General features: G+C 61.1%; 36 protein-coding genes, 2 rRNA genes and 1 pseudogene. 10 read left to right on the top strand and 29 right to left on the bottom strand.

Annotated features, from left to right (window positions below):
• From KGB27_RS18130 to KGB27_RS18140, 3 genes are all read right to left on the bottom strand, one after another.
• Positions 1-1,178 (bottom strand): DUF4347 domain-containing protein (locus KGB27_RS18130; protein ID WP_223555575.1); only part of this gene is annotated, 1,178 nt, incomplete at its 3' end.
• Positions 1,179-1,229: 51 nt separating this feature from the next.
• Positions 1,230-2,084 carry a sulfotransferase family protein gene (locus tag KGB27_RS18135; protein WP_223436906.1) on the bottom strand — a complete coding sequence of 285 codons (855 nt, stop codon included), beginning with the start codon at positions 2,082-2,084 and terminating at the stop codon, positions 1,230-1,232.
• A gap of 143 nt (positions 2,085-2,227) precedes the next feature.
• On the bottom strand, positions 2,228-3,799 hold the full coding sequence (locus KGB27_RS18140; RefSeq protein ID WP_223436908.1) for a glycosyltransferase family 39 protein: 1,572 nt from the start codon (positions 3,797-3,799) through the stop codon (positions 2,228-2,230).
• Positions 3,800-4,039: 240 nt separating this feature from the next.
• On the opposite strand from KGB27_RS18140, the gene KGB27_RS18145 reads away from it, so the two are divergent.
• Positions 4,040-4,627 (top strand): phage tail protein, encoded by a 588-nt coding sequence (locus KGB27_RS18145; RefSeq protein ID WP_008039652.1) that lies wholly within the window; start codon positions 4,040-4,042, stop codon positions 4,625-4,627.
• A gap of 54 nt (positions 4,628-4,681) precedes the next feature.
• The gene (locus tag KGB27_RS18150; RefSeq protein ID WP_223555577.1) at positions 4,682-4,993 is read left to right on the top strand and encodes a DUF6916 family protein; all 312 of its coding nucleotides are present in this window, start codon (positions 4,682-4,684) and stop codon (positions 4,991-4,993) included.
• A gap of 126 nt (positions 4,994-5,119) precedes the next feature.
• Here KGB27_RS18150 and KGB27_RS18155 read toward each other — a convergent pair whose 3' ends face one another.
• The 21 genes from KGB27_RS18155 to bcsQ form a co-directional block, all read right to left on the bottom strand.
• The gene (locus KGB27_RS18155; RefSeq protein WP_223555580.1) at positions 5,120-5,617 is read right to left on the bottom strand and encodes a GNAT family N-acetyltransferase; all 498 of its coding nucleotides are present in this window, start codon (positions 5,615-5,617) and stop codon (positions 5,120-5,122) included.
• 11 nt (positions 5,618-5,628) lie between these two features.
• Positions 5,629-7,725, bottom strand: a complete 2,097-nt coding sequence (locus tag KGB27_RS18160; protein ID WP_223555582.1) for an efflux RND transporter periplasmic adaptor subunit — start codon at positions 7,723-7,725, stop codon at positions 5,629-5,631.
• Positions 7,726-9,045, bottom strand: a complete 1,320-nt coding sequence (locus KGB27_RS18165) for an efflux RND transporter periplasmic adaptor subunit (protein ID WP_223555583.1) — start codon at positions 9,043-9,045, stop codon at positions 7,726-7,728. It abuts the gene before it with no gap.
• A complete protein-coding gene (locus tag KGB27_RS18170; protein WP_008039635.1) occupies positions 9,042-9,827 on the bottom strand; it encodes an efflux RND transporter periplasmic adaptor subunit in 786 nt (261 codons plus the stop codon). Before KGB27_RS18170 ends, KGB27_RS18165 begins: the two co-directional genes overlap by 4 nt.
• Positions 9,828-10,113: 286 nt before the next feature.
• Positions 10,114-11,691, bottom strand: a complete 1,578-nt coding sequence (locus KGB27_RS18175) for an efflux transporter outer membrane subunit (protein ID WP_223555586.1) — start codon at positions 11,689-11,691, stop codon at positions 10,114-10,116.
• Positions 11,688-12,752 (bottom strand): HlyD family secretion protein, encoded by a 1,065-nt coding sequence (locus KGB27_RS18180; RefSeq protein WP_207285549.1) that lies wholly within the window; start codon positions 12,750-12,752, stop codon positions 11,688-11,690. The genes KGB27_RS18175 and KGB27_RS18180 overlap by 4 nt, the downstream gene beginning before the upstream one ends.
• Positions 12,753-12,778: 26 nt before the next feature.
• Positions 12,779-14,317 (bottom strand): MFS transporter, encoded by a 1,539-nt coding sequence (locus tag KGB27_RS18185; RefSeq protein ID WP_223555588.1) that lies wholly within the window; start codon positions 14,315-14,317, stop codon positions 12,779-12,781.
• 212 nt (positions 14,318-14,529) lie between these two features.
• Entirely contained in the window at positions 14,530-15,456 is a 927-nt protein-coding gene (locus KGB27_RS18190) for a LysR family transcriptional regulator (protein WP_223555590.1), read from the bottom strand.
• A 202-nt stretch (positions 15,457-15,658) separates the two neighbouring features.
• Positions 15,659-16,525 carry an ABC transporter permease gene (locus tag KGB27_RS18195; protein WP_084323356.1) on the bottom strand — a complete coding sequence of 289 codons (867 nt, stop codon included), beginning with the start codon at positions 16,523-16,525 and terminating at the stop codon, positions 15,659-15,661.
• 20 nt (positions 16,526-16,545) lie between these two features.
• Entirely contained in the window at positions 16,546-17,406 is an 861-nt protein-coding gene (locus KGB27_RS18200) for an ABC transporter ATP-binding protein (protein WP_223555592.1), read from the bottom strand.
• Positions 17,407-17,411: 5 nt separating this feature from the next.
• Positions 17,412-18,437 carry an ABC transporter substrate-binding protein gene (locus tag KGB27_RS18205; RefSeq protein WP_008039621.1) on the bottom strand — a complete coding sequence of 342 codons (1,026 nt, stop codon included), beginning with the start codon at positions 18,435-18,437 and terminating at the stop codon, positions 17,412-17,414.
• 18 nt (positions 18,438-18,455) lie between these two features.
• Complete coding sequence (locus KGB27_RS18210; protein WP_223555593.1) at positions 18,456-19,343, bottom strand: TauD/TfdA dioxygenase family protein; 888 nt, start codon at positions 19,341-19,343, stop codon at positions 18,456-18,458.
• Between the two features lie 301 nt (positions 19,344-19,644).
• The gene (locus tag KGB27_RS18215) at positions 19,645-20,787 is read right to left on the bottom strand and encodes an alginate O-acetyltransferase AlgX-related protein (protein WP_223555594.1); all 1,143 of its coding nucleotides are present in this window, start codon (positions 20,785-20,787) and stop codon (positions 19,645-19,647) included.
• Between the two features lie 11 nt (positions 20,788-20,798).
• Positions 20,799-22,214, bottom strand: coding sequence for an MBOAT family O-acyltransferase (locus KGB27_RS18220; RefSeq protein WP_223555595.1), 1,416 nt, complete (start codon positions 22,212-22,214; stop codon positions 20,799-20,801).
• An 18-nt stretch (positions 22,215-22,232) separates the two neighbouring features.
• Positions 22,233-22,901 (bottom strand): alginate O-acetyltransferase AlgF, encoded by a 669-nt coding sequence (locus tag KGB27_RS18225; RefSeq protein WP_223555598.1) that lies wholly within the window; start codon positions 22,899-22,901, stop codon positions 22,233-22,235.
• Entirely contained in the window at positions 22,898-23,521 is a 624-nt protein-coding gene (locus KGB27_RS18230; protein WP_207285608.1) for an SGNH/GDSL hydrolase family protein, read from the bottom strand. Before KGB27_RS18230 ends, KGB27_RS18225 begins: the two co-directional genes overlap by 4 nt.
• A 54-nt stretch (positions 23,522-23,575) precedes the next feature.
• A complete protein-coding gene (locus KGB27_RS18235) occupies positions 23,576-27,553 on the bottom strand; it encodes a cellulose biosynthesis protein BcsC (protein ID WP_223555600.1) in 3,978 nt (1,325 codons plus the stop codon).
• Positions 27,529-28,764: a cellulose synthase complex periplasmic endoglucanase BcsZ gene (gene bcsZ, locus KGB27_RS18240; RefSeq protein ID WP_223555603.1), complete on the bottom strand. Its 1,236-nt coding sequence runs from the start codon at positions 28,762-28,764 to the stop codon at positions 27,529-27,531. Before bcsZ ends, KGB27_RS18235 begins: the two co-directional genes overlap by 25 nt.
• Positions 28,764-31,037, bottom strand: a complete 2,274-nt coding sequence (gene bcsB, locus KGB27_RS18245) for a cellulose biosynthesis cyclic di-GMP-binding regulatory protein BcsB (RefSeq protein ID WP_223555606.1) — start codon at positions 31,035-31,037, stop codon at positions 28,764-28,766. The genes bcsZ and bcsB overlap by 1 nt, the downstream gene beginning before the upstream one ends.
• On the bottom strand, positions 31,037-33,259 hold the full coding sequence (bcsA, locus tag KGB27_RS18250; RefSeq protein WP_008039607.1) for a UDP-forming cellulose synthase catalytic subunit: 2,223 nt from the start codon (positions 33,257-33,259) through the stop codon (positions 31,037-31,039). The genes bcsB and bcsA overlap by 1 nt, the downstream gene beginning before the upstream one ends.
• Positions 33,256-34,395, bottom strand: coding sequence for a cellulose biosynthesis protein BcsQ (bcsQ, locus tag KGB27_RS18255; protein WP_223555610.1), 1,140 nt, complete (start codon positions 34,393-34,395; stop codon positions 33,256-33,258). The genes bcsA and bcsQ overlap by 4 nt, the downstream gene beginning before the upstream one ends.
• Before the next feature lie 499 nt (positions 34,396-34,894).
• Here bcsQ and KGB27_RS18260 point away from each other — a divergent pair, with 499 nt between their 5' ends.
• Entirely contained in the window at positions 34,895-35,260 is a 366-nt protein-coding gene (locus KGB27_RS18260; protein WP_192226609.1) for a tryptophan synthase subunit beta, read from the top strand.
• Positions 35,261-35,356: 96 nt separating this feature from the next.
• On the opposite strand, the gene lapD is transcribed toward KGB27_RS18260, so the two are convergent.
• Together lapD and lapG are read right to left on the bottom strand one after the other, a co-directional pair.
• On the bottom strand, positions 35,357-37,303 hold the full coding sequence (gene lapD / locus KGB27_RS18265; RefSeq protein ID WP_223555613.1) for a cyclic di-GMP receptor LapD: 1,947 nt from the start codon (positions 37,301-37,303) through the stop codon (positions 35,357-35,359).
• A 14-nt stretch (positions 37,304-37,317) separates the two neighbouring features.
• Entirely contained in the window at positions 37,318-38,010 is a 693-nt protein-coding gene (lapG, locus tag KGB27_RS18270) for a cysteine protease LapG (protein ID WP_192226605.1), read from the bottom strand.
• Between the two features lie 193 nt (positions 38,011-38,203).
• Between lapG and KGB27_RS18275 the strand changes: the two genes are divergently transcribed.
• The 5 genes from KGB27_RS18275 to KGB27_RS18295 all read left to right on the top strand — a co-directional run bounded on the left by KGB27_RS18275 (position 38,204) and on the right by KGB27_RS18295 (position 45,175).
• Positions 38,204-38,914 (top strand): GntR family transcriptional regulator, encoded by a 711-nt coding sequence (locus KGB27_RS18275; RefSeq protein ID WP_008039600.1) that lies wholly within the window; start codon positions 38,204-38,206, stop codon positions 38,912-38,914.
• Positions 38,915-39,552: 638 nt separating this feature from the next.
• Positions 39,553-40,329, top strand: a complete 777-nt coding sequence (locus KGB27_RS18280; RefSeq protein ID WP_008039599.1) for a DUF3050 domain-containing protein — start codon at positions 39,553-39,555, stop codon at positions 40,327-40,329.
• Positions 40,326-41,255, top strand: coding sequence for a diiron oxygenase (locus KGB27_RS18285; RefSeq protein WP_223436938.1), 930 nt, complete (start codon positions 40,326-40,328; stop codon positions 41,253-41,255). Before KGB27_RS18280 ends, KGB27_RS18285 begins: the two co-directional genes overlap by 4 nt.
• A gap of 13 nt (positions 41,256-41,268) precedes the next feature.
• A complete protein-coding gene (locus KGB27_RS18290) occupies positions 41,269-44,685 on the top strand; it encodes a non-ribosomal peptide synthetase (protein WP_223555617.1) in 3,417 nt (1,138 codons plus the stop codon).
• 22 nt (positions 44,686-44,707) lie between these two features.
• Positions 44,708-45,175 (top strand): SRPBCC family protein, encoded by a 468-nt coding sequence (locus tag KGB27_RS18295; protein WP_008039596.1) that lies wholly within the window; start codon positions 44,708-44,710, stop codon positions 45,173-45,175.
• A 125-nt stretch (positions 45,176-45,300) separates the two neighbouring features.
• On the opposite strand, the gene KGB27_RS18300 is transcribed toward KGB27_RS18295, so the two are convergent.
• Positions 45,301-47,181, bottom strand: coding sequence for a methyl-accepting chemotaxis protein (locus tag KGB27_RS18300; protein ID WP_008024479.1), 1,881 nt, complete (start codon positions 47,179-47,181; stop codon positions 45,301-45,303).
• 309 nt (positions 47,182-47,490) lie between these two features.
• Between KGB27_RS18300 and KGB27_RS31605 the strand changes: the two are divergent.
• Positions 47,491-47,574 (top strand): annotated as a pseudogene (locus KGB27_RS31605) (RNA polymerase subunit sigma); the annotation flags it as partial.
• Complete coding sequence (locus tag KGB27_RS18305; RefSeq protein WP_223555620.1) at positions 47,574-48,620, top strand: FecR domain-containing protein; 1,047 nt, start codon at positions 47,574-47,576, stop codon at positions 48,618-48,620. The pseudogene KGB27_RS31605 and the gene KGB27_RS18305, both read left to right, overlap by 1 nt.
• 215 nt (positions 48,621-48,835) lie before the next feature.
• On the opposite strand, the gene rrf (KGB27_RS18310) is transcribed toward KGB27_RS18305, so the two are convergent.
• Together rrf (KGB27_RS18310) and rrf (KGB27_RS18315) are read right to left on the bottom strand one after the other, a co-directional pair.
• Positions 48,836-48,951, bottom strand: a 5S ribosomal RNA gene (gene rrf / locus KGB27_RS18310).
• 104 nt (positions 48,952-49,055) lie between these two features.
• A 5S ribosomal RNA gene (rrf, locus tag KGB27_RS18315) occupies positions 49,056-49,166 on the bottom strand; the annotation flags it as partial.

Here is a 49,166-nt window from a genome sequence, read left to right on the forward strand (position 1 = left end):
TAAAACGCCCCTGTGACACCGCCGCCGCCACCGCCGCCAGATGCGGCGTTTGAGGTCACGGTCACGTTGTTCAGCGTCAGGACCCCTGCGTTGAAAATCCCCCCGGCCATCGCGCCCGTGGCGCCGTAGCCACCGTTGCCGCCCGTGCCCGACACCAGCCCACGGGTGATCACCAGACCATCGAGCGTCACGGTTTTGCCCGCCGCAATTTCAATCACCCGGGTCCTGTACTGACCGTCGAGAGTCACATCCGCCACACCGTCGTTGTTCAAGTCGCCATCAACGATGATGTTCTTGTTGATCAGCAGTTCGGAGGTCAACTGCACCGTCATGCCGGTGCTGAAAGTGACGGTATCGCCGTTCTGCGCCGAAGCGATGGCGGCACGCAACGAGCCCACGCCGGTGTTGGCGTTGTTGGTGGCCGTCCAGCTCGCCAGGCCCCACTGATAGTCGCTCATGGCCATTTTCGACAGCACGTTGGCGCTTTCGATATTGCCGGTGGCGATCTCCAGATCCCAGTCGCCACCCACGCCGGTACGGTTGCTGGACGCCGCTACATCACGGCCGGTCAATTGCGCCAGGGAATCGACGAAGTTCAAACCCCGTTCACCCTCGGCGGTGTAGCAGCCGTAGATCAGGATGTCGCCGCCGACGTTCATGTCTTTGCCGATTTCCGCCAGCACCGCGCTGCGGGCCGCGACGTTGTCGGCAGACAGGTAACTGTTCCCCAGCCACAGATCGCCCGCATTGCCGTGGGCGATGATCTGCACCGAGCTGATGCCCTGATGGGTGTCCAGGTAATCGGCAATCTGCTGCAAGCCGTCCTTGGTGGCATCGAGTTGAACCACCTGAGTACCGGGCGCCACTCCTTTGAGCAGGCTGTCGGCATCCTTGACCCGGGAATCGACGAACACCACGCTCTGTCCCGGCACAGCAACGGGCGCCACGGCGGGCGTGGCATCGGCCTGGCCGTGGGTGTCCTGGCTGGCGACCGGTTTTTCCGCAACGGGCGGCTTGGCCGCGTCGGCCGTGGTGTGGCTGTCAGCCTGGGCGCTATCGGCCACCGTGGCCGCGACCGCGCCGTCGAACAGCATTCGCGGTTCCAGGGACATGATCATTGGAGAGGCCAGCGCTCGTGCGCCTTTGGTAATCCGTGACTTGCCGTTGCTCCACCACATGTTACTCACCCGGACTCGAACGTTTTTTCTGCGTAAACGAAAACGCCGCGATCAACTGATCGCGGCATCGGCTTTCATACGAATGACATTGGCGGCGCTGGCAGAGCCATCGAGCCAGAAGGACAATTCTGCGTACTGCTTGAACAAATCCGGCGGCAAAATCGTGCGCCGCGATTGCAACTCGACTTTGGGTTTGACCTTGTGCAGGCCGGACACACCGAGGGATTGATCGAACTCCGGCGCGTCGTAGGCCAGGTGGTCGAAATCGTGCTCGAACCAGGGCTCGCCAATGAAGTCGTAGACCAGCCGCATCACCCGGTCAGGCGCTTGAGTCAGCAGGTCGTAATCGACGATCAGCAGCGAGTCGGCGTGTTCACCGTAATAGGCTTCCTTGAGCGCCGCCCAGGCAAAACCGACCAGGCGATTGCGTTGGGCGAGGGTTTCGCAGCGGCTGTAGACCGTGTTGCGTTCGACCGCATCGCCAAACAGCTTGGTGTTTTCAAAAGGGTTGGCGCGATAAAGACGCTCGATGCTGTCCATGACCCAGGCAACGTTGCGCACACAGGCAATGACCTTGGCTTGCGGGAACAGATCGCTGATGGCCGGCAGGCGCGAACTCCACAAGCGGTTGGTGTCGAACACCACCGGTTTGTCGGCCTTGTCGGCGTAGAAGGAGTCAAACAGGCCGCGAAGCAAACGGCGGCGCAGGTCGGTATCGATCACCGCGCCGAACTCGCTGCCGGCGCTGCATTGTTCGAGGACACCGGAAAAGAGTGAGCCGACAGGGCTGGTCATGCCGGCATGGAAACGCGGGTTCTGCAAAAGGATTGCAGAAAGCAGGGTCGAGCCCGAGCGCGGCAAGCCGGAAATAAAATGGAACTGCTGCAATCCCTTCACCCTAGTCATAAGTCCTTTATGTATGACGGAGCGTAGACCATGAATGGCCTTAGAAGTAGTGGTGTTTTGATATCAAATCGAAGTTACGGCGCTGACTAAAACGCGTTTTTTATTACTGCTTGTGAGGTGAATCGTTTAAGCATTCCACCGGCTCAATGCAGTACGAACAATCGCGCAGTGGCGCCTCCCGCCTGTGTTTCGCCCGAGCGCTGCCAGCCTGAGGGCAACGGCGCGAATTCGTCCGGAACATCGACGGTGCCAATCAGCCAAACCCGGCCACTGCCCTTGGGCAAGCGGTCGAGACTGTCGAGGTACGTGTCCTGAGTCACCAATGTGCCGAAGCCATAGGCGTTCGGCCGGCTCGAAGCGCCATTGGCCAGCGGCGGAGTGAACAGCAGCGGCTTGGCCTCGGTGCGGTTGTAATAGACGTAACTGAGGTACCAGAGCATGTCGCTGGTGACGATCCGGTCACCGGTCACGAAGTGCTGGTTCACGTAGTCGACCATGACGTTGATTTGATCATTGGTGTCCACCGTGGCGTTGTTCTTCAGGCCCACCAGTTCAACACCGACAAACAGCACCAGCACCGTCACGGCCAGCACCCGAAAGCCTGAATACAGACGATCAACCGCCAACGCGACAATCATCGGCAGCCCCAGGGCATACGCCGTCAGGTAGCGCTCGATAAATACCGGCGTGATAAACGAAACCCCGAACACCAGCAGCAACGGCAACGCCGTGTAGATCACCAGCAGAGCGCTGCCACGAAAGACACTGCGGTCCCGCGCCAGCGCCACCCCCACAATGGCCAGTAACGCCAGCGGCATCGCGATGAACATTAGCGTCGGCAGGTTCTCGCCATCGTCCTGGATCAGGAACGACCAGAACATCGAAGGCAACGAGCCGAACGTGACAGGCGTTTCCCAGCCCACGTCGCCGTTGGCCTTGAGCTGATCCAGGTGCTGGAGCAGATCGATCAGGCTCGGCGCCCACGGCAGGTACAACAACACGATCGCGACATTCGCCAGCCACCAGCCGGGGCGTTGAACATGGCGCAAGCGATGCCCCGGCTGGACGCGGATCAGCCCCAGATACAGCCAGTGGCAGAGCACGCACAGGGCCGTGAAGTAGTGGGTGTAGAACGCAGCAGTCATCAACAGCACATACGCCACCAGATATCGCCTGCGATGCGGGCGCCTGATCCAGTAGGCCAGGGCAATCGTCGCGCCGATCAGCCACAGCCCAAGCAGCGAATACATACGCACTTCCTGGCTGTAGCGCACCGCCGTGGGCAACAGTGCCAGCAGGAAACCGGCCAGCAGCGCTGCACGGCGAGTGGCGAGCAAATCCATCAGCCAGACGCCGAGCCACACCGTGACGATGCCGGGCAAGGCGCTGAGGCAGCGGATCGAAAAAATGCCGTCGCCGAACAACCCGACCCAGCCATGCAGCAGCAGGAAATACAGCGGAGGGTGCACGTCATGGGCCGCATGGACCCAGATGTCGGCCACTGAATACTGACTCAGCAGCAGGCTGGACCCTTCATCGCCCCAAATAGCGGCCGCCGTCAGGTCGTAGAAACGCACCAGCGCCGCCAACGCCAGGATCGGCAACAGCCAGTGCTCCTGCGCCCAGCGCAACCAGCGCTGAACGATCGCCCAGATGCCGGGTGCTGCGTGCGGCTCATGGGTGCCGCCAAACGGTGTTTCTCTGCGCGCCTCCATTACCCCCCCTGAAACAGCCCTCGACCACCCTGCCTGTTGATCACTTTAGGACGGCGCCGGTTCGTCGTCGATGCCGGTTTTGCGACCAGCGACATTCGGCCGTGAGGCGCATCAACTACGCTCTGGTTTGGCGTGACTCAGCCAGGGAAATGAATGGAGTCGGCTGATCGCAACGATGGTTCCGGACGTCCGGGCCACGCTTGTGGCGCGCCAGACAACTAACCTGAGGGATGAGGAACTATGGAAGTATTCATCGGCACTATCCAGCCTTTCGCCTTTAACTACGCACCCAGCGGCTGGGCCTTGTGTAATGGCCAGACGCTCTCTGTCCAGCAATACAACGCACTGTTCGCGCTGCTGGGCGTCAACTTCGGAGGCAATGGCGTCTCCAACTTCATGCTGCCCAACCTGCAAGGCCGAATGCCGGTGTGCATGGGTAACGGGCTGAACCTGACCCCACGCGTCATCGGCGAGTTCTCCGGGACCGAGAACGTCACCGCGACCATCACCAACCTGCCCAATCACACCCACGCCCTGTCCGGGCTGACGGCCACTACCACCCTGCAACTGGCCAGCCCGGCGAGCAACCCGGTCACCACCCCCACCGCGACCAACTCGTACATCGGCGCTTCCGGCGGCGGACCGGGCTCGGCGAGCATCTACTCCGATCAGCAAGGTGCGGCGGCCGTGCCGCTCAAGGGTGTGGCCACGACGGTCACCGGGGAAATCTCGTCCGCCGGCAACGGCCTGCCCATGGCAACGATGAACCCGTTCCTGGTGCTGAACTTCAGCATTGCCCTGGAAGGGCTGTTCCCTTCGCGCGGTTGAAATCCGGCCGGGGGATTCAACGCCCCCGGTCACTTTCATTTTGGGAGTGACGCCATGCTGCAACAGGTTCAACACCAACACTTTCAGACGCTTCTGGGAAAGACGGGGACGCTGCGGTTGCCGGATGGCAGTGAGCTGCCGATCCATATCGACAGCCTTGAAGAATCACCCCGATCGCGGATGCCGAAAAGCGAGCGCATGCCGTTCCGGGTCGAGTTCAACAGCCTGCAACCCACAGAGTTCGTAGATGGGTTGTGTGCGCTGGAGTTACCGGAACTTGGCTACGTGGAGGATATTTTTGTCTCGCGGGTGCCCGCCATGGGGCGTGATCCGGGCGTGGGATATTTCTACATCGCATTCAACTGATTCACAGGGATCAAAATGTAGGAGCGAGACCGGCTTGCCGGCGAAGGGGCCTTCACACTCAACATCACTGCTGAATGATCCACCGCTATCGCGAGCAGGCTCGCTCCCACAGGGTCATGGTTGTATTCAGCCATTGGGATACCACACCAACCGCTCCGCCGCCGGATTACGCTCTTCAACCTGAAACCCCAGCGCCAGGTAATGCTGGCGCGCGTGGGCATTGTTGGCCCAGACCACCGTGGCCACCGGGCAGCGAATCTGCTGCGCAGCTTTCTGCACCCCTTGCAGCACCGCCCGACCATAACCCTGGCCACGAGCCTGGGGGACGAACGCCAGGTACAGCACGCGGATTTCATTGGGACCAAAATCAGTGGTCAACGCACCGATGGCCGTGTCGAGCTTTTCGATCACGTAGTGCATCGCGTTGGGGAATTGCTCTCCCAGCCCTTGTTCCTGTACCTGGAATTGCTGGGCGACGACCTGCTCAACCACCTCTCGCTCGCCGTCGATCCATTGCAGATCCGGTCGTGCCGATTGATAAAGCCTGTGCAGAAAAGGTCCATCGCTAACGCGCGACGGCCGCACCACCAAACCGTCGGCCACCACAGAATCCGTGCTCGCCATCGCTGCTCTCCCTAGAAACCGCTTTCCCTGACACCCAACGCGGCCATCCGCCGCCAGGCAACGCCCAGCAAAGACTCGCCGCTCCCCTGCAACACCACCACGCCACGCAAAGGTTGAAGCGGCGTCGGGGTGGCCTCGAGGGTGTTCAGCCGCGCGCCGTATTGTCCCTGTACCGGCTCGGCCCGTTGCGAGGCATCCCGGCGCACGGCAATCGGCCCGTGGTGATCGGAGGTCAATGCCTCCTGATCGACATAGGTCGCACCGTTGGTGTCGATTTCGGTCAATTGCACCGCGATCGCCGGGTGCATCGGATCATCGGCGATAAACCGCCCACTGGCGCCCGGTGCAACACGCCACAACTCAGCCTCGGCCAGATAACCACGCAGCCGTGCGCCGTCCTCCACTACCCGCGCCAACGGATCTTTCGGCGACAACCAGCGGCCGGCGGTCAACTGCGGCAACAGATCTCGCACCTTGCCCGCCTGCGGCGCCCGAATCAGAAGCCGCTCCCGTTGCGCAGCCAACCCACGGTACTCGGCCACGGCCTCCGCCAGGCGCTGCTCGACAATGCCCGCATCGGCGGCGGTTTCGCTGCGACTTGCCTGGCGGCGCATCTGCAATTGCTGGATCTGGATTTCGCGACGGACGATGGCCTGGCGCGAATCCAGATCCGGCGACACCAATTCGATCAGCACATCGCCCTGAGCCACCACCTGACCGTCACTGACGTTTACCTGCTGGACCCGCGCCGCCACCGGCGCATGCAAGGTACTGACGCGCCCGGCCTCGAGCATCGACGGCAGTTCCACGGCACTGCGCCAGGGCAGCGCCAGAAACAGCACAAAAGCGGCCAGCCCCAACGCACTCAACAACACCCTCGACACATGGGCGTGCTCACGCTGGCTCCACCATTCGCGCCACTCGCGCACGATGGGCAGAAAGATGAACCACACCAGCTCCACCAGCATCAGGAAAATCCCCAGGAGCTTGAAGAACAAGTGGTACACCGCCAGCGCAATCCCGAAAAACAGCACCGCGCGCCACAACCACGTTCCATAACCCCAGACCAGCAAACGCCGCCGCATCGTCGGCGACCAGGGCTCCGGAGCTGGTGCGCCGTAGCCGAACAAGGTCTCGCGCAGATGCCAGCGGCACAGGGCAAAGGCTCGCCCTTGCAGGTTCTCCACGTCCCAGAAATCACTGAGCAAAAAGTAGCCGTCGAACCGCATGAACGGATTGAGGTTGATCACCAGCGTGGTAATCCAGGTGGCACTGGCGAGCATGAACGCCGCCGTGCGCGCCGGCCCGTCGGGCAACAGCGACCAGGCGAGCAGCGCGATGCTCGCCAGCAGCAGTTCGGCCAACACGCCACCGGCCCCGATCAGCAAGCGGGCACGTCGATCATTGACCCGCCAGGCATCGCTGACGTCGGTGTAGAACATCGGCAGCAGCACCATGAACGCCACACCCATGCTTTGCACCCGACAGCCCGCGCGCTTGGCCATGAACGCGTGGCCGAATTCGTGGCACAGCTTGGCAAAGAACAACGCCACACCGAAGGCCAGCGCGCCACCCAGGCTGAACAAATGGGGGAAAGTCGCGATGAATCGCTGCCAATCCCGGGACACCAGAAATACCCCCAGGATCAGTGTTGCCGGCAATCCGAAGCGCAGCGTTTGCGGACCGAATCGTGACAGCCAGGGCCAGGCGCGATTGAGAAAAGCATCCGGTCGCCAAAGAGGAATCCGGAAAAACAGGTACTGATGCAACAAGACCTGCCACCACGACTGATGCTGGGCGGCGGCTTTCAAGTTGTAACTTTCACGCTGCTGCGGGTCGAGGGCACTGATCAGATCGTGGCTGCGCAGAAAGCTCAGCAGTTGCTCCAGATCGCTGCCGGCCAACGGCAAACCCGGTTCGCGATTGGCGGCGTGCAGTATTTTTTCGGGATCGCCCAGGGACCAATGTCGCAGCAAGCGCATCGCCGCCACCCCGAGCTTGAAATAGCGCCCGCGCACCGGGTCGGCCAACGTCCAGCGCGGCGAGCCATCCAGCGCCGGTGAAGCGGGCGTCAATTGCAAATCCGCGCGCAGGCTCGGCAGGCTCATCTACAGCCCCACGCTCTGGCGCAAACCGGCCAGTGGTTTACGTAACAGGTACAGCGCCAGGGGCGCGCGATCGCCGAAGATTTTCGCCGTCCCTCGCAAGCCGATGCGCGGCGGCGCCTGATCGAAACTGGCATCGAGCCGATAGGCCAACTGCCCGCCGGCGGTGGGTTGTGCTTCATATGCTGCGCGCTCGAGCCGGGCCGAATGCCGTTGCAACGGATCACTGTCGAGGAACAGTGCGACTTGCGCACCCGGCTCCAGGGAAATCGCATCGCTCACCGCCAGCTCGATACGCAGTTCGGCCTGGCTCGGGTCGGCGATTTCCATCAGCCGTTCGCCGGTCTGCACCGGTTTGCCGGTCCAGCGCTCGGCGTCGGCGAACACCGCGATACCGTCGCGCTCGGCCCGCACTTCGCTGCGCTTGAGCAGTTCACGGGCGTAGTCCCGTTCGGCACGTTTTTGTTCGACGCGCGCCGCCAGCAAGTCAATCTTCGAACTGGACTCGGCATCGGCAAACGAGCGCTGGGAATTGGCTTTCAATTCAGCTTCGGCAACGCCCAACGCGCGTTCGGCCACATCAGCCTGAGCCTTGAGGGTGGTGCCTTCGAAGCGCAGCAACGGGTCGCCGGTTTTCACCGTCTGGTTGGGTTTGACCAGGAATTCGGCGATCACGCCGTCCAGCGGCGCAGCCACGACGCGCCCGCCCAACGGCACCACTTCGGCCGGCGCCAGCACCGATTGGCGCACCGGAATCAACATCCCGAGCACCAGCAGCACGATCAACGCGACCTGACGTTTTCGGGTCCAGCGCAGTCGCCACGGCTTGTGCGGTTGTAGCGCCAGCCAGGCGTGACTGTAAGTGTCGCCGAGTTGCGACAGCAGCACTTGTTCCGCCGGGTTCCACGGTAAATCCCGGGCCAGCCACAGTCCGCCGAACACTTCGCGTTGGTGATCGATCAGCGGCAGCCAGAACACCTGGGCGGCGGACAGACTTTGCCAGTCCGCCTGAATCGATTCGCTGAGCAGATCGGGCGCAATCACCCGCGCCTGCTTCAGCACATCACGCTTGAACAACTGCGCCACGGCCTGCTCGACGAACGCCACGAACGGCGCGTTCGGGTCGACGGTACTCACGCCCGTCACCGCGTGCACCTTGCCGGCAATCAACAACGCGGCATGACGAAAACCGAACAACCCCTGAGCGTCATTGACCAGGCTGTAGGCCAGTTGCGACGGAGTGCGTGCGGCGCGGGTCTGGCGCTCAAGATCGAGAAAGCGGGCGAAGACCTGTTCCGCGCCGCCGCTGACCGGAGCGTTCACTTGAGCTCCGCGAAACGCGCCGTGCCGCTCATGCCGGCCAACAAACCAGAGGCGTTGGGTAACGTCGCGACCAACAGCAAGGTCTGGCTGCCCTCGTCAATTCGCGCCCCCAGTCGTTTGACCGTGGCATCCAGTGGCCGGCCGGTTTCATCGGGGACAAAACTGAACGTCTGGCCGGGCTTGAGTTTGCCCATCCAGCGCGACGGAACCAGCAAATGGATTTCCAGGGTGCGGTTGTCGACCACATCGAGCAACGGCGCGCCGGCAGCAACGCTTTCAAAACGCTGAACCTTGCGCTCCACCACCTGGCCATCAAACGGCGCAACCACGCTGCAGCGTTTGACCTGAACCTGATACACCTGAGATTGCGCCTGCGTCTCGCTGAGCCTGGCCTCGGCCCGCGCCACTTCGAAGCGCCCGACCGAATTCAACGCCGCCAGTTGTTTGTTGTGAGCCAACTCCTCACCGGCCCCACGGCTCGCAGCCTGCGCCGCATTGAGCTGCGCCTGATAGGCCGAACAATCGAAACGCGCCAGCGTATCGCCCTTCTTGAACGACTCGCCCTCACTGAACGGCAACTCGACAATCCGCCCGGACAACTCACTGGCAAGCATCGCCTGATCCCTGGCCCGCAACACGCCACGGGCCTCGGTGCTGGCTGCCGAACCGCTGCTGCCGACGGTGCTGCTGTCCAACAGCGGATCGTCTGGCACGGGCGTTTGCGCCTGAGCGGTACACGTTAAAATGGTCAATCCGATAACCCACACACGAACTCGTCGCATAACCGTAACTCCCTGACGGATGAGCGGAGTCTATGACAGCGTGGGTGAGCGTCAAGTGGGTGGGAGTTTTTACCTGATAGAGCGTGTGTTATTGCTAGCAACCATTTCCTTACGGGCAATCGAGACGTGTCCTACGTCATCCGCTGCCAATCAACTATTGCAACCCTCAACACTCAGCTTTTAATCTCTCCCTACCACTGAACCCTGTACGCAGCGATTAAATTCGCTGGCAGTCAGGGGTGAAAAAACCGGCTCCGGCCGGTTTTTTCGTTTTTCCAAATGCACATTAGCGTTGCGCCATCTCCCCCACCGGATACACCGACTCCCATCCCCCACCCAACGCCTTGTACAACCCGACCACCGCCAGCGACACCCCGGTCGAACTTTCGACCCATTGCTGCTGAGTCGCCAGCAATTCACCTTGCACGGTGAGGACGTTGACGAAATCCACCACGCCTTCCACGTACTGCTGTTGCGCGGTGCGCAGGGCGATCTGGTTTTGGCGTACGGCTTCGGCGAGGCTGTCGCGGCGCAGTTGGCTGGCGTTGTAGGCGGTCAATTGATCGTCGATTTCGTGCCAGGCGCGCAGCACGGTTTGTTGGTAGGCGATGGCGGCTTCCTGTTGTTGCGCTTCACGCAAATTCAGCACACCGCGCAGGCGACCGCCGTCGAACAGCGGCAGACTGAATTGCGGACCGATGCCGAAAGCACGTGAGCCCCATGAGCCGAAGTCGCTCAGTTGCATGGCCTGCGAACCGAGGTTGCCTGACAGGGTGATGCGCGGATAAAAATCGCCCTTGGCCACGCCGATGTTTGCGGTGGCGGCATGCAAGCGGGCTTCGGCCTGGCGGATGTCCGGGCGGCGCTCGGCCAGTTGCGACGGCAGGCCGATGGCGACCTGACGCGGGGTTTGTGGCACCGGCGCGTCTGTGGATAACTCGGCGTGCAGCGCTTGCGGCGGCTCGCCCATCAACAGGCTCAGCGCGTTGATCAGTTGCGCCTGGCGCTGCTCCAGTGCCGGCAAGCGCGATTCGATGGCCGCGACTTGCGCGGCGGCTTCGGCGACATCCAGGTCGGTGGCGACACCGTCGGCCAGGCGCAGTTGCGACAGCTTCAGGCTGTGGCGGGCGACGTCGAGGTTCTGCTCGGTGACGGCTCGTGTGCTTTGCACGCCGCGCAGTTGAATGTAGTCCTGGGCGGTTTCGGCGAGCACCGACAGCAGCACACTGCGCTGGTCGTTCTCCGCGACTTCAAGGGTGGCATCAGCCGCTTCGGTTTCGCGTCGCACACGCCCCCAGAAATCCAGTTCCCAGGAGGCCGAGAAACCTGCGTCCCACAGGTTGAACGCCGAGTCACCGTGGTGCCCCGACGGGTCGCTCAGGCCTTCACCGCTGTTGCGTTTGCGCCCGTAGCTGCCGGTGGCGGCGGTGTTGGGATAGCGTTCGGCGGTGATCACCTGGCGCGCGGCGCGGCTTTGCTGCAAACGGCTGCTGGCGAGTTTCAGGTCGAGGTTGTCGGTCAGAGCGCGTTGGGTCAGGGCCGAGAGTTTCGGGTCCTGGAAAACTTCCCACCAGCGTTCGTCCATATGAGCGGTTATCACTTCACTGGCGGCGGCTTTCGACGGTTTCGACCATTCGGCAACTTGCCGGGCTTGAGGCTTCTGGAAGTCAGGGCCGACGGTGCAGGCGGTGAGGCTCATGACCAACAAGGCGCAAAGGGTCAGCTGAAGCTGACGGCCCCTTCGCGAGCAGGCTCGCTCCCACAAGGGGTCTTCTTTTGTGCTGAGAATGTGGCCGTTGCGCAGATCCATTGTGGGAGCGAGCCTGCTCGCGATCAGGCCAGCTCGGTTAACAAACCTCTTCATCGTTGAGCAACCTCATGCTTCCCGGTTTCAGCCGTATCAATACTCGCCTCCACCGACATCCCCACCCGCAACCGCTCAGCCAAAGGCTGCCCCGGATCGAGGACGATTTTCACCGGTATCCGCTGCACAACCTTGGTGAAATTGCCGGTCGCGTTGTCCGGCTTGATCGACGCAAACGTCACCCCGGTGGCCGGCGCAATGCTCTCGACACGACCGCGCAACGCTTCGCCGCCAAGGCTGTCGACGTGCACCTGCACACCCTGCCCCGGCTGCACCTCAGTCAGTTGGGTTTCCTGGAAATTGGCGACCACATACGCTTGCGCCAGCGGCACCACGGCCAGCAGCTTGCTGCCCGGCGTGACATACGCACCGACACGCACCGCACGCTCGCCCACCATGCCATCCTGCGGCGCGACGATGCGCGTATAGGACAGCTCGTAGCTGGCCATTTCCAGGGCCGCTAGCGCCCGTTTCAATCCACCGTCGGCGGCGTCACGCTGGGCGGTGAGGATCTCCACTTGCTTGCGCTCCGCCGACAGCACCGCCGTGGCATTGGCTAACCGGGCGCGGGCTTGATCAATACGCGTACGTGCTTGCTGAGCATTCTGAACCGTACCCGCGCCAACGCCGGCAAGGTGGTTGTAGCGGTTCAATTCATGCTCGGCGAACGCCATTTCAGCCTTCGCCGACACCACCGTGGCTTGCGCCTGCGCAATCACTGATGTCTGGCGCTCAAGGGTCGCCCGAGCGTTTTGCAGTTGCGCCCGCGCCACCAGCGTTTCGGCGTCGGCGGCTTGAGCGGCAGCGCGCAGGTCGCGGTCATCGATCAGCGCCAGCAACTGCCCGGCCTTGACCTGCTGGTTGTCTTCCACCAGCACTTCCTTGATGAACCCGGCGACGCGGGGCACGACCAACGTGAAGTCGGCAGAGACAAAGGCGTCATTGGTGTTCTGTTGCGTACGCTTGCCAAAAATTCCCGGCGCCAGCAGATACACCAGCACGCCGACCGCCACCACGGAGGCAATCGCGACGGCGATTTTTTGCTTGGATTGAGTCGTCATAAAAACCTTCTGTTTCAGTGAAGCATTCATGTCGGCGCACGCGGCGGATAGATCCGCGTCGGCAGCCAGAAAATCAACAGGATCAGCGCCAAGGCGACACCGCTCATACACAGATAAAGGTCCGAGGCGGTCAGCACCACGGCTTGCTCATGCAGCCGGTGGGCAAGGCCCGCGCTGTCGCTGTCGGCCAGCGGCGAGTTGCCGAGACGGTCCACCAGCATGGTCGAATGAAAATGCAGCCGCGATGTGGTCAGCGCGTCGATTACGCCAGTCGCGATCACCGCCGACAGGCCTTTGACGGTGTTGAACCAGGCCGAAGCGAACGGCCCTTCCATCGGGCTGATGCTGCCGGTCGAGAGCATCAACAGCGGCAACACCGCCATCGGCTGACCGAAGATTTGCAGCAGTTGCAGCACATAGAAATCGTCGCGAATCCACGCCGATGTCAGTTGCGAGCCACCGACGCACGACAGCGCCAGCATGCTCAGGCCGATCCCCAACACCCAGCGGCAATCCACCCGGCGCAGGTTGCACAGCGCCGCCACCAACGGCAGTGCGAGCAACTGTGGCAGCGCCGCCAGCAACATGACCGGTGCAGTCTGCACCGGGCGATAACCCTGGACCTGCGCGAGGTAACTGGACGGAATGATGATCACCGCCAGCAAAATCACCAGCACACCCGCCAGGGTCAGCAAGGCGAACGACAGGTTGCGGATGCCGAGCATCTGCATCTTGAAAAAAGGTGTCGGCTGCGACCATTCGTTGATCAGGAACAGCACCAGCAACACCAGCCCGCCGCCGAGCAATCCGCAGATCAGGGTCGATTCGAACCAGTCCAGCCGATTGCCCTGCAGAATGCCGATCACCAGCATGCAGATCGCCGGAAAACCCAACAGCAATCCGCGCCAGTTGAACTGCTTGAAACGCTCAAGGCGCAGCGGATCCTGGGGTAAACCGTAGGCCACCGCTGCCATGGCGAGCAGGCACGGCGCGATGATTTGCCAGAACGTCCACTGCCAGCCGACATGCTCGGTCCACAACCCGGCCAGTGGCGTGCCGAGCCCCGGACCGAAGGTGGCCGTGAGGGCATACCCGGCAAGACCGTAGAGCTTCACGTTGGCCGGTAAAAAACGCAGGGCGACGGTCATCAACATCGGCGGCAAGGCACCACCCGCCAGGCCTTGCAAGGTGCGCATGAGCAGCAGGCTTTCGTAGTTCGGGGCGAACGGACACAGCACGCCCAACAACGTGAACACGCTGATCGCGCAGAGGGTGAAGCGCCGCAACGAGAACGTCACCGAGCACCAAGGCGCGAACGCCATCGCAGCCACCGAGGTCGCGGTGTAACTGGCGACCAGCCAGGTACCTTCGTCATAGCCGATGGCCAATGCGCCGCGAATGTCGGCGAGGGCGACCTTGGTCACCATCTCGTTGAGGCCCGACACCAGCACCGCCAGCAACACACCCACCAGACCAATGATGATTCGCGGACCGAAGACCGGTGGCGTCACGGCGACCGTTGGACTGGCCACGGCGAGAGGTGCCGGGGCCGTGAGGGAAGTCATTACTGCAAGCTCCGGGATGTGAATGTCGGAGCATTTTAAGAAGCGCGGGACCTGACGAAAATCAACTTATCGGCAGGTTATAAGTGCGTTCCACGCAGCAATACAAAACCCTGTAGGAGCCGGCTTGCTGGCGATAGCGGTGTATCAGTCAATGAAGATGTTGAATGAAAAATCGCTATCGCCGGCAAGCCGGCTCCTACAGGGGTCCGTGTTCAGTCTGACGTGGGTTGCGCGGCCAGCCATGTCGCGTCGCAGCACTCCTTGAGTGTTTCACGCATCCAGCGATGCGCCGGGTCTTTGTCGAAACGCGGGTGCCAGGCCTGGGTCAGCATGAGGGTCGGCAACGGGATCGGCAGGGTGAACGAGCGCAATTTCAAGCCCAGCCGCCGCACGCTCAGCAGCGCTTCCTTGGGCACCGGCAGAATCAGATCGGAATCAGGCAAGGCAAACATCGCCGCATGGAAACTCGGCGCGATCACCGCCACTCGCCGCTCCAGGCCCAAGGCATTGAGCGCGGTATCGATCGGGCCGCGAGCAATCCCGCGCCGGGACATGCTGATGTGAGAAAACCCGGCAAAACGCTCGGCGGTGATTTCTTCGTCGAACAGCGGATGGTCTTCGCGCACCAGGCCGACAAAATGGGTGGAAAACAGGTTCTGGACCTTCACTTCCGGCATCAGCGGCCGATTGTTGCTGACGCTCAGATCGATGCGCCCTTCACGCAACGCTTCGTCATCCCCATCGCCCTCCGGAACGAAGCGCAATTCGCAGTGCGGCGCCTGACGCTCCATGGTGTCGAACAGCTTGCCGCCGTAGACACCGACAAAGAAATCGTTGGCGCGAATGCTGAAGCGTCGGCGCAAACTGCCCAGCTCCACGTCATCGGCGGAACGGAACAACAACGCGGCCTGTTCCACCACCTCCCGCACCTGCTCGCGCAACGCCAAAGCCTTGGGCGTCGGCACCAGGCCGCGGCCGGCGCGCACCAGAATCGGATCGCCGATGGCTTCGCGGATTCGTGTGAGCGTGCGGCTCATGGCCGCCGGGCTGAGGTTCATGCGGCGCGCGGCGCCCACCACACTGCCTTCGTCGAGCAAGGCGTCGAGGGCGACCAGAAGATTCATGTCCGGGAGTTGCATGCTGAGCACTCTTGGCCTGGCTGGATTGACCTGGACGCAATGCTAGCAAACATCTTCCATTTTTTGTTTTGGCAGGTCTGGCCCCATCGCGAGCAGGCTCGCTCCCACATTGGTTTTTCGTTGTGTACAAAATCTGCTTCCACTGGAGATCCCCTGTGGGAGCGAGCCTGCTCGCGATGGGGCCCGATCAGGCAACAAAAATCTAGCGCTGCATCCCCCACCGCTTCACCGTCACCCGCTCCAGCGAATCAAACACCAGGTTCTCCACCAGCAACCCGATCAAAATCACCACCGCCAACCCGGCAAACACCTTATCGGTGTACAGCTCATTGCGATTCTGAAAGATGTACCAGCCCAAACCGCCCTTGCCGCTGGTGGCACCAAACACCAACTCAGCAGCGATCAGCGTGCGCCAGGCAAAGGCCCAGCCGATTTTCAGCCCGGCGAGAATCGACGGCAGCGCCGCCGGAATCAGGATGAACAACACGAAACGCATGCCCTTCAAACCGTAATTTCGCCCGGCCATGCGCAAGGTTTCCGAGACACCCAGGAACCCCGCGTAGGTGTTCAACGCCAACGCCCAGAGCACCGAATGCACCAGCACGAAAATCAGGCTGTTCTGCCCCAACCCAAACCACAGCAGCGCCAACGGCAGCAGCGCAATGGCCGGTAGCGGGTTGAACATCGAGGTCAGCGTACTCAGCAGATCGCGACCGAACTGTGTGGACACCGCCAAGGTGGTCAGGGCAAACGCCAGGACGATGCCGATCAAATACCCCTTCAGCAGCACCACCAGCGAAATCCACACTTTGCCCAGCAACTCGCCGCTGAGCAGCCCGCCATACAACGCACTGGCGGTTTGCAGAAAACTCGGCAGCAGCAGGTCGTTGTTCTGAATGCGGGCAACCACCTCCCACAGCACAGCGAGCAAAATCAGGATCAGGCTTTTGCGAATCCAGCCCTGCTGCCACAGGCGTTGACCCAGGGGCAACTCACGCTCCAGCGGGACGCTGGTCAGCGGCTGCAAAACGGTTTCGAACTCTTCACGCGCAGATGATAACTGGCTCATCGGGCACTCCTCTCAATGGCTCAGTAAGCGATGCGAATGTTGGAAAAATCCAGCTCGCGCTCGGTTTCCGGTGACTGGCCTTCATCGAACAACAACCGATGAATCCGCCGCGCCGACTCCTGAAACGCCACGCCGCCGAGACTGTGCAAATCGTACTGATGGCTGTGGACTTCCGCCCGTACCCGACCGGGATGCGGCGACAGCAGCAGGATGCGATTGCCCACCACCAGCGCTTCTTCGATGGAGTGCGTGACGAACAGCAACGTGAAACGCACCTCTTCCCACAGCAGCAACAATTCTTCCTGCATCTTGCGACGCGTGAGGGCGTCGAGGGCAGCGAAGGGTTCGTCCATCAGGAGGATTTTCGGCTGCATCGCCAATGCCCGCGCGATGGCAACGCGTGCCTTCATGCCGCCAGACAAGGTGTGCGGATAGGCATCGGCAAATGCCGCCAGTCCGACCTTGTCCAGATAGTGCAGCGCCCGTTCTTCAGCCTCCTGGCGCTTGAGGGTTTTCGACGCCAGCAGCGGAAACATCACGTTCTGTTTGACGGTTTTCCACGGCGGCAGCTGATCGAATTCCTGGAACACCACGATCCGGTCGGGCCCCGGGGCATGGACGGTTTGCCCTTGCAGGCGAATCTCGCCTTCAACGGGCTGAATGAACCCGGCGACCGCCTTGAGCAATGTGGATTTGCCGCAACCGGAAGGACCGAGCAGCACAAAGCGGTCCGCCGGGTCGATTTCAAAACTGACTTGGTGGGTCGCTCGAACCACACGCTGCGGCGTGCGGTATTCGAGGCTGACGTTGTCGACCGACAGCAGCGCCTGGGCTGCGACGTTCGGTTTGCTGACCGTGTGGCCTTGCAAATGGGCGTTCATGTCGGTCAGCTCCCTTGCAGCGGTTTGGTGTCCTGGAAGAAGTAATCCTTCCATGAATCCGGTTTGTTTTTGATCGCGCCGACGCGGTAGAGGAACTCGGCCAGTGGGTAGGTATTTTTCGGCGTGACACTGAATTCGAACTGCGGGTTATCGATGATTTTCAGCAGCGCGGCGCGATCGATTTTCGCCTTGGTCACGCGGATGTAGGTATCGGCTGCAGCGCCTTTATCGTTCTGGGCAAATTGCGCCGCTTCGGTCAGCGCCTCGACGAAGGCCTTGTAGGTTTTCGGGTTCTCGTTGCGGAATTTCTCGGTGGCGAACAGCACCGTCGGCGAGTTTGGGCCGAGCAGGTCATAGGTGTTCAACACCACATGGACGTTGGGGTTGGCCAGCGCCTGATCCTGGAATGGCGGGTTGGAGAAATGCCCGGTCAACTCGGTGCCGCCGGCAATCAGCGCGGCCGTGGCGTCCGGGTGCGGAACGGCGATGGTGTACTTGTCGAGACGATTGAATTCCTTGTCGCCCCATTGCTTGGCGGCCGCGTATTGCAGGAAGCGCGACTGCACCGACACGCCCACGGCCGGCACCGCGATGCGGTCCTGCTCGGTGAAGTCGGCGATGGTTTTGACCTTCGGATTGTTGCTCACCAGGTAGTACGGGAAGTTGCCGAGGGAAGCCACGGCTTTGACGTTCTGCTTGCCGTGGGTGCGGTCCCAGATGGTCAGCAGCGGACCGACGCCAGCACCGGCGATATCAATCGAACCGGAAAGCAACGCGTCGTTGACCGCCGCGCCGCCGGACAGCTGAGTCCAGTCGACCTTGATGTCGATGCCTTCCTGCTTGCCGTACTTTTCGATCAGGTTCTGATCGCGCACCACGTTGAGCAACAGGTAAACGATGCCGAACTGTTCGGCGATGCGGATTTCACCCTCGGCGTGAGCCACAGTCGGCGCCACCAGGCTGCCGGCGATCAGGCTGAAACCCAGGCCGATAGCCGCAGCCAACGGTGCAAAGGGAAGACGTTTGGACATGATTCAATCTCCGACAAATCAGAAAGGCGCGTCGCCCTGAATGGTGGTGCGATACAACTTGCGGCGCAGATGGCTTGGGCATCCGGCGGCGAGGTGGATCAGCGAACGGTTGTCCCAGAACACCAGGTCATGGGGCTGCCATTGATGGCGGTAGATGTTGTGCGGCAGCACGCTGTGGGCGTAGAGCTCGTCGAGCAGTTGCTTGCTCTCGTCGTCCGGCAAACCAACAATGCGGGTGGTGAAACCTTCGCTGACGAACAACGCCTTGCGACCGTTTTCCGGGTGCGTGCGCACGATGGGGTGGACGACTTCGGCAACCTGGGCCAGTTGCTCCGGCGTCAGGGTCGGACGCCAGTTGCCTTCGAATTTGGTCTCGCTGTAGCGCGCCGTGTACGAGTGCGCCGCCGAGCGACCTTCGACCGCTTTGCGCAACGCTTCAGGCAGGTTGTCCCAGGCTTTGTGCATGTCGGCGAACAAGGTGTCGCCGCCCTCGGACGGCAATTCCTGGGCGTGCAGCATCGAGCCCAGGCTCGGCAATTCTTTATAGGACAGGTCGGAGTGCCAGAACTTGCCGGCGTCACCGAGGCCGATGGATTGGTCGTTTTCGATGATGTTGGAAACGATGAGGATTTCCGGGTGCCCGGTCAGCAAGAACTGCTTGAGCACGTGGATCTGCAACACGCCAAAACGGCGGCTGAAGTCGATGTGCTGTTCGGGGGTAATGCGTTGGTCGCGGAACACCACGACGTGATGATCCAGGTGCGCGCGATGGATGCGGGCGAAGTCCTGATCATTGATCGGGCGGGACAGGTCCAGGCCGATGATTTCGGCTCCGACAGCACCGCTGAACGGGCGAATCTCGAAGGTTTGCGGTGCGATGCTTTGAGTTGCAGAGACGACAGACATAAATCACTCCCACGCACGGCACGCTCAAGGGCGCGCGCGTCGATCAGAAACTCACGGAGGTCCCGTGTTGGTTCGTTTCGTGCGGCGCGCCGATTGGTCGGCAGGTACGCAGGCGAGTGACTTTATAGATATAAGAATTGAAATATAAATACCGTTAGAGAATAACGATATGGCTTTTGAATTGTGTTGTCTGTCAGGCAGCCTTCGCGAGCAAGCCCGCTCCCACCTTGACCGTGTCCGTCAGGACTACTCGGTTAACTGTGGGAGCGGGCTTGCTCGCGAAGAGGCCATCAGCCCCACCTCACTTCGCCCAATCGATCACTTCACTGTAGGGCGTCTGCAAATCCCGCTCGGGGATTTCCCAGATGATCAGCTTGGGCGGCGTCTGTTTGAACGCCGGGTTGTTGAAGTAGCCGTTGGCGCCACCGGAAAACTCGCCCCCGTCCTTGGCGAAATTGCCGATCGATGCACCCAGCGCCTGCTGCAGGAATCCCGCGAAGTTGGAGTTGCGCGAGAACGAGGTTCCGATCAGCGCCACGTTCGGCAGGTTGTCATCGCCAAACAGGTCGTCGAGGTTATCGCCGCCGCTTTGCGCTGCGGCCGCTTTCTCGCTGATCCGGGTGGCCGCCACGGTTTCCGGGGCCGGTTGCAGGGTCACCGGCAGCCATTCCAGACCGGCAAGCCTGACCAGGTCGCCCGGACGGCGTGCCGGTTCTTGCACCTGCGCCTCGAAATCTTTGTGCGGCGTCGCGCTGATGCCCATGCGCCGCACCTGCTCGGCCAAGGCTTTGGCCGCAACGGCAGCGCCTGTTTCGCTCCAGTGGGTGTCCGTGCGCAGGTACGCGTCAGCGCCCAACGGTTGTAGGCTCGGCGCCAGGTCCACAGCAGCGACACCGACCTTGTTCAGCCCATCGACCCACGCCACAGCGCGGTCCTGCAACATCGCCGGGCGACGCAGGTCGCACAATTGCGCCTGGGCGATACGGCTCTTGTCCGGCACCACCGCCACCAGCAACGTGACGCCGTGTTTGGCGAGGCGTTGCTGAAGTTCACGCACCACGCCGGCCTTGGTATCGGCATTGGCGCCGGCGTGACGGTTGATGCGTATCTCATCGGTCAGGAACAACCAGCCGGCACACCCCGAGCGCACACGCGGGCCGGTATCGTGCAGCGCCAGCCAGCTTGCGCCGCGCTCCAGATTCGCCGCTTGCTCAGGCACTGACGCCTGCGACAACTGCTTGGCGATCTTGTGGGTGATGTCGCCTTCCAGTGCGGCCTGACGCGTGAGTTTGGGCGGCACGAACTCGACTTTGCCGCTCGCCAGCAGCCAGGCGCAAGAGGCGAAACCCAGCGCCAGAAAAGCCACGAACACGACGCCCGACAGCTTGCTGATGCGGGCGGTACGTTCGCAGGGTTGAGCCGGTGCGGGAGACGAAGAAGTCATAGGCGCGGTCATCAGAACTGAAAGTACAGAAAGGGTACGGCTTCACGGCTTGCGATCAACGCAAACGAAAGCAGGAACCCCGCCACCGGCCACAGAGCCGTGACCGGAACGAAAAAGGCGTGACGGGCGAACCGCTGCTCGACACGGCTTTGCAGGAGCGGCGCGAGGATGCACACCACGCCGAGCAGCGCTGCCAGCCCATGCACCGGGCGCAGGGTCACCGCCAGCGCATCACCCAACGCAAAGCCATGCAGGCCAAACTGCCCGGCATACATTGTCATCGCCGAATGGAAATCCGGCGCGCGGAACAGCGTCCAGGCGAGGAACACGAACAACAGCGTCAGGCTGTGCGAGAGCAACGGTGGAATGTTTGGCAATCGGGAACGGGACCAGAGGCGATCAACGCACAATGCGACCCCGTGCGCCGAACCCCACAACAGGTAATTCCAGCTGTCGCCGCCGTGCCACAAACCGGCGATGGCCATGGTCAGGAACAGGTTGCGATAAGTCTTCCACGCACCGTTGCGGTTACCGCCAAGGGCGATGTACAGGTAATCGCGCAGCCAGCTCGACAGCGACAAATGCCAGCGCCGCCAGAAGTCCTGGATGCTGCTGGCCAGGTACGGCCGGTTGAAGTTTTCCGGAAAGTGAAAGCCCAGCATCAGGCCCAGGCCGATGGCCATGGCGCTGTAGCCGGCGAAGTCGAAAAACAGTTGCAGCGAGTAGGCCAGACAGCCAATCCAGGCGTCGACAAAGGACGGGTTTTCCAGGTGGAACGCGACATCCACCAGCGGCGACAGCGTGTCGGCCACCAGCACCTTCATGCACATGCCGATCATGAATCGACGCGCACCGAGGGAGAAATTCCGCCAGCTGAAATACCGTTGCGTCAGCTCTCGGCGCACCCAGTCATAACGAATGATCGGGCCAGCAATGGAGTGGCCGAACATGGAAATGTACGTGGCGTAATTGATGAAACTGCGCTCCACCGGCACGGTATGCCGATGCACGTCCACCAGATAGGAAATCGCCTGCAGCACGATGAACGACAGGCCCGCCGGCAGCGCCACCCGCTGCCATTCCAGCGGCATCGCCCCGTAATAGGTGATCAGCTCACTCCAGGTCCCGGCGAGGATGTTGGCGTATTTGTACCAGCACAACACCGCCGTGTTGAACACGATCAACGCGATCAACAGCCGCACTCGCCCACGGGAGCCGTCCGGTGCGCGGGCCACCAGCAGGCCGCCCACCCACGCCACAATCGTCAGCACGATATGCAGCGTCAGGAACAACGGGCTCAGCCAGCCGTAGAACAGCCAACTGCCGAGCAACAGAATGACATTGCGCCAGGCCGGTCGGCCCAATGCGTAAACCAGCAGAAACGCTGGCAAAAACAATGTCAGGAACTCTAATGAGGCGAAGACCATGGCGGCGCAGAGATCCGATCAGTGGGACAACGAGTCCGTGGCGTTCAACAGACGCGGTCCTGCGGCCGACGGCACCAGCAGCACGCTGTAGCGCTCACCCGCTTTGAGTTCCCCCAGATCCAGCGGCCCGCCGACGTTGGCGTTGGCGCACACCAGTTGCACCGACAGGCTCACCGGGTTGATCGAGCGACGTTGCAAGCTGTCGACCGGCACCGCTTTGAACAGGTCGGCGGTACGCCCGGCAGGACGCAGACTGGCGTCGGCGCACGAAGCGTCGACGTTGAAGAACGCCAGCGACGCTTTCAGGCCGTTGAAGTCATCCGGCTGCTCGCGCACCGCCACTTGCTTGATGCCTGCACCGTCCGGCAACACCAGCACGGTCGCGAATTCACCGGGTTCGACTTTCAAATCCATGGCCAGTTTTTGCGCACCGCTGACCAGGCTGCCCTTGATCGGACTGCTGGCCTGCACCGGGAAAAACAACGATACCGGTGCGGCCACTTCAAGACGCAGCGGCGGTTGGCCGGCCTGAGCGATCACGTCCAGCGGCGCGGTGCCGGTGTTGACGAAGCGGATGAACGCCGAATCTTCGGCCGGGCCGGTGGGGTACAACGCCACTTCGGCGTGGGCCAGCGTAGTGATCGACAACACCGGGACGGCCGCGAGCGCCGCGAACAGCTTGATCATTTCTTGGCTTCCTTGACGGCCGGGGCTTCCAGCAGAGCCTTGCTGATGTCAGCACTCCAGGTTTTGTAGCCCGGCGCGGTCAAATGCTGACCGTCCACCGTGGCCCATTGGCCCGGCTTGGAGAACTGCAGCGAGTCGATGTAGCTGCACGGCGCCACGTTGGCGGCGAGGAACTTGGAGGTCATCTCGACCCGGGCAAACGTCTTGCCGTACTTGCCGCCTTCGGTGCCCCAGTTCGGGCCGACCCACGCGCAACGGGTGCCGTTGGCCGCGATTTCCTTGGTCAGCGCAGTGGTCTGCTGCCACAGCCAGGCTTTCGGGAACGCCGGTTTGGTGTAGCTGGCCATGGTGTCGCCCATGACAATCAGCACCAGGTCCGGTTTGTCAGTGGCCAGCAACTGGCTGATCGGCAAGGTCGCTGCTTTGCCGCCCAGCACCACGGTTTTTTCCGTGCCACGACGCTCGGCACCACCGCAGGTGCCCGGCGTGGCTTTGAGCCAGTCACCGGCGTTGGCACCGCAAATACCCAAGGTATGCACGGTCGCACCCTGGGCAACCAGGCTGTCGTGCAGGGAGGAAATCAGATAGTCAGGCGTTGCCAGGTGGCTGTCGCCAATCATCAAAATGGTCATGCCTGCCAGAATCGATACTGCCACGGTGCAAACTCCTGCTGCTTAATTCGAATAAGGGGAACGGTAAGGGCTGACCGGCATCGCCATGCGACCGGTGAAGTCTTCAAACATGTACCGCAGGTACAAACCACCGGTGAATTGCTTGTAGTCCTGGGCGTTGTCCAGGCCGAAGCTGCCGCCCAGGAAGACGTTGTCGCCAAAACGGTACTCGGCGGCTGCATTCAGGTTGTAGCCGACGCCTGTCTTGTTCTGTCCCGAGTACTGGGTCGGCACAATGATCCCGGCCGTGGCGTACTGCTGCGAGACCTGACTCAGCACGCTCTGCATGTCGTTGTCGTTCGGGAAGTACGGCGTCGCATCCTGCTCGATGTGCTGTACGCCGACCGAGCCCTTGATCGAGTAACTCAAGCGATCGGTGCGTTGCGACCAGCCAATCGGCACGCCGATGGAAAAGAAGTTTTGCGGGCTGAAGTAACCGCCGTTGCCGTAGGTGAAGTTGCCCTGGTTCTTGTCGTAGCTGATGCCGGTGAGGCTCAGGCCGGCGGTCAGTTGACGGCTGTCGTCATTGAGCAAATACCAGTAGACACCGGTGCCGGCCTCGGCCCGGCTGTTGGATTCGACGTGGTTACCCACCAGTTTGTGCAGGCCACCGTAGCCATAGACGCCGTAATCGCCATTGTCATAGCTGAGCTGCAAACGCCCGCCATTGGCGGTGACGCCGCCCCATTCCAGGCCACTACGGGCGTCTCGCGCACCGGCGAAAGACACCAGGCTGTCGGTCACCGGGCGCCGCGACAGGCTCAGGCCGTAGCGGAAATCGCTGCCTTCGGTGAACGAGCGATCAATGCTGATACCACCGACCACGGTGCTGTAGAGGAAACCCATGGGGCTTGCGCCAAGATCGGTTTTCAGCCCCAGCGACGGGTTCTCGTAAGCCACGGCCAGGCCGACACCCGTGTCCTTTTGGCGCCCGATCGGGCCGCTGATCTGATTACGCAGAAAATCGGTCTGGACCGGGTTCGTGTTGTTCGCCAACTGGGCTTGCAACGCGGCCATCTGCTGCTCATTGAAACCACCGAAGCGCGACTTCGCAGGATCACTGATGCCACCGGCGTTCAGCGACACCGGCGTAACGCGCAGAGCCAGACGGTCATCACCCAGCGGCACACTGATTTCCAGCGGCGTTTCGACGTCGGTGATTTTGCTCAAACCCGACTCGCTGTCATTGCTGCGGATGGTCACGCCTTGAGTGACACGCGGGCTGCGTTCCTGATCAATCTGGTCCAGCGCACTTTGCATCGCCTGGCGGGCTTCTGCCTGCGGGTCCGTCGGCTTGGCTGGGGCCCGCGCGGGTTGCACAGCGTAAGCGCCAGCGCTGCCATTGCTCGCCAGGGCATTCGATAGGGCCGGCTCGGCCTCATCCGCCGCCTGCGCAACTTGCACCTGTGCAGGCGCCGGAATTTGCGACAGCGTAGCCTCGGCCAGCCGCGATTGACTGCGCTGGCCGGCCTTGCCCACGAACGGGTTGGCAGCCACGGTCCCGGCAAACGGATTGGCGTCTTCCTTGCTCGGCGCTTGCAGTGCCAAGGCGCGCGCATACAGCTGCGCGGCCTTGGCGTTCTTGCCTTGGGCGCGATACAGACTGGCGGCGGTGGCGAGAATCGGCGCATCGTTCGGCGCCAGTTCCAGCGCCTTGTCCATGGCTTTCTCGGCGCCGCGATAATCGCCGGACTGATTCAAGGCCTGGGCCATGCCGATCTGCAACTGCGGATCATTCGGTGCCTGGTCGAGCAACGGTTGATATAGCTCGATGGCTTTTTTGGCGTTGTTGTTGGCCAGGTACATGCGTGCCAGCGCTCCAACCGCCAAGGGGTCGTTCGGGCGCTGAGCCAGGGCCGGCGCGAGCGTGTCGTAGGCAGCCACGAGGTCGCCCTTTTCCCGCAACAGATCGGCCTGACGCACGGTGTAGAGGTACAACAGTTGGTCGTAGCTGCGCTGATCCGCCGCCGCCAATGGCTGGCTCTGCAACTCGTGCAGGATCTGATTGACCTGCACGTCGTCACCGGTCTTCAGCAGCACGCCGGCGTACGCCAGGCGCAGCGACGCCGACGGTGTGCTGCTTTGTGCCATGGCGTTGCGCAGCATCGACAACGCGTGTTCGGTATCACCGGCATCGACGTACGCCGAGGCCAGCATGCCCAATGATTCGGGTTTGCCGTTGGCCGCCAGTTCGGCACGACGCAGCAACGTGATGGCTTGGCTGCGGTCACCTTGTTTGGCCAGGGTCGAGGCCTGGCTGGCCAGGGATTGCACCTGAACCTCGTTGGCCAGTTGTTGCATCGCCGTGCTGCGCTGGCTCACCGGGATGCGCTCGAGCGTGCTTTGCGCGTTCGACCATTCACCCAACTGGCTCGACAGCAATGCGCTGACGTACAGCGCATCAACGCGCTGCGGATCGGCTTTCAGTAGTTCTGCCATGGTCTGCCGGGCTTTGTCCGGGGCCTTCGCTTGCACGTACAGGCGCGCCAGGTCATAACGCGTCCAGACATTCTGCGGATCGTTGCGCAGCGCTTCCTGTTGCGCGGCAATCGCGCCGTTCAGGTCGCCGCTGCGCTCGGCATTTTTCGCCTGGCCGACCGCGACGGCGGCACGCAATGGCCGCAAATCGCCAAGGCGTTTTTGCTGGGCCGGGTTCAGCCCTTCGATCATTCGCAACCCTTGGCTGGCCTGACCGTTTTGCGCCAGCACGGTGATCAGCCCCAGCAGGGCCGCAGGGTTGTCATTGTCCAGGGTCAGTGCCTGACGATAGCTCGCCTCGGCATTGTCCAACTGGTTCTGCTCCGCTTGCACACCACCCAAAGCGACATAGCCTTCGACTTGTCGCGGCTTACTGGCGATGGCCTGTTGCAACAGGCTGCGCGCCCGCACCAGGTCATGGTCGGATTTGGCTTTGTCAGCCTGGCCCAGCAGATCCCAGTAGCGATTGCTCTCCAGCGCCGCTTGCCAGCGCGGGTTGCCGCCACGGCCGGCGGCACGCTTGAGCAGTTCATTGGCGTCGCTCAAGCGGCCCTGACGCTGACGAACGATCCCCAGACCGCCCAACGCGTCGGCGTCCTGCGCTTGTTCTTTGAGTCGTGCCAGAAAGGCTTGCTCGGCGACATTCAGCTGGTTGTCCTGAAGCGCCTTGAAACCGCGTGCCAGGTTCGGATTCTGCTGGGCAGCCACGGCAGCCGTGCCACGGCTGTTCATTTGCGTGCGAATCTCGGCGTCATCCGGATTGGCCTTGAGGTACTCCTCAAACAACGGGATCTCCGCCGCTCGTGGCGAACCCAGCCACACCAGACCCTCGCGCCAACTTTCGGTAGCCTCACCACCCAGCTCGGGCAGGGTCGACAGCTGACCCAAGCGACGAATACCGTCGGTACGGGTCGCCTCGTTGCGCAGCAGCAGCTTGGCCAACACCAGTTTGACCTTGGCGTTGTCCGGGCTTTGTTGCAGCAAACGCTCCAGGCCCTGGCGCGACTCGGTCCAGCCGCCGGTCGAGTAACCGAGGTAGTTGTAGAACTCCAGGCCCAGCTCCCCTTGAGGTGCCTTGCCCGCGAAAATCTGCCGATAAATCGGCATGGCCTTGTCCAGCTCGCCCGCCGTTGCCAGCAGGCGCGCCTGCTCCAACTGATCGAGGTTGTTGCCGCTCTGCAAGGCGATGGCCTGTTCCAGCAGCAACGTTTGCGATTCACCGGGATGGGATTGCTTGAGCTGATCCAGGTAGCGATTGGCGCCAGCAGGACGGTTGGCCTTGAGCTCCAGCAAGCCCAGACCGTAAATCGCATCGGCTTGCTGCGGATCGATCAGCAGCAGTTTTTTCCAGGCTTCGGTGGCCCGGACCTGGTCACCTTGTGCCTGCCAGTATTGCCCCTGTTGCAGCAGCGCCTTGCCGGCGCCATTGAGCGCGGCAAAGCTGCTGCTGTGGATCAGGGCGGCGAAAACCCCGAAGGCTATGGCGTGACGGCGCGCTGGCATTGCTTCTCCCACATCGGTTGCAACTTCCCGTGATCGAGGAAGTGGTAGCGGTTGTCCATGTAGCCCAGCGAAAACAGGCTCAGTACAAAAAAGTAATAGGGTGGCTGCTTTGCCTGGACCGCTTCGGCGGTCAGGGTCTGGGCCATCAGTTGCTGCACGCGCAAGGCCTGTTGCTGTTGCAGCGACGCATTGCCCAGCGCTTTGAAATACGGCAGCAGCGCGGCGGAAAAACCGAACGGGCCGGCACCGCTGCGCTGACCGCTGAGCACCTGGACTTTCTCCGGCGGCACACCGTCGGCGAGCGTGGCGGCGAGCATGCCGCCCAGGCTGCCGAGCAGCGGTTTGCGCAGCGGGTCCTTGACGGGCATTACGCCCGCCCACAGGTACGTGCGGATCGCATCGTAACTGCCCAATTCACCCTTGACCGGGTCGACGATGAACTCGCCCTTGCCCGGCCCGGTGCGGCGATAACTGACCCAATCGGCAACGAAGCCTTTGTAGCTGACGGCCTTGATCAGGGTCGCGGTGTTCGTGGCGATTTCCGCCCACGGTCCGTTGCGATCGATATCGGCGAATCGGCGCAGCACCGGAATCGGCAGGTAACTGGGGTTGAGCTGCCACAGCTCAGGCTTGTTGAGGTCGGGTTTGATAAATCCGAATTTTCCCGGCATCAGCATTTTGCCCAGCCCCGGCAGGTCCTCGACCTCCTGGGTGACAACGTTGTGCAGGATCTGGCGCGCCGCCTGGGTGTAGGCGTCGCTCTGCCAAAGCCTCCCGGCTTCGAGCAACGCGTAGGCGAACCAGAGATCGGCGTCTGACGCCGAATTGCTGTCCAGCAGGCGCCATTGGCCCTGCTCGTCCAGGCCCCAGAACCAACCCGGCAGATTGTTCTTGATATCGCCCTGGGCGAGGTTGTCCTGACTCCAGCGCCACAGCTTGTCGAAGGTGACCCGATCATTCGCCACCAGAGCGAAGAACATGGCGTACGACTGACCTTCAGACGAGCTGTGACGTTGCGGCGTGCTGGCGTCCAGCACACGCCCGTCGGGTTGCACAAAGTGCTCGACGAACGTCTGCCACAACGGCCAGGTCGATGCCTCGCAACGTTGCGCCTGGGCGGTGGCGGGCAGCAGCCATGCCAGCAGCAGCGTCGACAGCGCGATCACGGCGGCACGGCACGGGCGTTTATGGGCGAAGGCGGGCACGAGCATCACACGTCAAGACGTCGTTTGGCGCGGGCACGCAGCGACACGTACGCCAGACCACTGAGCAGCACGATGGCCAGCCCGGTCAGCGCAAACATCCAGCCCACATGCCGCGACAACATCCATTGCACGTACTTGAACGGCCCGAGTTCGCCGACGTAGTACTGCTCGTCCGCCACCAGCGCCTCGATGGATTTGCCGCGAACCACCACCAGGCTGCCCTGGATCGACTGGGTGTACTCTTCGCCACCGACCAAGGCTTTGGTCGCTTCGGTGAGGCCTTCCGGCCGGTCGCTGGCAATCACCACGACGCTGCGACCGCTCTTCAGCGGCGACTCGAAACCGGTCAGGTACGTGCTGCGCTGCCCACCGGAAAACGCCATGGCCAGCCGCGCCTTGCGCTGGTTGGCATCCGGGTCGGGGCTGAACCAATCCCGTACGCGCATGGGCAAATCGGACACTTCGAAACGTTGCTTGCCGTCATTCCCGGCCGCCGGCAGACGGTCGGCCCACTGGGTCAGCAACGGCTGGTTGGCACCGGACGCCAACACCAGCAGATCCTTGTCGGCAACCGTCGCGACCTGCGCCGCTTGCGTCACCTGTACACCGGTGGCCGGGTAACCGGTGGACTGGCCAAACCGTCCGAGCACCGTGAGGTAGGCATCCAGGTCAGTAGCCCCGGCGTTGTCCGGCAGCACCACGGCGGTTTGCGACAGGTCGGCCAAACGGGTGAACGGGAAGCCTGCATCCTTGAACACGCCGAGGTTGGGCATGGCCATGAAGTGGTCGTAGCCGCGCAGGTCCAGGGTCGATTCCGGGTCCACGCTGCCGCGCATGTTGTCGATGATGATGTCGCCGCACTCGCCCTGTTTGATGTAATCGAACATGTAGCGCAGTTGCAGGCGCGATTGCAGGGCGACCGAGTTCAACGGCAGGCGCACACGAACTTCGCGGGCCAGGCTGTCGTTGGTCTTCAGCGCGCTGAGCACACCGCTGTCGAGTTTGTCCTGGGACGGCAGGTTGCGAGACTGAATCAGCCCGTCGTTGAAGCTGACAATGAACGACGAGTTGGAGGATTTCTCCTGCGGGGTGTAGCGGTATTTGAGGTCCAGCGGTGCGCCTTCGTCGCGCCAGGTGAACAGGTCTGGCGGGAAATTCAGCGGCACGGTGATCTCGCCGGGGTTGTAGCCGGCGACATTCAATTGCTTGGCCGCAATCAACTCACCCAGCTTGACCGGACGATCGGTGGGCAACCAGTTCGGTGCATCGTACGGCTTGCGTGGCTGCACGTTGTCGAGATGGTCGATTACCACGCGGCTGCCCGACAACGCCTGACTGCCCAGCACCAACGCCGTCGCGGCGCGCTTGAGTTCCGCCCCGTCGCGACCGGTGATCACCAGCAATTTGCCGTTCGCATCATTGGGGTTGCTCATCAGCGTCAGGGTCGGCCCTGTCGCCGCCGGCAGCGTCAAACCACCGAGTTGCAGTGCATCAGGACCACTGAGCAGCACCACGGCATTGCCGCTGGCCGGCAGTTGGTTGAAGCGCGAGGAAAACACCGCGCCGCGATAGCTGGCCTGGGCGCCGAACCACGACGACAGTGCGCCGGCGGCTTCCAGGGTGTTGTTGTCGGGTGCAGCGGCAAACACAAACGGCAAGCTCAGCTGACGCGCATCCCGACGGTCGAAAAACGGCAGTGGCAGGATCGCCAGATCGTCCGGCAAGGTCAGTGGCGACACTTGGATGTCGAGCTGACTGTTGTTGCTGATCCTGGCCCACAGGCTGGAGTGCTGCGGGTCTTCGCAACTCATCGAATAGTGGCCGACGAACTGCAGGCTCAAACGGTTGAACTCGGTGATCAGGTGAGCGGGAATCTCCACCACCTGCTTTTGCATCGCCCCGGCGTTTTCCTTGGGCAATGACAGGCTGGCAGCCACCTCATCGTTGACCATCACGTTGATCTGCGAAAGGTCGGCCAGCAGCGCAGGGGAGTAGGTGTATTGCAACGTCAGGTGCGCGCCGGTCACGATCGCATCGGCGCGCACGTCGAAGTTGACGCTGTCGGCAGACTCGACGCCGCGCAGGGTCATCGGATAGTTCCGGCCCAGCTGCTTGAGCGTCAGGCTGTAGTTGCCGGCACCTGCCGTGGCACTGGTCGCCGGCGCCGTTTCGGCGAACGCCGCGACACCACTCCCCAACGCCAGCAAGGTGCAGGTCGCACGAGCCAGAGCGCGGCGAACGCCGCGCAGGTTACCGACAGCGAAAGACTTCGAGTTCATCACTTGTCCAGAACGTTTTCTAAGAGGGGTGGGGGTGGACGACGGTTGCGCAGCCATGCCCGCGCTTCCAGGACCGTGGCCTTGAAGAGTTCGTAGATACCGCGCAGGCCAATGGCACTGACGTCACGCAACGCCACCAACGGCGTGTCGACCTGACCGCTGCCCCAGGTCGACGCCCAGGTGTCGGCGCGCGAGAAGGTCAGGCGCACCAGTTCGCTTTGCTGGCGCAGCGTCAACTGATCGAACTGCGCGCCCAAAACGGTGCCGCGACTGAACACAATTACCGCCGGGAACACGCTCAGGTGTTGATTGCGAAACAGCGAGATCTGTACCCGCTCGCCCTGGGGAACCGTCACCCCGTCAGGCAAACGGAAGCCCAGGCCTTTTTGCGAGAAATCGAGAGTGGTGCCTTCGATGACACTGCCGTCGGCACGGGTCAGGCGCATCGGCAGCGCCGCCGCAACCCGCGGCTCGGAACGCATCTGCCGGGTTTCACTGGCCACCGCCACCGAGGCGCTGGTGATGATGATGTTGTAAACGGTCCAGGCCAGGTTGATCAGGATCGTGGTCGCCGCATCGTCCGCGCCCTCCATCAGCTTCACCACACCGATGATCATGCCGACGACGTTCAAACTCAGCAGGATGATGTAGGGGCGCGCCAGCTTCCATTCGAAGTACTTCTTGTCGATGATCCCGCCCTTGTCGGTCACGTTGAAGCCGCCGAACTTGGGATTGACCAGCGCCATCAGCACCGGGCCCATGATGTACCAGGCCAGTACCGTCTCGTAGACCTCGTTCCAGAACGAATGGCGGAACCGCCCCTGAATGCTGGAGTTGGTCAGGCTGGCGTGAAGGATGTGCGGCAGCACATAAGCGGTGATCATCAAGGCCGAGGCGTGGTAGATCCGCGCGTCGAAAATCAGAAAGGCCAGCGGCGCGGTAAGGAACGCCAGACGCGGCAAACCATAGAAAAAGTGCAGCATCGCGTTCACGTAGCACAGACGCTGGCCCAGGCTGAGGCCCTTGCCGAACAGCGGGTTATCGGTGCGAAAAATCTGCGCCATGCCCCGTGCCCAGCGAATCCGCTGGCTGATGTGGCGTGACAGGCTTTCCGTCGCCAGGCCCGCCGCCTGAGGAATGGCCAGGTACGCAGTGTTGTAGCCGGCACGGTTGAGCTTGAGCGCCGTGTGGGCGTCTTCGGTCACAGTCTCGACGGCCACGCCACCAACTTCCAGCAACGGTTCACGGCGGATGACGGCACAGGAACCGCAGAAGAACGTCGCGTTCCACAGGTCGTTGCCGTCCTGCACGAGGCCGTAGAAAAGCTCACCTTCGTTCGGCACGGAACGGAAGGTGTCGAGGTTTTTTTCGAACGGGTCAGGGGAGAAAAAGAAGTGCGGCGTTTGCAGCATTGCCAGCTTCGGGTCCTTGAGGAACCAGCCGATACTCACCTGCAGGAAAGAGCGCGTGGGCACGTGGTCGGCGTCGAAAATCGCCACGAACTCGCCACTGGTGACCTTCAACGCTTCATTGAGGTTGCCTGCCTTGGCGTGGCGGTTGTTGTCACGAACGATGTAGTTGACGCCGATCTGCCCGCAGAACTCGCGGAAGTCCTCGCGGCGCCCGTCATCGAGAACATGCACGCGCAGCTTGTCGCGAGGCCAGTCGATGGCCTGAGCGGCGAAGATCGTGACTTTGACGATATCCAGTGTTTCGTTGTACGACGGGATGAACACATCGACCGTCGGCCATTCACTGGGCGGGCCGCTCATCAATATCGGTTTGCGGCGCAGCGGCCAGGCGGTCTGGATGTAACCGAACACCAGCACGATCATCGCGTACAGCTCGGCCATGACCAGGCCGTAGCCAAACAGCATGTCCAGCCAGCCTTCGAAACCGAGGGTGGACGTCAGCCGCCAGTACAGATAGCGCAGGGACGCCGTCAGTGACAAACCGATCAGCACCATCACCGTCAGGCGCCCCGGAATCTTGCGCAGTACCAACGCGGTGGCGAAGCAACCCGCCGCAAAGAGGCACTGCGAATACAGATCGAACGGCACTGTGATGATAAAAACAGCCATCAGCGCGCACATCAGCGTGACGCCGAGGATCAACGCTCGACGCAATGCCTTGGGCAAACTGTCCACGCGTTCGGACAGCGCCTGCGCCCAACGCTGCGATCGCGTCAGGGCTTCGGTATCGGGAGCTGAGGCTGTAATCACGAAGCGCACGACTCCGCGATATCCATCGACTTCAACTGCGCCTTGAGCGTGTCACTCAGGACTCGCATGTCTCGGCAGGCCGGGGAAAAGCCCGGTTCCAGCAACGGGTTTTGACCGTACGCCAACGCCTCGCCGATGCTGTGATCCAGCGCCACGGCCCCCAGCAGATCGTTACCGAGACGGCGCTTGAGCACCTCTTGCATATCCCGGCAAAACGCTCGGGAGGCGTCGAACTGATTGATCACGTAATTGCACTGCGGGGCCTGTCCCCGGGCCTTGCGTTCGTCGAGCAAGCGCTGCATCGGGTCCAGCGTCAGGAAGCACGCGGCGTCGGCGGTCACCACCACCAGCACCTGATCAGCCACCATCAAGGCCTGGTCCAGGTAAGCCGTACGACCCGGTGGTGTGTCGAGAATCACCACGTCGTTTTCGCCCAGCGCCATGTTCGCCAACTGACGGGCCAGCCAGAATCGATCGTTTTCCAGATAGCGTTCCAGCGTCCGGCGTTCATCTTCAGTGACCGCACCATAAGGCAGCAACAATGAGCCTGCCGGCCCGGCCAACAGCAGTGAATTCCAGTTTTCACCCTGCAGGCTGGCGTTGGCCATGCCCGCCACATCCGGCTCGGCACCCAGGTGATGCTGCAAGGCGTTTTGCGGATCGAGGTCGATGGCCAGCGTCTGACCGTGCTCAACCCGCAACAGGGTGGCCAGCGCCGAGGCCAGGGTACTTTTGCCAACACCGCCCTTGCCCGATATCAATGCGATGACATGCGCCTTGGTTTTGCTCGGACGGCCATGAGGCAGCACCTGGCGCAGCGCCTCTTCGTTGCGTGCCTGCGCTTCTGCCTGACGCGCCAGCGCGACCTCGGCCAGTAAATGGCGAAGCGGCGCAGCAACCTGGGGGATTTTGACGGGCGGCAGTTCAGCCTCGACATGTATCGCACGTTCGACCGGTGCGGCTTCAACCACCTCAATAGCGGCCTGAGGGGCTTCAATCACCACGGACGCAGGCGTAGTCGGCACCAGCGCCAACGGCTTTTCTTTGTAGTCAAAATGGCTATCGAATTCGAGATAGCTGTCCGCACTTGCCCCGAACCTGTTGAACAGGTTCGATATATCGTCTGTACGATTCATAGACTGCCCGAGGCGCTTACTGAGATAGAACACGAAGCTCGTGACGGTCCGTCGAGGTGAGCCACTAAAATGATATCGTCAATATTTTGAACTACACTAGCGTAATACTTAATCGCGATCAAAATTATTTTTTAATCGCCATTTTTTTGACTTGGCGCTGTTTTTTTGGCTGCTTATCTATGCATGCATTCACCGAAAAAACGGCTCGACCGGACGGCGCGCGATTATCCACTCAAGCCTGAACGACCGCTCATTTTGGCGCCGAATGGCAGGCTCATTCAGTCGCTGACAACATCACGAACACGAGTAACAACGGAGCAATAAGCGGACCATTTACCCAGGCAATTAACGAACAGACGTTTAGTTGTTTCGTATATATCTTTTAAATCAATTAGTTACTTAGTTCATAAGCATGTTTTGCCACGGCCTGACATCAAGGCACCGCTCCGTTGGCTATGCTGCTGACAGACCTATGCGGGTCATTCATGAGGGATGCTCAATGTTCTACGTGCAACGCAATGCAGACGGCCAACTGATGCGCGTGGAAACCGAGGCCTATGCCGGGTCTACCGAAATACTCCCGGCCGACCATCCCGATCTTCAAGCCTGGTTTGCCAGCGAAGTCATGGCGACCAGCCACAAACAACTTCAGCAAATCAAACAACTCAAGCAATTGAGGCAAAGTGACCTGGACATGATCCGGGTACTCGACGACCTGATTCAGGTGCTGACCGATAAGGGCGTGATCCGCGTCACCGACCTGCCGGCCGCCGCACAGGCCAAACTGATGGACCGGTCACAGGCCCGGGAAGCGTTGGGTGGGTTGAGTAATCTGGTGGATGAGGATGATTCGGGGTTGATCTGATCCAACCTTTGTCGTTTTCTGTGCTGACGCCATCGCCGGCAAGCCGGCTCCTACAGTGTTTACCGGGTTGTTCGCGATGGCGATCTTCAGATCTGATCACTCCCAGGGCTTGGGCTCACCAAATAACTGCCCCTGCACACCGTAAATCCCCATCTCGCGGATCACCGCCAGCTCCCCGTCCGTCTCGACCCGCTCGGCAATCAACGGCAAGTCGATGCTGTGCGCCGCCCGCTGAATCGCCTCGATGAACAAACGCTTGTCGCTCTCCTGATCAATCGCGCGGATGTAAACGCCGTCGATCTTCAAATACGCCAACCCGAGCCGTGCCAGGTTGCCGATCATGCTGAAGCGCCCGCCAAAGTGTTGCAGGCTCAACGAGAAGCCGAGTTCACGTAGCCGTCGTGTCAGCTCTTCCAGCTCAGCTTGCTCCGGCAGTTGTTCCTCGCCGATTTCCAGCGTCAGCCGCGACCCCAAACTGGAATGCGCCCGCAAAATATCGAAGAGTTGACTCAGCGCCTGCGGATTGGCCAGCGTCGCCGAGGACAGGTTCAGTGCCAACGATGCTTCATGGTCGGCCATCTGCTCAAGCACCCGCTCCAACATCAGGCGGTCCAGGCGCGCGGCCCAGCCGAAACGCTCAAGCCACGGCAAGAACCGGCCGGCGGGGATCGCCTGGCCCTGCTCGTCGATCAAGCGCGAAAGCACTTTGTAATGCAGCACCAGCGTCGTGTCCTGGCTGGCCACCACCGGCTGGAAATACAGCTCGAAGCGCTGCTGACTAAGCGCCAGATCGAGCAAGCTGTGCCAGGCATGATGATCATCGCCGACAGGGGCCGACGCTGCGCGGTCCAGGCACACCCACCGGGAATCGCCCTGGCCTTCAGCCTGCGCCAGTGCCTGATCCGCCAGCCCGAGCACCGCTTGCGGGGCGTCGCCATACACAAACGGCGCCAGCCCGATGAAGGCCACGGCGGCCACGTCGGTGGCGCCGGTCGCATGCAGGGTGACCAAGGCGCTGTCGAGGTTTTGCGCCAGTTGCAGCGCTTCTGCGCGCAGCAGTCCCGGCGCCAGCACGGCAAATTCGCCACCGCGGATCCGTGTAACAAGGTTCAGCGTTTCGGGGTATTTGGCGCACTCGCGGGACAGTTGCTCGCCGACCGCTATCAACAAATCATCGGTGTGTTGACCGCCCAGACGCTGATTCAGCCCGGCGAGGTCCTTGACCCGTAGCAGCAGCAAATAACCCGAACTCGCCTGCTCCGGATTGCTCACCCGCGCGTTCAATTGCATCTCGAAATAGCGCCGGTTGGCCAACCCGGTCAGGTTGTCCTGATAGGACTCGGCGCGCAGTTTTTCACTGCGTTCGGCCTGCTCCTGGAACAACGCCTTGAGCTTCTCGACCATCTGATTCATGGCCTGCACCACCCGGCGCAATTCAGGTGTGCGCGGCAGGTCCGGCAGGCTGAGGAATTCGCGGCGGGCAATGGCGTGGGATTGCTGGACCATGTAGTCCAGCGGTTTCAATTGCCGGCGCAACAGCAACGCACCGAGCGCCGCACTCACCGCGCCGCAAAGCAGCAACCAGCCGAGACTGCCCAGTGCGCTCTGCCAAAGCTTGGCCAGCGCGAACATCGGATGGCTGACCACTTCGACCCGCGCAGCCTGCTCCCAGCCACGGCTGACAATCGCATCGCCACCCGCCGGTTCCAGGCCGATCAGTTTGATGAACCAGTCCGGCACATTGGTGACCGCCGGGATGCCGTTGCGTTCGACCAGCGTCTTGTCGTTCGACAGATCGACCACGCGGATGCTCGCGTAATAACCACTGTCGAAGATCGAGCTGACCAGCAGCTCGACCATCGCCGGGTCATCGATGTTCGGCGTCAACGACAGCGCCAACGCCGTCGCGGCGTCCTGAGCGTGGGAGCGCAACTGGTTGACGTACTGGGTGCGCGAGCTCTCGAGGCTGACCATGAAGCTGCCGGTGAAGGCGACCACCAGGAACAGACAAATAGCGATCAATAGCTGTTTGAACAAAGACATCTGAGCGCGTGCTCCTAGTTAATCGTTTCGACCGGGAATCCTTCCGCCTGCATTTTCTTCAACACATCCTGCCAACGGGACAACCGCTTGGTATCGCCCACTTTCTTGTTGCCCTTGGCACCCGGCAACCACAAGCCTTCGGCATTGAAAGCGTAGACGGGCAACAGATCGGTACGTTGGCTGGCGGGCTTGATCGCATCGATCAGGCTGTCGAGCACCAGCGGCATGGCGTCGGGGCTGGCGTAGTAGGTCAGCACCATGTGCGCGCGATTGAGGCTCAGGGCCTTTACGTAAGTAATGCGCAACTTGTCACTGGAAACGCCGAGGCGGCGCAGGCTGAAATACTTGGCGATGGCGAAGTCTTCGCAATCACCGGCGCCTTTCCACAAGGCTTCGATCGGGGTTTCCCAATAATCGACCTCGTGCCACAGGTCGATGTCCTCTTCATAGCGCATCTGTTTGTTGAAGAATTGGTTGACCACATTGAGCTGGTCCAGCTCACTGAGTTGCTTCTGCGTCGCCAACAATTGCTGCCAGGCATCGATGCGCTGCTGACCCTCGCCCAATGGCCCGTACAACGCCTGCGCCCGACGGCTGATCAGGGAAAAATCCCAGTCGGCGTGCAGGCCGCCCGAAATGACACCGGCCAGCAGCAACGCGCAGCACAACCAGCGCAAGGTCCGAGGGATCGCGAAACGTGCCGCCAATGCGAGGCATCCAGGGTGGGCAGGTGGAATCGATTGATGTTGAAGGTTAGCCTGTTAAATAACAATGGCACGGTGAGATCACTGCGGGCCGACTAAACTTGAAGTGTGACCCTGTGTACGTTTGACAACCTGTCAGGCAGTCACTAGTGTCCTCTTGGATCCAAATTATCTCAGTCATTCAGGGTGCGTTGTAGTGACACAGAAGCCCAACCCTCTCAGCAGTATCAAGGTCAACGGGCCGATTCCCGCGCATTTGGCCCGCTCGGTCATCGAAGAGACCCTGCGTGCCGCCATTCTCGATGGTCGCATTCCTTGCGGCACGGCCCTTCGCCAACAAGACCTGGCCGACCTGTTCGGTGTCAGCCGCATGCCGGTCCGTGAAGCCTTGCGCCAGCTCGAAGCCCATGCGCTGCTTAACGTGGTCGCCCACAAAGGTGCGGTGGTCGCGCCACTGGTTCAGGGCGACGCCGTCGAGACTTACGCATTGCGCATCCTTCTGGAGTCCGAAGCCCTGCGCCTGTCGATCCCTTTGCTCACCAACGAAGACTTCGAGCAGGCCGCCCGCTACATCGACGAACTGGAAACGGAACACGATTACACCGAAATCGGCCGGCTGAACCGCCTGTTCCACATGTCGATGTATTGCAAGGCGCCTAACCGTCGGCTCTTGAGGCTGGTCGAAGACGGACTGAACGAAGAGGAACGCTTCCTGCGCTTCAACCTGGAAGCCATGGGCCTGGGCAAACTGTCCCAGGAAGATCACCGTGCGCTGCTGCGGGCGGTGGAAGACCGCGACATCGAGCGTTCGGTGAAGCTGCTCGAACATCACCTCAACCGAGGCGTCGAGGTCATCACCCGCTATCTCGAAAGCCCCGAAGCGCAAAGCAGAAAAACCTCGAAATAAATCACCCCGGCAACGGCGCGAGCAGGTCGACCTGCTCGCCCGCGCTTGCCGCGCCTGCACATCCTTTCTGCCAAACCCGCCCCTTGCACTGACCCTATGACGCGTCGGTGATAGCGGCTGCCTTGATTTACGCTCACTCTTGGGCTGCCAACGAATAACAAACGGGCGACGCACCGCATGAGCGGCGCAGTCCCCGCATCAAGAACCTAAGGAAGGAGTCTTGCCACGGGAAAGGAAGCATCGGCGTCCCGGCCAACTTCCACCCCTCAAATCACACTAACGATCACCCTTAGAAAGTTGCTTCGAGTGAGGCATTCACTCTTTATTTCGATTTCTACTTATATAAGCCGAAAGGAGCAACTACGCCCAAATAAAACTTATTCAAAAAGTCTTATTGAAACTTGTCACGCTCGAAAAAGTTAAACTTTAAAATAGTATAAAAATAACTTGCCCAGCACTTTATTCGTGTATTAGTTTTTCTCCGCCACTACTGGCTACTGGCTGCAACCCCTTAGCCATAAGACTTACATGCAACTAATACCGATCAATTCATTTGAGGCATCCGCTCGCCATCAGACTTCTTAAAGCACTCATTAGTTATTGATCACACCTCACTCCGGACCACTTATAGGCTCGCCATGAAATCGACTAAAGACCGTCTTAATCAGAAGAAAGCAGAACTTAGCGCGCACCCGATTTTCTCTGAAATACATTCGCTTTCGGTACTTCAACGCTTCATGGAATCCCATGTGTTTGCGGTATGGGATTTCATGTCGCTGACCAAGCGCCTGCAACAGGAACTGACCTGCGTTCAGTTGCCCTGGCTGCCGCCGAGCGATCCGCAAGCGGCGCGCCTGATCAACGAGATCGTGCTTGGTGAAGAGTCCGATGATCGTCCGGCCCACGGCCATTACAGCCATTTCGAGTTGTACCTCGATGCGATGCGCGAAGTGGGGGCCAGCACGGCCGTCATCGAACGCTTCGTGGCGCTGCAGCAAGAAGGCGTGAGTTATGACGTGGCATTGCAGAGCGTGGACGTTGACCCGGCCGCTGCGCAGTTCGTGCGCCACACCTTGCACACCGCGCTGCATGCACCCGGCCACAGTGTTGCAGCGGCATTTTTGCACGGTCGTGAGAGCGTGATTCCGCAGATGTTCCAGCGGATTCTCGACGATTGGGGCATCGGCATTGAGCAAGCGCCGACCTTTCGTTACTACCTGGAACGGCACATCGAAGTCGATTCCGAAGACCACGGCCCGGCAGCGGAAAAACTCCTCGCGCGATTGGTCAATGGCGATCCGCAACGCGAAGAAGACGTCTACGCCAGCGCCCTCGCCGCCGTGGAAAGCCGCATTGCCCTGTGGGACGGCCTGCGTCTGAGCATGAGCGAGCCGTTGGCGGAGGTGAACGCATGAATGCCGCCGACTACCAATCCTTCGCCGACGCCTGGGAAAGCCGCGCGACCATCCGCACCCGACCGCGCCGCGTGCTGGAGAACGACGAAAAGCTGATCTACCCGCTCAGTCGCCAACCGCTGGTATTGAGCGAAACCTTTCTGCGCGAATGCCCGGAGCAACGGGATTTCGCCCTGGTGCAGACGCTCTACAAATTCATCAACGACGTGGTGATTTTCGAAACCGAGATCGTCGACAAAACCGCGCGCAGCATCGCCAAGAACCGCTTTGCCGTGGCCTTCCCGTTCGCCTGCCGGTACGACGCCATGACCGTGGTGGTGGACGAGGATTACCACGCGCTGGTGGCGATGGATTTCATGCAGCAAACCGTCGCCATGACGGGCATCACACCCATCGACCTGCCGGATGAAATCGAACTGAGCCGGGCGATTCCGGCCGCCGTGGCACTCGCACCGGAACACCTGCGCAGTGCCGTGGAATTGATCTGCGTAGCCATCGCCGAAAACACCGTCACCGGCGATGTGGCGGCGTTTGCCAAGGACGACACGGTCAAGCAATCGATCAAGGGATTGATGGCTGACCATCTGCTCGACGAGGGTCGTCACTCCGGCTTCTGGGCGCGGCTGGTGCGCATCTACTGGCACACCGCAAGCGAAGAAGATCGCCAATGCATCGCGCAGATTTTGCCGGTGTTCATCGGCCATTACCTGACTAACGACATTCAGAAGTCGTTCGATTTCCGCCTGATCGAGTCTTTGCAAATCAGCGAAGCCGCGCGCGCCGCACTCAAGCGCGAAGTGTCGGGACTGGCCTTCCCGATCAACCGCCATCACCCGTTGGTCGCCAACATCGTGCGGTTTTTCCGCAGCAGTTCGCTGCTCGATTCGCCGTGCGTTCAAGAAGCCCTGAGCGACTACCTGGTTTAACGAGGAGCACATCATGAGACGTCTCGACATTCTGCTCATCGGGCAGAGCCAGGCCCTGACCGACCTGGCGCTGGAGCTCGAACAACACGGTCATTCACTGATGCGGCTTGAGGCAGTTGGTCAGCCTGCGGCGGGACCGTTCGATTTGCTGATCGACGACACAAGCCTGCCGTTTGAGGACTTCGGCGCGACATCGCGACTGACGCTGCAACTGGGCATCGGCGAGCCGCAGACTTCAGGTCTTGTGACGTTGGACTTGCTATGCCTGCACGGTTCGACGCTGCTCACGCGCGTGCCGATTGCCGACGAGCCTTCGGGCAACGGCCAGGCATTGTGTGTGCGGGCGGTGGCGGAGCTGGTGGACCACGTAGCGCTGCTGGTCAGTCGTTTCTCGCGGGACGCCGACTATTTTCTACTGGCCGAGCCAGCGACCCCGGTGCATTTCGAGCGGCTGGAAAGCCTGCGGTTCCTGGAGCGCCTGGCCTTCGTCCATCGGCTCAATTCCACCGCTGATCCTCGGTTGCTGCAACTCGCGCAAGTGCCGATGATCGAGCGGCTTGAACAGCGCTTCATGCAGTCCGCCGAAAGACCGGCGCTGAACCTTGCCGGCACGTCCCTCAGCTATCGCCAACTGCATGCTCACAGCCGCGCCATCCAGCAGCGTTTGCAGCCAATGCTCGAACAACTCGACGGGCCGTGGGTGATCGGCATTTGCCTGCCGAAATGCAGCGCGTTGTATGCGGGGATTCTGGCGATTCTCGGCAGCGGCGCGGTGTATCTGCCGCTGGAGCCGAGCCATCCGCTGCAACGTCAGCACTACATTCTGTCGAATGCCGGTGCCGTGTTGCTGCTGCACGACGGGGAGCATCCTCTTGCATCCGAGATGCTCAGCCTGGACATCAGCGCGATCGCCTTCGACAGCGTGGATCTCGATCAACCGTTGATGCGCCAGCGCCCGGACCTCGATGCGCCGTGCATGGCGCTCTACACCTCCGGCACCACTGGCCATCCCAAAGGCGTGTTGCTCAGCCAGGCCAACCTCGCGCACTTCACCGCGTGGTACGCCGACTATGTGCAACTGACGGAGCAGAGCCGGGCGCTGCAGTTTTCGTCGTTGAGTTTCGACTCGTCGCTGATCGATATTTTCCCGACCCTGTTGCAGGGCGCCGAGCTGATCGTGCCCAGCGATGATCAACGCCGTGATCCGCTGCAACTGGTGGAACTGATCCGCCACCAACGCTTGAGCCACGCGTTTCTGCCACCAGCCTTGTTGAGCATTCTGCCGCTGGAGCAGTTGCAGGTGCTGGATCATGTGATGACCGGTGGCGATGTGTGCGAACCCTATGTCATCGAGCAGCTCACCCGCCAGGGCAACCTCTACAACCTCTATGGCCCGACCGAAGCGACGGTGCTGATCACCGCGCGGCAACTGCGCGCCGGCGACAGCAATCGCACCCTCGGTGCGCCTATTGCCAACAGTCAGGTGCTGATCCTCGACGAGGATTTTCAGCCGGTGGGCGAACAGACCGTCGGCGAGTTGTACATCGTCGGGCCCGGTGTCTGCCTGGGCTATCTGAACAATCCGCAACAGACCGCCGAGCGCTATTTGAACGTGAGCCTGCCGAGCGGTGAGCACCTGCGGGCCTACCGCACCGGCGACATGGCGAAGTGGACCGACGCTGGCATCGAGCTGTGCGGCCGCCGGGACAATCAGGTAAAGATTCGCGGCTTTCGGGTCGAGCCGGAGGAGATCGAACGTTGCCTGCGCGACAGTCAGCTGTACCGCCAGGTGGCCGTGGTCATCGACAGCCAGCGGCGGATTCTGGCGTTCCTAGCCCAGCCTCAAGAAGCGCTACCCGGCGCGGCGCGTGAAGCGCTGAAAGCACACGCCACCCAGTTTCTGCCGGACTACATGCAGCCCACCGCCTGGACCGAACTGGCGAGCATGCCATTTGCCAGCAACGGCAAGGTCGATCGTAAGGCCCTGCTGGAGCTGCCCGTCAGCATCGCCGAAAACACCGAGCGACGCTTGCCGGCCAGTGCCGATGAAGCGCTGCTGCTGGAGATCTGGGCCGAGCTGCTGGAGTTGCCGTCCAGCGACATTTCCACCGACGAAAGTTTCTTCAATTTGGGCGGCCACTCGATCCTGCTGTCGCGCATGCTGTTGCGCCTGCGTGAAGAGTTCGGTCGCAGCATCTCGATCAACCGCTTCATCGAACTGCCGACCATCGCGAAACTGGCGACACTGGTGCGCGGCTCCGGCACAGAGGAAGTGCTGAGCGAACAGGCCATGGCGGATGCCTTCCGCGAACTGGATATCGAGCCGCTGCCCGTCAGTCGCATGGGTGATGTACACAAGGTGATCGTCACCGGCGCCAACAGTTTTGTCGGTGTGCATATTGTCGAAGCGTTGTTGGCGTGGGGCGCCAGCGAAGTGGCGTGTCTGGTGCGCGATGGCAGCGGACAATCGGCGGCGGAACGCTTCGCCCACGCGTTGCGGGAAAACCGCCTGGAGCATCTGGATTTGAGCCGGGTGCGGGTTTACTCGGCGGACATCACACAGCCCTCGCTGGGGCTTGCGGTGGATGTTTATGAGCGCCTGGATCGCGAGTACGGCGCGCTGGTGCACAACGCCGCCAACGTCAATCACGTGCTGGATTACGAGTCGCTGGCGCGGGACAACGTCGAGCCAATCTTCGAGTGCCTGCGCCTGTGCGAAGGACGCAGTAAAAAAATCTTCAATTTCGTCTCGACGCTGTCGGCTTCGAGCACGATTTCCGCTGATGGCCGGGTGCTCGAACTGCCCGCCGCGCAGACTCCGCCGATCTACATCAAGAATGGCTACAACCTGTCCAAGTGGGTCGGCGAACGGATCCTGGAAAGGGCTCGGGAGCGCGGGGTTCGGGTCAATCTGTACCGCCCCGGCAACATCAGTTTCAACAGCCTGAGCGGCGTCTGCCAGCCGCACAAAAACCGTTTGATGCTGATGCTCAAAGGCTCGATCCAGCTCGGCCAGGTGCCGGAATTCGCTTTGAATTTCGACCTGATGCCGGTGGACTTTCTCGCCCGTTTCATCGCCTTCCACGCCAGCCGATATTCTGCGGAAAAAGCGGTGTTCAACCTGCACAACCCCGAGCCGCTGAGTTGGGACGATTACGTCGCGTCCTTTCGTGAGGCGGGTCGGGAGTTTTCCATGGTCAGCGTCTCCGACTGGCAGCAGCAATTGGGCCGGGTCGACAGCGACAACGCGCTGTTCGGCGTGCTCGGTTTTTACCTCAACGGCTTCGAAGAAGACATCGGCGACATCTCGATGATCGGCCATGACAACGCTCAGGCCGGCGTGCGGCAGATGGGCGCGCACTACCCGGAAAAATCCCCGGCGCTGCTGCGTCGCGGCTGCGACTACCTCAAAGAAATCAACTTCATCTGAATCACTCAAACGGAGCAAAACCATGAAAAACCTGCAACCCGATACCCTGATCAAAAACCCACAAGGCTGCCTCGTCGTGTCTTCGGTGGACGTGCCGGCGCAGGCCGAAAAAGTCTGGGCGGTGGTCGGCAACTTTGCCGGCTTCGATCAATTCATCCCGGCGTTGTCGCACATCGAGACGACCGGCGAAGGCGTGTCATCACTGCGCAAGAAATTCTTCAAGGACGGCAACCTGGTGGTCGAGCAACTCAATTCGCGGGATGACCAGGCGCGGAGCATGACCTGGACCACGATCTACAACACCTTGGGCGTGGCCAATTTGTGGGCGGCGATGACGGTTGAGGTGCTGGGTGAAGGTAAGTCCCGAGCAACATGGACCATCATCGCCGAGCCGGCTCAGGGTGGCGCCGAGGCACTGCCGGGGTTCAAGGATTTTGTGCAGGGGTTTGCCGATGATGCGATGAATAATGTGTTGAAGTTGTTTGCGTAGGACACACTTTTTTCGGTGATGCGCCAGTCCTCTTCGCGGGCAAGCCTCGCTCCTACAAGGTATCGAGTAACCTGTAGGAGCGAAGCTTGCTCGCGAAGAACGATAACGCGGTGATCTGACCTGAATCAGATCTTGAAGCTATCAACCAACTGCTTCAACCGATTCGCCTGCAACGACAATGCATCGCAATCCTTCAACGTTTCATTGAGGTTGGCCACGCTCTGCTGATTCAGCAGATTGATCTGGTTAACGTCGACGTTGAGGGTTTCCACCACCGCCGTCTGCTCCTCGGTCGCTGCCGCCACCGACTGGTTCATCCCGTCGATTTCGCCAATGCGCTTCGTCACGCTGACCAGACGCAGACCCGCCTGGTTTGCCACTTCAACGCTCTCTTCGCTGGAGACCTGACTGGCGTTCATGGTGGTCACCGCTTCACGCGAGCCGACCTGCAGCGACGTGATCATCTTGTGAATCTCCTCGGCCGATTCCTGCGTGCGATGCGCCAGGTTGCGTACCTCGTCCGCCACCACCGCAAAACCACGACCGGCTTCACCGGCGCGTGCCGCTTCGATGGCGGCGTTGAGCGCCAACAAGTTGGTCTGCTGGGAGATGCCTTTGATCACATCGAGAATGTGCCCGATGTTGTCGGTGCTCGCGTTCAGGGTTTCGATCTGCGTGCACGACAGGCTGATTTTCTGCGACAGCTCGGTCATGGCCAGAATGGTTTTTTCCACCACCTGACGACCGTCATCGGCCTGCTCGCTCGCGCCGCTTGCATGCTGCGAAGCGTCGGCGGCGTTGCGGGCGATTTCCTGGGTGGCGGCGCCCAACTGGTTAATTGCCGCCGCCACGCTGTTGGTGCGCGCACTTTGTTCGTCGGAACCGACGATCGACGCGTTGGACGAAGCCATCACCCGTTGCGACAGGTCATGGACCTGCCGGGTTGCCGAGGACACTTCGGAAATCGACGCGTGAATTCGCTCCACAAACTGGTTGAAGGAGCCGCCCAGTTCGCCGAATTCGTCTTTGCTTTCCACGGACAGACGTCGGGTCAGGTCGCCTTCGCCCTGGGCGATGTCCTGCATCGCACGACCCATGGTGGTCAACGGGCGCATCAGCACGTTGATCAGCAGGGTCAGCAGCACCGCAATGACGGTGACAGCGATAAACATCGCGATCAACGCTGAGGTGCGGAATTGGCTCAATGGTGCGTAGGCCTTGTCCTTATCGATCGACAGACCGATGTACCACGCAGCATTCGGCAAACCGTTGACCGGGGTGAACGAGAGGATGCGTTCCTGGTTGTTCAGGGTGACTTGCTGATTGCCCTTCTCGATGCGCAGGCCGGCGTTGGGGTAGATGTCCTTCAGGTTCTTCATGACCTGGTCTTTGTCCGGGCTGACGATCACCTGGCCGTCGGCACTGACCAGAAACGCATGGCCAATGCCGCCGAAGTCCACCGAGTTGATGATCTTCACCAGGGTTTCCAGGCTCAGGTCACCGCCGACCACGCCAAGCAACTCGCCATTCTTTTTCACCGGCATGGCGATGGTCACGACCAACCCACCGACGGCCGCCATGTAAGGCGGGGTCAGCATGGTTTTGTCAGCGACAACCGCTTGCTTGTACCAGGGACGCTGACGCGGATCGTAGCCATCCGGCATCTTCGCGTCAGGGCGCTGAGTGAACACGCCATTAGTCTGGCCGACGTACGTGAACTGGAAGTTGGAGGTGAAGGCCGGCTGATCAACCAGCCCCGGCAGATCGGCATTGGCGCCTTGATGAGCGACGTTTTGCGCGAGGTTTTCCAGCACCAGCACGCGGCCGCTCATCCAGTTCTGCACGCTGCTGGCGGTCAGGTCGCCGGCTTGTTGAACGGAGGATTCGAGGTTTTGCCGAATGGTATTTCGCTGCAGATAGTCGTTGTACAAAGTGAACAACGCAAAAGCCAGCACCACGACGCCGGAGGCGGCCAACAGGATTTTATGGCTGAACTTGAGATTCATTTCATAGGGCTTCTATGCAGAAAGTGGGGATGCGTTCCGGGTTGCAACATTCCATGTACAGCTCAAGCGGCTCTAAGACCGCTCTACTTTGGTGCACGCATGTCTCACCAGTCTGTCGGCACAGGCGGGATAAATCTTAGGGGCATGTACGAAATGACCGGTATTTCCGTCAGATACCCGCCGAACGGCGTGCTAGAGCGCTTGAGTAGCATTGGTGTGATGACGGTTGTTCGAGCGGCAGTTGCAAATTCCCCGTCCCTTGACAACAATGCGAGTAATTATCATTTGTGACGTTCGGGCTAATGCAGCCGAAGGGCTCACTCTCAACGTTCGGTGGAGCGCTATGTCGCTGATTCGCTCTATCACTGCTACCTGCTGCGGTACCCAACATGATGCCTGTGGATAATTCGGCACTGGGTCGGCGTGGCGAACCTCATCAACAGGTGGTCAAACAAGCCATCCACTGGCTGCTGCGCTTGCGAAACAACGCGAGCAATTCCAGGCTGCGCCAGCAATGCGATGTCTGGCGGGCAGAACATCAGGAGCACGAACTGGCCTGGCAACGGGTGCAGTCGCTGCACGCCGAACTCAGCAACAATCTGCATGCGGTACCCGGTGCCCACGTCGCCTTCAACACGCTGGAAAACAGTGCTCAAGGACTGGGCAGGCGCCAGGCCTTGAAACTGTTGTCGGGTGCGTTGTTGATGGGATCGGCAGCATGGCTGGGCAGGGATCTGACGGGCTGGCAACAGTGGACCGCGGATTTCGCCACCGCTACGGGCGAGCGCCGTGGTTTCCAGCTGCCGGATGGCACGCGACTGGAACTGAACACCGCCAGCTCAGTGGATCTGGACTACACCGCGCACCAGCGTCGGATCAAACTGACCCGTGGCGAAATCATCGTGACGTGCGGCGGGGCCGATGAAGGATCTTCACTGGATCGACCGCTACGCGTGCACAGTCACCACGGTGTGTATGAGGGCGTCGCCGCACGTTTCATCCTTCGCCAGGAAGCGGACTGCACGCGGCTCAGCGTGACCAGCGGCATGGTCGCGATCCATTCACCACTGCCTGCCGATGGCATGCCGATTCAGGTGCAGGCCGGTCAGAACTATGTGATTGATCATCAGCGGGCACGTTTGGCACCACCGCAGGCCATGGATGTCGGCGCCTGGGTCGACGGTCTGATCGTCACCCGCAACATGCGTCTTGGCGATTTCCTGCATGAGGTCGGGCGCTACCGCCTTGGTTATCTGACGTGCGCAACAGATATCGCCGACTTGCGGCTGTCCGGTGTCTTCCGGTTGGAGGACACCGACAAACTGCTGGCCATCCTTCCGCAGACCTTGCCCGTGCAACTGCGCTACCGCACCCGATGGTGGGTGACGTTGGAGCGGCAGTCAGCAGCCAGCGCTACAACGTTGCCGCCGGACCTTTGAGCGATGTGCTCGATCAATTTGTGCGCCAGGTGGGCAACTGATCGAAAACCGCCACAGTGAGCTATCAGTTCTAAATACTCGGCATACAAAAAAGCCAGCCCTTGATGTTCAGGGGCTGGCTTTTTTGTTTTTCCTAGACAGGCAATCGAGATATTAACGAGCCCGAAACGACAAAACCCCTGTCTGCGTTAGCAGACAGGGGTTTCGGAATTCAATCTTGACGATGACCTACTCTCACATGGGGAAACCCCACACTACCATCGGCGATGCATCGTTTCACTGCTGAGTTCGGGATGGGATCAGGTGGTTCCAATGCTCTATGGTCGTCAAGAAATTCTGTGACCAGCCCGTTACGCCGTAACGTGCCAGCAAAATTGGTGACTTCTACTAAAACAAAACCCCAACTGCTTTCGCAATTGGGGTTTCGGAATTTAATCTTGACGATGACCTACTCTCACATGGGGAAACCCCACACTACCATCGGCGATGCATCGTTTCACTGCTGAGTTCGGGATGGGATCAGGTGGTTCCAATGCTCTATGGTCG

It is taken from the genome of Pseudomonas sp. BF-R-01 (genome assembly GCF_019946615.1).
Classification (GTDB): domain Bacteria; phylum Pseudomonadota; class Gammaproteobacteria; order Pseudomonadales; family Pseudomonadaceae; genus Aquipseudomonas; species Aquipseudomonas migulae.

What these genes read in the sequence shown, in the direction of transcription:
- KGB27_RS18135 (WP_223436906.1), bottom strand. Translation starts at nt 2,084, where the DNA reads ATGACTAGGGTGAAGGGATTGCAGCAGTTCCATTTTATTTCCGGCTTG.
- KGB27_RS18140 (WP_223436908.1), bottom strand. Translation starts at nt 3,799, where the DNA reads ATGGAGGCGCGCAGAGAAACACCGTTTGGCGGCACCCATGAGCCGCAC.
- KGB27_RS18145 (WP_008039652.1), top strand. Translation starts at nt 4,040, where the DNA reads ATGGAAGTATTCATCGGCACTATCCAGCCTTTCGCCTTTAACTACGCA.
- KGB27_RS18150 (WP_223555577.1), top strand. Translation starts at nt 4,682, where the DNA reads ATGCTGCAACAGGTTCAACACCAACACTTTCAGACGCTTCTGGGAAAG.
- KGB27_RS18155 (WP_223555580.1), bottom strand. Translation starts at nt 5,617, where the DNA reads ATGGCGAGCACGGATTCTGTGGTGGCCGACGGTTTGGTGGTGCGGCCG.
- KGB27_RS18160 (WP_223555582.1), bottom strand. Translation starts at nt 7,725, where the DNA reads ATGAGCCTGCCGAGCCTGCGCGCGGATTTGCAATTGACGCCCGCTTCA.
- KGB27_RS18170 (WP_008039635.1), bottom strand. Translation starts at nt 9,827, where the DNA reads ATGCGACGAGTTCGTGTGTGGGTTATCGGATTGACCATTTTAACGTGT.
- KGB27_RS18175 (WP_223555586.1), bottom strand. Translation starts at nt 11,691, where the DNA reads ATGAAGAGGTTTGTTAACCGAGCTGGCCTGATCGCGAGCAGGCTCGCT.
- KGB27_RS18180 (WP_207285549.1), bottom strand. Translation starts at nt 12,752, where the DNA reads ATGACGACTCAATCCAAGCAAAAAATCGCCGTCGCGATTGCCTCCGTG.
- KGB27_RS18185 (WP_223555588.1), bottom strand. Translation starts at nt 14,317, where the DNA reads ATGACTTCCCTCACGGCCCCGGCACCTCTCGCCGTGGCCAGTCCAACG.
- KGB27_RS18190 (WP_223555590.1), bottom strand. Translation starts at nt 15,456, where the DNA reads ATGCAACTCCCGGACATGAATCTTCTGGTCGCCCTCGACGCCTTGCTC.
- KGB27_RS18195 (WP_084323356.1), bottom strand. Translation starts at nt 16,525, where the DNA reads ATGAGCCAGTTATCATCTGCGCGTGAAGAGTTCGAAACCGTTTTGCAG.
- KGB27_RS18200 (WP_223555592.1), bottom strand. Translation starts at nt 17,406, where the DNA reads ATGAACGCCCATTTGCAAGGCCACACGGTCAGCAAACCGAACGTCGCA.
- KGB27_RS18205 (WP_008039621.1), bottom strand. Translation starts at nt 18,437, where the DNA reads ATGTCCAAACGTCTTCCCTTTGCACCGTTGGCTGCGGCTATCGGCCTG.
- KGB27_RS18210 (WP_223555593.1), bottom strand. Translation starts at nt 19,343, where the DNA reads ATGTCTGTCGTCTCTGCAACTCAAAGCATCGCACCGCAAACCTTCGAG.
- KGB27_RS18215 (WP_223555594.1), bottom strand. Translation starts at nt 20,787, where the DNA reads ATGACTTCTTCGTCTCCCGCACCGGCTCAACCCTGCGAACGTACCGCC.
- KGB27_RS18220 (WP_223555595.1), bottom strand. Translation starts at nt 22,214, where the DNA reads ATGGTCTTCGCCTCATTAGAGTTCCTGACATTGTTTTTGCCAGCGTTT.
- KGB27_RS18225 (WP_223555598.1), bottom strand. Translation starts at nt 22,901, where the DNA reads ATGATCAAGCTGTTCGCGGCGCTCGCGGCCGTCCCGGTGTTGTCGATC.
- KGB27_RS18230 (WP_207285608.1), bottom strand. Translation starts at nt 23,521, where the DNA reads ATGATTGGCGACAGCCACCTGGCAACGCCTGACTATCTGATTTCCTCC.
- KGB27_RS18235 (WP_223555600.1), bottom strand. Translation starts at nt 27,553, where the DNA reads ATGCCAGCGCGCCGTCACGCCATAGCCTTCGGGGTTTTCGCCGCCCTG.
- bcsZ (WP_223555603.1), bottom strand. Translation starts at nt 28,764, where the DNA reads ATGCTCGTGCCCGCCTTCGCCCATAAACGCCCGTGCCGTGCCGCCGTG.
- bcsB (WP_223555606.1), bottom strand. Translation starts at nt 31,037, where the DNA reads ATGAACTCGAAGTCTTTCGCTGTCGGTAACCTGCGCGGCGTTCGCCGC.
- bcsQ (WP_223555610.1), bottom strand. Translation starts at nt 34,395, where the DNA reads ATGAATCGTACAGACGATATATCGAACCTGTTCAACAGGTTCGGGGCA.
- KGB27_RS18260 (WP_192226609.1), top strand. Translation starts at nt 34,895, where the DNA reads ATGTTCTACGTGCAACGCAATGCAGACGGCCAACTGATGCGCGTGGAA.
- lapD (WP_223555613.1), bottom strand. Translation starts at nt 37,303, where the DNA reads ATGTCTTTGTTCAAACAGCTATTGATCGCTATTTGTCTGTTCCTGGTG.
- KGB27_RS18280 (WP_008039599.1), top strand. Translation starts at nt 39,553, where the DNA reads ATGAAATCGACTAAAGACCGTCTTAATCAGAAGAAAGCAGAACTTAGC.
- KGB27_RS18285 (WP_223436938.1), top strand. Translation starts at nt 40,326, where the DNA reads ATGAATGCCGCCGACTACCAATCCTTCGCCGACGCCTGGGAAAGCCGC.
- KGB27_RS18290 (WP_223555617.1), top strand. Translation starts at nt 41,269, where the DNA reads ATGAGACGTCTCGACATTCTGCTCATCGGGCAGAGCCAGGCCCTGACC.
- KGB27_RS18295 (WP_008039596.1), top strand. Translation starts at nt 44,708, where the DNA reads ATGAAAAACCTGCAACCCGATACCCTGATCAAAAACCCACAAGGCTGC.
- KGB27_RS18300 (WP_008024479.1), bottom strand. Translation starts at nt 47,181, where the DNA reads ATGAATCTCAAGTTCAGCCATAAAATCCTGTTGGCCGCCTCCGGCGTC.
- KGB27_RS18305 (WP_223555620.1), top strand. Translation starts at nt 47,574, where the DNA reads ATGCCTGTGGATAATTCGGCACTGGGTCGGCGTGGCGAACCTCATCAA.